This is a genomic window from Azospirillum sp. TSH58 (assembly GCF_003119115.1).
GTDB lineage: Bacteria > Pseudomonadota > Alphaproteobacteria > Azospirillales > Azospirillaceae > Azospirillum.
Window position 1 is genome coordinate 328,596 of record NZ_CP022364.1, and the last position, 56,055, is coordinate 384,650.

General features: G+C 68.7%; 49 protein-coding genes, 1 tRNA gene and 1 riboswitch (1 of these 51 cut by a window edge). Of the genes, 16 read left to right on the forward strand and 34 right to left on the reverse strand.

Translation table 11 applies throughout. The features are described from left to right. The 3 genes from xdhB to TSH58p_RS05115 form a co-directional block, all read right to left on the reverse strand. A protein-coding gene (xdhB, locus tag TSH58p_RS05105) for a xanthine dehydrogenase molybdopterin binding subunit (RefSeq protein WP_109068334.1) crosses the window boundary here: on the reverse strand, positions 1-949 show its 5' end (the start). 1,412 nt of this gene lie to the left of the window's left edge; only the first 949 of its 2,361 coding nucleotides appear in the window; its start codon is at positions 947-949; its stop codon lies off the left edge, out of view. After that, positions 942-2,408, reverse strand: a complete 1,467-nt coding sequence (xdhA, locus tag TSH58p_RS05110) for a xanthine dehydrogenase small subunit (RefSeq protein ID WP_109068335.1) — start codon at positions 2,406-2,408, stop codon at positions 942-944. Before xdhA ends, xdhB begins: the two co-directional genes overlap by 8 nt. Positions 2,409-2,526: 118 nt before the next feature. Continuing rightward, positions 2,527-3,228: a response regulator transcription factor gene (locus TSH58p_RS05115; protein WP_109068336.1), complete on the reverse strand. Its 702-nt coding sequence runs from the start codon at positions 3,226-3,228 to the stop codon at positions 2,527-2,529. Between the two features lie 352 nt (positions 3,229-3,580). Here TSH58p_RS05115 and TSH58p_RS05120 point away from each other — a divergent pair, with 352 nt between their 5' ends. After that, positions 3,581-4,243, forward strand: coding sequence for a response regulator transcription factor (locus tag TSH58p_RS05120; RefSeq protein ID WP_109068337.1), 663 nt, complete (start codon positions 3,581-3,583; stop codon positions 4,241-4,243). A gap of 46 nt (positions 4,244-4,289) precedes the next feature. Here TSH58p_RS05120 and TSH58p_RS05125 read toward each other — a convergent pair whose 3' ends face one another. Continuing rightward, a complete protein-coding gene (locus TSH58p_RS05125; protein WP_109068338.1) occupies positions 4,290-4,862 on the reverse strand; it encodes a type 1 glutamine amidotransferase domain-containing protein in 573 nt (190 codons plus the stop codon). Between the two features lie 129 nt (positions 4,863-4,991). On the opposite strand from TSH58p_RS05125, the gene TSH58p_RS05130 reads away from it, so the two are divergent. Further along, positions 4,992-5,741, forward strand: coding sequence for a PRC-barrel domain-containing protein (locus tag TSH58p_RS05130; RefSeq protein WP_109068339.1), 750 nt, complete (start codon positions 4,992-4,994; stop codon positions 5,739-5,741). Between the two features lie 23 nt (positions 5,742-5,764). On the opposite strand, the gene TSH58p_RS05135 is transcribed toward TSH58p_RS05130, so the two are convergent. Then, positions 5,765-7,075, reverse strand: a complete 1,311-nt coding sequence (locus TSH58p_RS05135; RefSeq protein WP_109068340.1) for a D-amino acid dehydrogenase — start codon at positions 7,073-7,075, stop codon at positions 5,765-5,767. A gap of 274 nt (positions 7,076-7,349) precedes the next feature. Between TSH58p_RS05135 and TSH58p_RS05140 the strand changes: the two genes are divergently transcribed. Next, positions 7,350-8,891 (forward strand): sigma 54-interacting transcriptional regulator, encoded by a 1,542-nt coding sequence (locus TSH58p_RS05140; RefSeq protein ID WP_109068341.1) that lies wholly within the window; start codon positions 7,350-7,352, stop codon positions 8,889-8,891. A 10-nt stretch (positions 8,892-8,901) separates the two neighbouring features. On the opposite strand, the gene TSH58p_RS05145 is transcribed toward TSH58p_RS05140, so the two are convergent. Further along, the gene (locus TSH58p_RS05145) at positions 8,902-9,132 is read right to left on the reverse strand and encodes a zinc ribbon domain-containing protein (RefSeq protein ID WP_035673472.1); all 231 of its coding nucleotides are present in this window, start codon (positions 9,130-9,132) and stop codon (positions 8,902-8,904) included. A 140-nt stretch (positions 9,133-9,272) separates the two neighbouring features. Here TSH58p_RS05145 and TSH58p_RS05150 point away from each other — a divergent pair, with 140 nt between their 5' ends. Continuing rightward, complete coding sequence (locus TSH58p_RS05150) at positions 9,273-9,821, forward strand: gamma carbonic anhydrase family protein (RefSeq protein ID WP_371732438.1); 549 nt, start codon at positions 9,273-9,275, stop codon at positions 9,819-9,821. Between the two features lie 22 nt (positions 9,822-9,843). On the opposite strand, the gene TSH58p_RS05155 is transcribed toward TSH58p_RS05150, so the two are convergent. Continuing rightward, positions 9,844-10,593, reverse strand: coding sequence for a sulfite exporter TauE/SafE family protein (locus TSH58p_RS05155; RefSeq protein ID WP_109068343.1), 750 nt, complete (start codon positions 10,591-10,593; stop codon positions 9,844-9,846). A 325-nt stretch (positions 10,594-10,918) separates the two neighbouring features. Here TSH58p_RS05155 and TSH58p_RS05160 point away from each other — a divergent pair, with 325 nt between their 5' ends. Next, entirely contained in the window at positions 10,919-11,368 is a 450-nt protein-coding gene (locus TSH58p_RS05160) for a CBS domain-containing protein (protein ID WP_109068344.1), read from the forward strand. A gap of 75 nt (positions 11,369-11,443) precedes the next feature. Here TSH58p_RS05160 and TSH58p_RS05165 read toward each other — a convergent pair whose 3' ends face one another. Beyond that, positions 11,444-13,177 (reverse strand): PEP/pyruvate-binding domain-containing protein, encoded by a 1,734-nt coding sequence (locus tag TSH58p_RS05165; RefSeq protein WP_109068345.1) that lies wholly within the window; start codon positions 13,175-13,177, stop codon positions 11,444-11,446. Between the two features lie 248 nt (positions 13,178-13,425). Next, positions 13,426-14,178 (reverse strand): NUDIX hydrolase, encoded by a 753-nt coding sequence (locus TSH58p_RS05170; protein WP_109068346.1) that lies wholly within the window; start codon positions 14,176-14,178, stop codon positions 13,426-13,428. A gap of 191 nt (positions 14,179-14,369) precedes the next feature. On the opposite strand from TSH58p_RS05170, the gene pyk reads away from it, so the two are divergent. Further along, a complete protein-coding gene (pyk, locus tag TSH58p_RS05175; RefSeq protein ID WP_109068347.1) occupies positions 14,370-15,833 on the forward strand; it encodes a pyruvate kinase in 1,464 nt (487 codons plus the stop codon). A 65-nt stretch (positions 15,834-15,898) separates the two neighbouring features. On the opposite strand, the gene TSH58p_RS05180 is transcribed toward pyk, so the two are convergent. Both TSH58p_RS05180 and TSH58p_RS05185 read right to left on the reverse strand, forming a co-directional pair. Then, positions 15,899-16,588 (reverse strand): GntR family transcriptional regulator, encoded by a 690-nt coding sequence (locus TSH58p_RS05180; protein ID WP_014240292.1) that lies wholly within the window; start codon positions 16,586-16,588, stop codon positions 15,899-15,901. Between the two features lie 170 nt (positions 16,589-16,758). Next, a complete protein-coding gene (locus TSH58p_RS05185; RefSeq protein ID WP_247873856.1) occupies positions 16,759-17,355 on the reverse strand; it encodes a thiamine phosphate synthase in 597 nt (198 codons plus the stop codon). A 222-nt stretch (positions 17,356-17,577) separates the two neighbouring features. Between TSH58p_RS05185 and gcl the strand changes: the two genes are divergently transcribed. The 5 genes from gcl to oxlT (TSH58p_RS05215) all read left to right on the forward strand — a co-directional run bounded on the left by gcl (position 17,578) and on the right by oxlT (TSH58p_RS05215) (position 24,428). Further along, positions 17,578-19,347: a glyoxylate carboligase gene (gene gcl / locus TSH58p_RS05190; RefSeq protein WP_109068349.1), complete on the forward strand. Its 1,770-nt coding sequence runs from the start codon at positions 17,578-17,580 to the stop codon at positions 19,345-19,347. Between the two features lie 187 nt (positions 19,348-19,534). Then, positions 19,535-20,332: a hydroxypyruvate isomerase gene (gene hyi / locus TSH58p_RS05195; protein ID WP_109068350.1), complete on the forward strand. Its 798-nt coding sequence runs from the start codon at positions 19,535-19,537 to the stop codon at positions 20,330-20,332. Positions 20,333-20,411: 79 nt separating this feature from the next. After that, complete coding sequence (gene glxR, locus TSH58p_RS05200; RefSeq protein ID WP_109068351.1) at positions 20,412-21,320, forward strand: 2-hydroxy-3-oxopropionate reductase; 909 nt, start codon at positions 20,412-20,414, stop codon at positions 21,318-21,320. Between the two features lie 278 nt (positions 21,321-21,598). Continuing rightward, entirely contained in the window at positions 21,599-22,861 is a 1,263-nt protein-coding gene (locus TSH58p_RS05210; RefSeq protein WP_109068352.1) for a glycerate kinase, read from the forward strand. Between the two features lie 268 nt (positions 22,862-23,129). Beyond that, the gene (gene oxlT, locus TSH58p_RS05215) at positions 23,130-24,428 is read left to right on the forward strand and encodes an oxalate/formate MFS antiporter (RefSeq protein WP_109068353.1); all 1,299 of its coding nucleotides are present in this window, start codon (positions 23,130-23,132) and stop codon (positions 24,426-24,428) included. A 109-nt stretch (positions 24,429-24,537) separates the two neighbouring features. Here oxlT (TSH58p_RS05215) and thiC read toward each other — a convergent pair whose 3' ends face one another. Continuing rightward, on the reverse strand, positions 24,538-26,379 hold the full coding sequence (gene thiC, locus TSH58p_RS05220; RefSeq protein WP_109068354.1) for a phosphomethylpyrimidine synthase ThiC: 1,842 nt from the start codon (positions 26,377-26,379) through the stop codon (positions 24,538-24,540). 115 nt (positions 26,380-26,494) lie between these two features. Beyond that, positions 26,495-26,607, reverse strand: a riboswitch (TPP riboswitch). A 189-nt stretch (positions 26,608-26,796) separates the two neighbouring features. On the opposite strand from thiC, the gene TSH58p_RS05225 reads away from it, so the two are divergent. Next, complete coding sequence (locus TSH58p_RS05225; RefSeq protein ID WP_109068355.1) at positions 26,797-26,985, forward strand: hypothetical protein; 189 nt, start codon at positions 26,797-26,799, stop codon at positions 26,983-26,985. A 104-nt stretch (positions 26,986-27,089) separates the two neighbouring features. Here TSH58p_RS05225 and oxlT (TSH58p_RS05230) read toward each other — a convergent pair whose 3' ends face one another. From oxlT (TSH58p_RS05230) to TSH58p_RS05255, 6 genes are all read right to left on the reverse strand, one after another. Then, positions 27,090-28,439 (reverse strand): oxalate/formate MFS antiporter, encoded by a 1,350-nt coding sequence (gene oxlT / locus TSH58p_RS05230; RefSeq protein WP_247895515.1) that lies wholly within the window; start codon positions 28,437-28,439, stop codon positions 27,090-27,092. 623 nt (positions 28,440-29,062) lie between these two features. Continuing rightward, complete coding sequence (gene sucD, locus TSH58p_RS05235) at positions 29,063-29,938, reverse strand: succinate--CoA ligase subunit alpha (RefSeq protein WP_109469151.1); 876 nt, start codon at positions 29,936-29,938, stop codon at positions 29,063-29,065. A gap of 1 nt (position 29,939) precedes the next feature. After that, the gene (sucC, locus tag TSH58p_RS05240) at positions 29,940-31,136 is read right to left on the reverse strand and encodes an ADP-forming succinate--CoA ligase subunit beta (protein ID WP_109469152.1); all 1,197 of its coding nucleotides are present in this window, start codon (positions 31,134-31,136) and stop codon (positions 29,940-29,942) included. Positions 31,137-31,371: 235 nt separating this feature from the next. After that, positions 31,372-32,649: a formyl-CoA transferase gene (frc, locus tag TSH58p_RS05245; protein WP_109469153.1), complete on the reverse strand. Its 1,278-nt coding sequence runs from the start codon at positions 32,647-32,649 to the stop codon at positions 31,372-31,374. A gap of 111 nt (positions 32,650-32,760) precedes the next feature. Beyond that, positions 32,761-34,518 (reverse strand): oxalyl-CoA decarboxylase, encoded by a 1,758-nt coding sequence (oxc, locus tag TSH58p_RS05250; RefSeq protein ID WP_109469154.1) that lies wholly within the window; start codon positions 34,516-34,518, stop codon positions 32,761-32,763. A gap of 41 nt (positions 34,519-34,559) precedes the next feature. Continuing rightward, positions 34,560-35,249: a GntR family transcriptional regulator gene (locus tag TSH58p_RS05255; protein ID WP_109469155.1), complete on the reverse strand. Its 690-nt coding sequence runs from the start codon at positions 35,247-35,249 to the stop codon at positions 34,560-34,562. Between the two features lie 176 nt (positions 35,250-35,425). On the opposite strand from TSH58p_RS05255, the gene TSH58p_RS33020 reads away from it, so the two are divergent. Both TSH58p_RS33020 and TSH58p_RS05260 read left to right on the forward strand, forming a co-directional pair. After that, entirely contained in the window at positions 35,426-35,605 is a 180-nt protein-coding gene (locus TSH58p_RS33020; RefSeq protein ID WP_146205900.1) for a hypothetical protein, read from the forward strand. Positions 35,606-35,792: 187 nt separating this feature from the next. After that, positions 35,793-36,494, forward strand: coding sequence for a CBS domain-containing protein (locus TSH58p_RS05260; RefSeq protein WP_109071097.1), 702 nt, complete (start codon positions 35,793-35,795; stop codon positions 36,492-36,494). Positions 36,495-36,570: 76 nt separating this feature from the next. Here TSH58p_RS05260 and TSH58p_RS05265 read toward each other — a convergent pair whose 3' ends face one another. The 7 genes from TSH58p_RS05265 to TSH58p_RS05295 all read right to left on the reverse strand — a co-directional run bounded on the left by TSH58p_RS05265 (position 36,571) and on the right by TSH58p_RS05295 (position 43,253). Beyond that, positions 36,571-37,965, reverse strand: coding sequence for an NAD(P)(+) transhydrogenase (Re/Si-specific) subunit beta (locus TSH58p_RS05265; protein WP_109469156.1), 1,395 nt, complete (start codon positions 37,963-37,965; stop codon positions 36,571-36,573). Between the two features lie 2 nt (positions 37,966-37,967). After that, positions 37,968-38,402, reverse strand: a complete 435-nt coding sequence (locus TSH58p_RS05270; RefSeq protein WP_014240278.1) for an NAD(P) transhydrogenase subunit alpha — start codon at positions 38,400-38,402, stop codon at positions 37,968-37,970. A gap of 13 nt (positions 38,403-38,415) precedes the next feature. Next, positions 38,416-39,588, reverse strand: a complete 1,173-nt coding sequence (locus tag TSH58p_RS05275) for a Re/Si-specific NAD(P)(+) transhydrogenase subunit alpha (protein ID WP_109469157.1) — start codon at positions 39,586-39,588, stop codon at positions 38,416-38,418. A gap of 259 nt (positions 39,589-39,847) precedes the next feature. Beyond that, a complete protein-coding gene (locus TSH58p_RS05280) occupies positions 39,848-40,303 on the reverse strand; it encodes a CBS domain-containing protein (protein WP_109070198.1) in 456 nt (151 codons plus the stop codon). 100 nt (positions 40,304-40,403) lie between these two features. Beyond that, complete coding sequence (locus TSH58p_RS05285; RefSeq protein ID WP_109070199.1) at positions 40,404-41,426, reverse strand: 2-dehydropantoate 2-reductase; 1,023 nt, start codon at positions 41,424-41,426, stop codon at positions 40,404-40,406. A gap of 260 nt (positions 41,427-41,686) precedes the next feature. After that, positions 41,687-42,169: a GNAT family N-acetyltransferase gene (locus TSH58p_RS05290; RefSeq protein WP_109070200.1), complete on the reverse strand. Its 483-nt coding sequence runs from the start codon at positions 42,167-42,169 to the stop codon at positions 41,687-41,689. Positions 42,170-42,323: 154 nt separating this feature from the next. After that, entirely contained in the window at positions 42,324-43,253 is a 930-nt protein-coding gene (locus TSH58p_RS05295; RefSeq protein ID WP_109070201.1) for a histone deacetylase family protein, read from the reverse strand. 549 nt (positions 43,254-43,802) lie between these two features. On the opposite strand from TSH58p_RS05295, the gene oxlT (TSH58p_RS05300) reads away from it, so the two are divergent. After that, positions 43,803-45,104, forward strand: coding sequence for an oxalate/formate MFS antiporter (oxlT, locus tag TSH58p_RS05300; protein ID WP_109070202.1), 1,302 nt, complete (start codon positions 43,803-43,805; stop codon positions 45,102-45,104). Positions 45,105-45,197: 93 nt separating this feature from the next. Here oxlT (TSH58p_RS05300) and TSH58p_RS05305 read toward each other — a convergent pair whose 3' ends face one another. The 4 genes from TSH58p_RS05305 to recJ all read right to left on the reverse strand — a co-directional run bounded on the left by TSH58p_RS05305 (position 45,198) and on the right by recJ (position 48,662). After that, the gene (locus TSH58p_RS05305) at positions 45,198-45,404 is read right to left on the reverse strand and encodes a hypothetical protein (RefSeq protein ID WP_109070203.1); all 207 of its coding nucleotides are present in this window, start codon (positions 45,402-45,404) and stop codon (positions 45,198-45,200) included. A 135-nt stretch (positions 45,405-45,539) separates the two neighbouring features. Beyond that, the gene (locus tag TSH58p_RS05310; protein WP_109070204.1) at positions 45,540-46,379 is read right to left on the reverse strand and encodes an aldo/keto reductase; all 840 of its coding nucleotides are present in this window, start codon (positions 46,377-46,379) and stop codon (positions 45,540-45,542) included. Positions 46,380-46,663: 284 nt separating this feature from the next. After that, positions 46,664-46,739, reverse strand: a tRNA-Glu gene (locus TSH58p_RS05315). A 123-nt stretch (positions 46,740-46,862) separates the two neighbouring features. Further along, positions 46,863-48,662, reverse strand: a complete 1,800-nt coding sequence (gene recJ, locus TSH58p_RS05320; protein WP_109070240.1) for a single-stranded-DNA-specific exonuclease RecJ — start codon at positions 48,660-48,662, stop codon at positions 46,863-46,865. 213 nt (positions 48,663-48,875) lie between these two features. On the opposite strand from recJ, the gene TSH58p_RS05325 reads away from it, so the two are divergent. Next, on the forward strand, positions 48,876-49,967 hold the full coding sequence (locus TSH58p_RS05325; RefSeq protein ID WP_109070205.1) for a glycerol dehydrogenase: 1,092 nt from the start codon (positions 48,876-48,878) through the stop codon (positions 49,965-49,967). Positions 49,968-50,126: 159 nt separating this feature from the next. Here TSH58p_RS05325 and glpX read toward each other — a convergent pair whose 3' ends face one another. From glpX to TSH58p_RS05350, 5 genes are all read right to left on the reverse strand, one after another. After that, positions 50,127-51,119, reverse strand: a complete 993-nt coding sequence (gene glpX, locus TSH58p_RS05330) for a class II fructose-bisphosphatase (protein ID WP_174437339.1) — start codon at positions 51,117-51,119, stop codon at positions 50,127-50,129. A 44-nt stretch (positions 51,120-51,163) separates the two neighbouring features. Next, positions 51,164-52,471: a homoserine dehydrogenase gene (locus TSH58p_RS05335; RefSeq protein WP_109070206.1), complete on the reverse strand. Its 1,308-nt coding sequence runs from the start codon at positions 52,469-52,471 to the stop codon at positions 51,164-51,166. Beyond that, positions 52,471-53,745, reverse strand: a complete 1,275-nt coding sequence (locus tag TSH58p_RS05340; protein WP_109070207.1) for an LL-diaminopimelate aminotransferase — start codon at positions 53,743-53,745, stop codon at positions 52,471-52,473. Before TSH58p_RS05340 ends, TSH58p_RS05335 begins: the two co-directional genes overlap by 1 nt. 154 nt (positions 53,746-53,899) lie before the next feature. Beyond that, on the reverse strand, positions 53,900-55,246 hold the full coding sequence (locus TSH58p_RS05345) for a multidrug effflux MFS transporter (RefSeq protein ID WP_109070208.1): 1,347 nt from the start codon (positions 55,244-55,246) through the stop codon (positions 53,900-53,902). Beyond that, positions 55,243-55,695: a MarR family winged helix-turn-helix transcriptional regulator gene (locus TSH58p_RS05350; protein ID WP_041811027.1), complete on the reverse strand. Its 453-nt coding sequence runs from the start codon at positions 55,693-55,695 to the stop codon at positions 55,243-55,245. Before TSH58p_RS05350 ends, TSH58p_RS05345 begins: the two co-directional genes overlap by 4 nt. Positions 55,696-56,055 lie beyond the last annotated feature (360 nt).

Here is a 56,055-nt window from a genome sequence, read left to right on the forward strand (position 1 = left end):
TGCCGCAGCGCCCGGCGAGGTCCATCTCCAAACCCTGGATGCGCCCCTCCCCGTCGAAGCCGACGTCGTAGCGCACGAAGAAATCGTGGCGCTTGCCGGTCATCAGCATGTCGTCGTCGCGGTCCAGGCGGAACTTCACCGGCCGCTTCGTCGCGTTCGCCAGCAGGCCGGCGATGGCGGCGATCTGGGCCGGCTGGCTTTCCTTGCCGCCGAAGCCGCCGCCCATGCGCCGGCACTCCACGGCGATGCCGTGCATCGGCCGCCCCAGCACCTGGGCGACGGCGTGCTGGACCTCCGCCGGGTGCTGGGTCGAGGAATGGACCAGCAGGTCGCCGTCCTCCTTGGGGATGGCATAGGCGATGTGGCCTTCAAGATAGAAGTGATCCTGGCCGCCGACCTCCAGCGTCCCGGTCAGCCGGTGCGGCGCCCCGGCGACCGCCGCCGCCGCGTCGCCGCGCCGGAAGGTCAGGGGCGGGGAGACGAAGCTGCCCTTATCCAATGCCTCCTCGGCGGTCAGCACCGCCGGCAGGTCGTCGTAATAGATTTCGACCAGCCGGGCGGCGGCGCGGGCCTGCAGCAGCGTCTCCGCCGCTACGGCGACCACCGCCTGTCCGGCATAGGTCACCAGCTCGTCGGCCAGGATGGGATCGCCGCGCTGGATGGTGCCGATGTCGCCGTCCCCCGGCACGTCGGCGTAGGTGAAGACCGCGTGCACCCCCGGCGCCTGCTTCGCCCGCGACAGGTCCATGCCCAGGATGTGCGCGTGCGCCCGCTCCGACAGCCGGACCGCGACGTGCAGCGTGCCGGGCAGTTCCGGGATGTCGTCGGTGTAGGCCGCGGCGCCCATCACATGCTTGCGGGCGCTTTCATGCTCGATGCCCCGGTGGACGCCGCCCCGGATCGGGTGGATGGCGCCCTCCTTCCGGGCGATGGTGCCGCCGTCAGCCATGCACGGCCTCCAAGGAGGCCAAATCGGCCCCGGTCGTGTGAAGAAGGAAGCGCATCAGCAGGTTCTTCGCCACCAGCGCGCGGTAGCGGTCGCTGGCCCGCATGTCGGTCATGGGGCGGAAGTCGTGGTCGAGCGCCGGCAGGGCCGCCGCCATGGCGTCGGCCGTCCAGGGCTGCGCGGCCAGCGCCGCCTCCAGCGCCGGGGCGCGGGCCGGGGTCGCCGCCATGCCGCCGTAGCCGGCGCGCAGCTCCGCCACCCGCCCTTCCCCGTCCAGCGTCAGCAGGAAGGCGGCGCAGACGGCGGAGATGTCCTGGTCCCGCCGCTTGGACACCTTCCAGGTGGCGAAGCGCTGGCCCTCGCGCGGCAGGGGGATGCGGATGCGCTCGACGAACTCGCCCGGCTTCAGATCGTTCTTGCGGTAGCCATGGTAGAAGCGGTCCAGCGGCAGCTCGCGCCGCACCCCGCCCCGGTTCAGCACCAGCGAGGCGCCCAGCGCCAGCAGTGCCGGCATGCTGTCCCCGATGGGGGAGCCGTTGGCGACGTTGCCGCCCAGCGTGCCGGAGTTGCGCACCTGTGCGGCCCCGATGCGGGTGACCAGGGTGGCCAGTTCGGGCAGGCGGCGCTCCAGAACCGGCAGCAGATCGCTGTAGGTGACCGCCGCGCCGATCTCCAGCGCGTCTTCGGCCTCGTCGATCCGGTGAAGCCCCCGCACCTGGGCGAGGTGGATCAGGGTGGGCAGGCTGCGTCCCTGCTTGGTCACCCACAGCCCCACGTCGGTCGCCCCGGCCACCAGCGTGGCGTTCGGATGCGCGGCGAACAGGGCGGCCAGTTCATCGACGCTCCGCGGTGCGTGGAAGCTGGCGGCGCCCTGGGTCATGGTCAGGGTCCCCTCGCGCCGGATGGAGCGCAGCAGGGTGGCGATGCCCTCCTCCGCCCGGTCGAAGCGGTCTTCGCCCCGCTCCGCCATCACGGTCCGGGCGGCGTCGAGGATCGGGCGGTAGCCGGTGCAGCGGCACAGGTTGCCGGCCAGGGCGTCGTGGATCGCCCCATCGTTCATGACGCCATCGGCAGCGCGCCCGTCATGGTGGAGCGCGAACAGCGCCATCACGAATCCGGGGGTGCAGAAGCCGCATTGCGAGGCGTGCTTGTCCACCATCGCGGCCTGGACGGGATGCAGGTCCCCGTCCTCGCCGGCCAGATCCTCGACCGTCAGCAGCAGCTTGCCGTCGATCATCGGCAAGAAGAGGATGCAGGCGTTGACGGCGCGGTAGCGCAGACGCCCATCGGGGGCGAGATCGCCCAGCACCACCGTGCAGGCGCCGCAATCCCCCTCGGCGCAGCCCTCCTTGGAACCGGGTCGCCCGTTGGCGCGCAGCCAGTTCAGCACCGTGGTGGTGGGATCGGCGTCCCGCACCTCCACCACCCGTCCGCCGAGCACGAAACGCACAGAGCCCGTCATTGTCCCTCCTGTCGGGCGTTTCCGTCATAGTGCCGGAAAGTCTCCGCAGGCCGCAATGGCGGCTCGGCCGTCTACCCATAAAGGCATGGTTCGGATGGATAAACGGCGCCGAATGGCGTCAGGCGTCCTCCGGGAAGCAGCCGCTGCGGGCCGCCACGACGGCGACCTGGGTGCGGTTGCGCACGCCCAGCTTCTGCATGATCGCCCGCACATGGACCTTCACGGTGCCTTCCAGCACGCCCAGCTCCCGCGCGATCTCCTTGTTCGAGTGACCGGCGAGCAGAAGCTGGAACACGTCGCGCTGCCGGTCGGTCAGCCGGTCGAGTATCTGGCCCGAGGGGCGCGCGACCTCCGCCGCGACGTTGCCGGACAGGACGGCGCGCGGCAGCGGCAGGAAGGTCTCCCCGGTCAGCGCCAGGGAGATCGCGTGCTCCAGAACCGCCGTGGAGCTGGTCTTCAGGATGTAGCCCCTGGCCCCCAGCCGCACGCTGTCCACGATGTCGGCCACCTCGTCCGACCCGGAGATGACCAGCAGCGGGCGGCTTCCCAGAACCTCGACCATGCGGCGCACCCCGTCGCGCCCGCTGCGGTCGCCCAGATTGAGGTCGAACAGGACCAGCGTCAGGTCCGGCGTGCGGTCGGCGATGGCCATCGCCTCGTCCAGCGAGCCAGCCTCCAGCACCTGCGCGTCCGGGTGGATCTCCCCCACCGAGAGGGCGAAGCCGTGCCGCACCAGGGGGTGGTCGTCAACCACCAGAAACGTCTGCGCCCTGCCGGCCACCGACCGCTCCTTGCCGCGCGTCTGCAGCTGAACTTCCATTGCTTTGCTACCCCATCAAGCCGCCGAAAGCCGTTCCGGAAAACAAAGATGCCCCAAACCGGCCCGGCTTTCTGTCCAGCGGAAAAGTATAAAGATACCTCTTTTGGACTTTGCAGAAGCAGCGCCATGCGAATTTCTATCGCTTCGAAGCCATTTATGATTCATTCGTATCGAGCTTCTTCCAAGCATCTTGCGCCGCTCCCTGACCATCCGTATAAATCATCGGGACAACCAGCGTAAAGCACGCTTTTTCGATACAATAAAGGCGGCTTTTTTCCCTTTTCCCAGGCGAAACGGACAACGATTGGCGTTGTGCGCTGCTCGTCACGGGTGGCGTCGCGGAGGAGTTTCGATGAAAACCTGGAACGTCATGCTCGTGGACCATGACCGGCTGTTTTCGGCGGCGCTGGGAACGCTCATCAGCGGCGGCCCCTTCCGCGTCTGCCATCACGCCGTGACGGTGGAGGATGCCGAGGCTGCCATCGCGCAGGGCGTGCAGCCCGACCTGATCGTGGTGGCCCTGGGGGAGGCGACGAACGACGAGGCGGGCGGGGTGAAGCGCCTGCGCGCCGCCACCAGCGCGCGCATCGCCGTGCTGGCCGACGCCATCGCCGACCGCACGCTGTCGCTGTCGCTGAAGGCCGGCGCCGACGCCTATCTGAACAAGTCGATGTCGAGCGAGTCCCTGCTGCGCGCCCTGCAACTGGTCATGCTGGGCGAGGTGGTCTACCCGACCCACGTCGCCAGCCTGCTGATCGCCAACGCCAACAGCGAGCGCCCGCAGCCGGAGCGCGCCCAGCCCGCCAACAACGAGCTGTCGAAGCGCGAGATCCAGATCCTGCGCTGCCTGCTCGCCGGGCAGTCGAACAAGGCCATCGCGCGCAACCTGCACATCACGGAATCGACCGTGAAGATGCATTTCAAGAACGTGATGCGGAAGATCAACGCCCAGAACCGCACGCAAGCCGCGGTGTGGGCGATCCAGAACGGCTTGTCGCCGCTGGCATCCGTCTAAAAGAGTTCGTCCCCTCTCCCGGCACAGGAGAGGGGACGGTGCGTCCTCACTCCGCCGCGTGGCGATGGGTGCCGTGGCGGCCTTCGGCGAACTCCTCCACCATCTTGCGGCAGAAGGCCGGCAGATCGTCCGGCTTGCGCGAGGTCACCAGCCCCTGGTCGGTGACGACCTCGCTGTCCTCCCACGTCGCCCCGGCGTTGCCGAGATCGGCCTTCAGCGACGGCCAGGAGGTCATGCGCTTGCCCTTCGCGCCGCCCGCGTCGATCAGCGTCCAGGGGCCGTGACAAATCGCGGCGATGGGCTTGCCCGACTGGACGAAGCTGCGCACGAAATCGATGGCCTTCGGCTCCAGCCGCAGCGCGTCCGGGTTGATGACGCCGCCCGGCAGCACCAGCGCGTCGAAGCTGCCGGCGTCCGCCTGATCGAGCGTGACGTCCACGTCCACCCGGTCGGCCTTGTCGTGGTGGTTCCAGCCCTGGATCTGCCCGCCCTGGGGCGCGACGATCCGCACTTCGGCGCCTTCGTTGCGCAGCGCCTTGACCGGTTCGGTCAGCTCGACCTGCTCGAAGCCGTCGGTCGCCAGAACGGCGACGGTCTTCTTCTCGAGTTTTCCTGCCATGGGATCACCTCCTCGGTTGGCCTGTCCGGTCAGCAACCGGCGTACCTCTGGGGAGTTCCCTCCGGAACCGCCACGCACCCCCCATGTTCCCTTTGACGGACCGCGCGTCACAATCGGGAGCACAGACCCATGCGTTACAGCGGCACTTCGGCGGGCATCCTCGCCGCGTTCGCCATCGCCACGTCCCTGACTTTGGGCGTTCCTCAACCCGTCCGGGCTCAACCCTCCCACTCCGCCGAAACGGTGCGGACCGCGGAGGCGTCCTACCCCCGGCTCTACCAGGGCTGGCGGGCCGGCGTGATCGTCGGAACGGAGGTCGAGGGGCTGCTCGGCGAGGAGCTTGGACAGGTGGTGGATCTCGTCGTCGGCCCGGACGGGCGGCTGGAAAGCGCGGTGATCGAGGCCAGCGGCATGCTCGACGTCGGCGAGGCGCGCTTCACCGTGCCCTGGCACCAGCTCATGCCCGGTTCGGTGGACGGCATCCTGGCCTATCCGGTCACCGGCCCGGACACGCTGGACCTGATCCGGCGCCAGCAGCAGGCGGCCAGCCGGCCCGGCGACTGGCGCGTCTCCGCCCTGATCGGCCAGCCGGCCAACACGGCGGGCGACGCGACCGAGGCCGGGTTCTTCGGCACGGTGGAGGATCTGGTGTTCGACCGCAACGGCGCGCTCAAGGCCGTCGTGGTGACGCCCGAGCCGGAGGGCGAAGGCCCCTACGCCGTCGCCTGGAAAGCGGCGGCGCTGGAGCCGGGCCTGACCTCCGTCACCTTGCAGGCGACGCCGGAGCAGGTGAAGGCGCTCGGTTCTTTCGACGCGGCGCGCATGAAGGAGTTCAACACCGCGCGCCTGAACCAGGGCGCCCAGGCGCGCCAGGAGTAAGGCGCGCCAGGAACGATGCCCGGTCAGGCCGCCGGGCGGGCCACGCCGCCGACCGCCGGGCGGCTGGCCGCGGCGGCGGAGCGGCCGTAGCGGGCGACGGTCAGCCCGTCCATGTCGATTTCCGTCTGGTGCCCACCGACCACGTCGGCGACCACCCGGCCCGAGCCGGCGGCCATCGTCCAGCCCAGCGTGCCGTGGCCGGTGTTGAGGAACAGGTTGCGCACCGGGGTCGGGCCGACGATGGGGGTGCCGTCCGGCGTGTTCGGGCGCAGGCCGGTCCAGAACTCCGCCTTCGACAGGTCGCCACCCGTCGGGAACAGGTCGCCGACCACATGGTCGAGCGGACCGCGGCGGCCCGGACGCAGCGTCAGGTCGAAGCCGGTCAGCTCCGCCGTGCCGCCGACGCGGATGCGGTCGCCGAGGCGGGTCACCGCGATCTTGTGCGTCTCGTCCATCACCGTGGATTCCGGCGCGCCCGCCGGATCGACGATGGGCAGGGTCAGCGAATAGCCCTTCACCGGATAGACCGGGAGATCCAGCCCGAACGGCTTCACCAGCATCGGGGAATAGCTGCCCATGGCGACGACGTAGGCGTCGGCGGTCAGCGTGCCGGCGTCGGTCACCACGCCGGTGACGCGGCGCCCGTCGCTCTCCAGCTTGCGAATGCCGGTGTTGTAGCGGAACTCCACACCCAGCTCCGTCGCCATGGCGGCCAGCGCGTTGGTGAAGCGGAAGCAGTCGCCCGTCTCGTCGCCCGGCAGCAGCAGGCCGCCGACGATCTTCTCCTTGACCAGCCGCAGCGCCGGCTCGACCGCCGCGCAGCCCTCCACGTCCAGCAGGCTGTAGGGCACCTTGAAACGGTCCAGCACGGCCATGTCGGTGGCGGCGGCGTCCACCTGCTTCTGCGTGCGGAAGACCTGGAGCGTGCCCTTGGCGCGCTCGTCGTAGCGGATGCCGGTCTCGTCGCGCAGGGCGCGCAGGCAGTCGCGGCTGTACTCGGCCAGCCGGACCATGCGGCCCTTGTTGATCTCGTAGGAGCGCTCGTTGGCGTTGGCCAGCAGCTTCAGGCACCAGGACCACATCGCCGGGTCGAGCTTCGGCCGGATCACCAGCGGGGAATGCTTCATCAGCATCCACTTCACCGCCTTCGCCATCAGGCCCGGCGCCGCCCAGGGAGCGGAGTAGCCCGGCGACACCTCGCCCGCGTTGGCGTAGCTGGTCTCCAGCGCCGGGCCGGGCTGCCGGTCCACCACCGTGACCTCGTGCCCGGCCTTCGCCAGGAAATAGGCGGTGGAAACGCCGATGACGCCGCTGCCGAGGACGATGACGCGCATGTGAAGGCTCCCGAGATCACGGATTTGTCCCCATCCCATTCGCAAACCGGATGCCAAGTGCCGGACACCGCGGAATTGCTGGGGCGCCCGGTTGCGCGCCGGACGGATGCCGTACACAATTCGTTACACAGCGCCGGAGCAACGCCGCAGGACCGCTAGAAAATCACGTTCAAAACAGCCTCTTGGTTTCGTCGTACAGAAATCGTTACAGCGTACATGGATGTTTACAGATACGCCCGTCGTGGTACTCTCGATCCCTCCACCGGGGAGAGCCATGCGCATCGACGTCCTGTTCGCCGACCGGGTCGGCATCGCCCACGAAATCCTGGCCGTCCTTGCCAAGCGGCGCCTGAACGTCGTGGCGGTCGAGGTGGACCCGCCGCACATCCACATCGACGCGCCGGAACTGGACGTGCCGGGCTTCGGCGCGCTGGACGCCGCCCTGCGCGCCGTGCTGGGCGTGGAGTCCGTCACCCCCATCGACATCCTGCCCGGCACGCGGCGGCGTCTGCATCTGGACGCGCTGCTGGCCGCCCTGCCCGACCCGGTTCTGGCGGTGGACCGCGCGGGCCGCATCGTGGTCGCCAACGCCGCCGCCGCGACGGTCGCCGGGCGCAGCGAGGCCGCTCTGAGCGGCGCCGATTTCGGCCGGCTGTTCGGCGACGCGGAGCTGTCCGACCTGCTGGTGGACAACGGCTTCCGCCTCGCCGCCGGGCAGGAGGTCACGCTGAACGGCCAGCCCTTCCTGCTGGACGCCACCCCCATCGTCGAGGACGGGCGTCCCGCCGGCGGCGTGGTCACCCTCTTCGCGCCGAGCCGGCTGGGCGAGCGGCTGAACGCCCTTCAGAACTTCGACGAGGGCGGCTTCGACCGCATCCTGGGCGAGTCCGCCCCGATCCGCGCGCTGAAGGCGCGGGCGGCGCGGGTCGCGGCGGTCGACGCGCCGCTGCTGATCCTGGGCGAGACGGGCACCGGCAAGGAACTGATCGCCCACGCCTGCCACCGCGCCAGCCCGCGCCGCGACAAGCCATTCCTGGCGCTGAACTGCGCCGCCGTGCCGGAGAGTCTGGCGGAGAGCGAGCTGTTCGGCTACGCCCCCGGCTCCTTCACCGGGGCGCAGCGCGGCGGCAAGCCCGGCCTGCTGGAACTGGCCCATGGAGGCACCGTCTTCCTCGACGAGATCGGTGAGATGTCGCCCTATCTCCAGGCCAAGCTGCTGCGCTTCCTCAACGACGGGCGGTTCCGCCGCGTCGGCGGCGACCGCGAGCAGACGGTGGATGTGCGCGTGGTCAGCGCCACCCACCGCGACCTCGACGCCATGGTCGCCGGGCACAGCTTCCGCGAGGATCTGTTCTACCGGCTGAACGTGCTGTCGCTCCAGGTCCCGGCTCTGCGCGAGCGCGGCGACGACATCCTCCTGCTCGCCCGGCACTTCATCGCCCGCGCCTGCGCCCAGGCCCGCCGGCCACCCTGCCGGCTGACCGTCGCGGCCAGCGCCGCCCTGCTCGCCAACCCCTGGCCGGGCAACGTCCGCCAGCTGGAGAACGTCATCTTCCGCGCGGTGACGATGAGCGACGGCGCCTATCTCGACGCCGCCGACCTGGAACTGGCCGGTGCGCGCATGGACGCCGAGACCGGCGGCGAGCCCGCCGAGCCGTCGAGCTGGGACGAGGCGGCGGCGGCCTTCGAGCGCGGCCTGCTCCGCCGCCTCTACCCGCGCTACCCGTCCAGCCGCAAGCTGGCCGCCCGGCTCCACACCTCGCACACGATGATCGCGAACAAGCTGCGCAAGTACGGGATACCGGACGGAAGCTGATCGCCGCGCGTCAGATGCGCGAGCGCTCCGCCTTGCTGTAGTTGCTGAAATGGCCCTCCGCGGCGGCGGCGCGGCGGGCCGTGTTCAGGAACTTGTCGGCCTTGGTGTCCGGCGCGATGCGCGCCACCTTCCGCTCCAGCGCCGCCGACCCGCAGGAGGCGCAGACGGGCGTGTCCGACGAGCGCACCAGCGCTTCAAAGTCGTGGTCGCAGGCGGTGCAGTGGTAGGAATAGAGCGGCATGGGAATCCTCACACGGGTCGGGAACCAGGCGCACCCATCATATCACGCAATTTTCTTATGGGTATAGCGCAGTGCAGCATTCGCACGCCGCCGGTCCATTCTGCGTTAGGATGCTTGCACGAAGAATGAAGGAGGAACGGGTGATCTACGCCTTCAACGACAAGGTCCCGCAACTGTCGCCCCAGTGCTGGGTGGCCCCCAGCGCCACCGTGGTCGGCGACATCCTGCTGGAGGAGGACGTGTCCGTCTGGTGGGGCGCGGTCATGCGCGCCGAGGAGGAGCGCATCCACATCGGCGCCGGCAGCAACGTCCAGGACAACGCCGTCCTCCACGTCGATCCCGGCTTTCCTCTGCTCATCGGGAAGAACGTGACCATCGGCCATCTGGCGATGGTGCACGGCTGCACCGTGGGCGACGGCAGCCTGATCGGCATCGGCGCCACCGTCCTCAACGGCGCCCGCATCGGCCGCGACTGCCTGATCGGCGCCCACGCCTTCATCGCCGAGGGCAAGGAGATCCCCGACCGGTCCCTGGTGCTCGGCGCGCCGGGCAAGGTGGTGCGCACGCTGTCGGACGAGGATGTGGAACGCATGCGCGCCCCCGCCGCCGTCTACCAGGAGCGGTGGAAGAGCTACGCCAAGGGGCTGCGCCCCATCACCGTTCCCGGCACCGTTCCCAGTCAGCCCTGACCGGAGCCGGCGTGGGGCGCCCTCAGGCTCCGGCGCCTTTGATGAAGAAGTACAGGGTCAGCCCCACGCCGATCGACACCACCACCCACTTCATCACGTCGCGGCTGACCCGTTTCGCGGCGTGGGCACCGGCGTAGCCGCCGACGATGGCCGACACCGCCATGACGGCGGTTTCCGGCCAGGACACCGCGTCGGACAGGCAGAAGGCCGCCACCGCCGCGCCGTTCATCAGCGCGGCCAGCAGGATGCGCAGCCCGTTCATGGCGTGGATGTCGCGCAGGCCGAACAGGGTCAGCGCCGCCAGCATCAGGAAGCCGATCCCACCGCCGAAATAGCCGCCGTAGATGGCGATGACGAACTGGACGACCAGAACGGAGCGCCCCCCCAGCCGCAGCCGGGCGGCCAGCGCCGGCATGAAGCTGCCGACCGCGAAGACCGCCGTCGCGAACAGCAGCAGCCAGGGCACCAGCCCGGCAAAGGCGCGGTCCGGCGTGGTCAGCAGAAGAATGGCCCCGACCACCCCGCCGACGAGGCTGACCACGGAAAAGGCGGTGACGCTGACCTCCGTCACCCCCCGGATCTCGTTGCGGTAGGCCCAGGCGCTGGCCATCTGGCCGGGGAACAGAGCGACGGTGCTCGACACGTTGGCGCTGACCGGCGGCACCCCGGCGAACAGCAGCGCCGGAAAGGTGATGAAGGCCCCACCTCCGGCGACGGCGTTGAGAACACCGGATGCGAACGCCGCGACCATCAGCAGCACCATGGCAACCATCGGACACCCACCCTCCAGTCACTCTTCGTATTTGGCATGCCAGCGATCGTTGTGGGCACCCTGACAATCGCCATAGGCTTGGCGGAGAAGGCATCGCCGCCCCCTCACAAAAACGCGACTCTGCTGATTGTTTGCCATATTAGCTATTGACGGACTCTGGCATCTGGTATACCAAATATCCATCGCCTGCCACTGCCCGATGCCCAGGTGCCGCCGACGGCCTTCGACCGGCCCGACGCGGTCCCGCCGGTCAAGCTCCGGTCCCCCGCGGGGGTCTCCGTGCAGGGCGCGCTTACGCAACCCGCTGTCTGGTGGAGGGCTCGCCATGAAAGTCGCCGACATTCTTCGGACCAAGGAATCCCGCGTCGTCACCGTCCGTTCCGGCGAAACCATCGAGGAGGCGATCCGGCTGATGCGGTCGGAAAACATCAGCGCCCTGGTGGTCAAGGACGTCTGCCGGACGGAGGGCAACGCCGTGGCCGGCATGCTGTCGGAACGCGACGTCGTCTACGCGCTGCTGGAGCGCGGCGCTTCCGTCCTGAAGACGCCGGTCTTCATGCTGATGTCGCGCGCGCCCCAGACCTGCTCGCCCGACGACAGCCTCGTCCACGCGCTGGAACTGATGGACCGCCACCACATCCGCCACCTGCCGGTGCTCGACGGCTCCACGCTGGTCGGCGTCGTCAGCGCCCGCGACTTCACCAAGCTCCAGCTCACCGAGATGGTCGCCCACACCCAGCCGCCGGCGCAGGAAACCCCGGTCTACGCCCACTGACCGGGTCGCCCACACCGCAGAGAAAAGGCCCGCCGTCCCATCGGACAGCGGGCCTTTTTCATGACCGACCAACCATCACTCGCCGGCGTCCTCCGCCCAGCGCAGCAGCAGCGCCACGGCTTCCGGCGGTTCGGGGCGGATCATCGGCACGCTGCCCAGGATCACATGGCCGGCCCCGCCGTCCACGGTGATGATCTCACCGGCCCGGACGGTCACCTCGCCGACGGTCATCACGCCGGCCGCCGGATCGACGCGCAGCATCCGGGCTCCGGTGACGCAGGGCAGCCCCATGGCGCGGGCGACGGTGGCGGCGTGGCTGGTCGCTCCGCCGCGGGCCGTCACCACGGCGCAGGCCACCTGCATGCCATGCACGTCGTGGGGGGAGGTTTCGGGCCGGCACAGAACCACCGCCACGCCCTCCGCCGCCAGCCGGACCGCCTCGTCCGACGTGAAGACGGCGGCGCCCGTCGCCGCGCCGGAGGACGCCGGCAGGCCGCGGGCGATCACCTCGCGGGGGGCGTCCGGATGGGGAATGGGACGCAGGCTGTCCGCCAGCGCCGGCAGGTCGGCGCGCCGCACCGCCTCGGCCCGCGTGATGATGCCGGCCTGCGCCATCTCCGTGGCGATCCGCACGCCCGCCTCCGGGGTCCGCTTGCCGGCGCGCGACTGCAGGATGAACAGGCGCCCCTGCTGGACGGTGAATTCGATCTCCTGCATGTCGCCGAAATGGCGCTCCAGCCGGTCGGCGATGCCGCCCAGCTCGGCGAAGGCCTCGGGGGCGACCGATTCCAGGGAGGCGTCGGCGCCAGCCAGCGGCCCCGGCGTGCGCAGCCCCGACACGATGTCCTCGCCCTGCGCGTCGGCCAGGAACTCGCCGCACAGCACGGCCTCGCCGGTGGACGGGTCGCGGCTGTGGGCGACGCCGGTGCCGGAGGCGCTGCCGCGGTTGCCGAACACCATCGCCTGCACGGTCGCCGCGGTGCCCCAGTCGTCGGGGATGCCGTGCACCGCCCGGAAGGCCACCGCGCGGGCGTTGCTCCAGGAGCGGAAGATCGCCCCGATGGCGGCGAAGAGCTGGGTCCGCGCGTCCTGCGGGAAGGGCTCGCCCGCCTCGCGCTCGATCACCTCACGGTAGGCGGCGGCCACGGCGCGCCAGTCGGCGGCGTTCAGGTCGGCGTCGCGGGCCAGCCCGCGCGTCTCCTTGTAGGCGTCGAGCGCCGCGTCGAAGACGTGGGCGCCGACCCCCTGCACCACCGAGCCGTAGGTCTGGATCAGGCGGCGGTAGCAGTCGTAGGCGAAACGGGCGTCGCCGCTGCGCGCCGCCAGCCCCTTCACCGTCGCGTCGGTCAGGCCGAGATTCAGGATGGTGTCCATCATGCCGGGCATCGAGGCCCGTGCGCCGGACCGCACGGACACCAGCAGCGGGTTCACCGACCCGCCGAAGCGCGCGCCCGCGACGCTTTCCAGCCGGGTCAGCGCCTCCTCCACCTGGGCCGTCAGCCCGCTGGGGAAACCGCCCTGTCCGGCGCGGTGCCGGCGGCTGGCCTCCGCCACGATGGTGAAGCCCGGAGGCACCGGCACGCCCAGCCGGGCCATCTCGGCCAGCCCGGCGCCCTTGCCGCCCAACTCCGCCAGCATGCCGCCATGCCCCTCCGCACCGCCGCCGCCGAAGGCGTAGACCCACCGTTGTCCAGTGGCCCGCTGTCCAGTGGCCGCCGGCAGAGCCGCGTGCCCGGCAACCACGGCGGCACCGACGGCGATGGCGCCGCTGGCGTCGGTGGAGCCTTGGATGATGGACTGGTGGAGCATGGACCTATCCTCGCGTCGGCGTGGTGTTCAGGCACCCTGTGGACATGAACGGAAAATTTCTCCGGTCAAACCGATATCTTATTTCCTTATAATGCCACTTTACGAACTGAGTGCAATGCACAAATAGTCGCATTTGCGACGATAACGCTTCGGCGGTGAAAAAAGGCACGGGAAATTCCGCATAGCGGAATTTTAGGCGAATTGTTGCCCGGAAATTCGGGTTGGGAATGCGCGACGGCCCCAGGCGATCAGCCCAGCCGCGCCTGCTCCAGCGGGACCTGGGTCAGGGGGTAGCCAAGCCCGTCCGGGATGCACAGCGCCGGCCCCTCGGGGGTGTCGGCGGGACGGGGCAGGATGGGCGTCAGGGGGTGGAAGCGCGCGGCCTCCTCCATCGCGTGGCGCACCGTGCGGCAGCCGGCGAGACGCAGCAGGTTCATGCGGGTGGCGAAGACCAGCGACAGCCGTTCCGCCTCCGCTTCGGCCAGGATGGCCTCCGGCGTGCCCCAGAATCCGGCGACCGCTTCCACCCCATCGACCACCGCGGTCTGTCGCGGCGGGGCTTTGGCGAGGAAGAACAGGGTGTCGTAGCGCCGCCACACGCTCTCCGGCGTGAGCCAGCGGGCGAAGGGCACCAGCGCCGCGACGTCCGGCTCCAGCCCCGCCGCCAGCAGCCGGCCCAGGAAGGTCCCGCCCGACGCGCTGCGCAGCCCGTCGAGAAGGGCGGCGTCCACCGTGCCGCCGGCCAGCAGGAGGCCGCACTCCTCGAACGCCTCGCGGATCGCAGCCATCCGCTGCGGCATGTCGTCGGTCAGCGGCAGGGACAGGTCCCGCCAGGGCAGCTCGCTGTCCTCCGCGTCCAGCCGGCCGCCGGGAAACACCGTGGCGCCGGGCGCGAAGCGAAGGTCGCGGTGGCGCTGGATCATGAAGACCTCCAGCCCGTCCACGCTGTCGCGCAGAAGGATCAGGCTGGCGGCGGAAAGCGGCTCGACAGGCGTGTTCATGGCATCGTCCTGGCTGATCGCGGGCGTCCAGTGTCCGCCCGCGGCTCACCCCCGGTCAAACCAACCGTGTGACTTCCCGCTATGTGGAAAAGCCATAGCGCCGGTTTGACCCCCGCCCCGCCCCGGTCGCAGCATCGCCCCAGCACCACCCAGTCATTGTCTAGTCATCGCCCTCTCAGGAGGCCCGCGCCATGCAGCGCAACCGCAGCACCAAGATCGTCGCCACTCTGGGGCCGGCCAGCTCGACCTACAGCCAGATTTTCGCCCTCGCCGAGGCCGGCGTGGATGTCTTCCGCCTGAACGCCAGCCACGGCACGCAGCGCGACCACGCCGAACGCTACCGCCAGATCCGCGCGGTCGAGGAGACGGTCGGGCGCCCCATCGGCGTGCTTCTCGATCTTCAGGGTCCGAAGCTGCGCGTCGGCACCTTCAAGGAGGTGGCGGTGATCCTGGCCGGCGGCGACCGCTTCCGCCTCGACCTCGATCCCACGCCGGGCGACCGCACCCGCGTCTGCGTCCCGCATCCGGAGATCTTCGCCAGCCTGGAGCCGGGCCACGAGCTTCTGCTGAACGACGGGCGCATGCGCCTGCGCGTGCTGAGCTGCGGCCCCGACCACGCCGAGACCGAGGTCATGGTCGGCGGCACGCTGTCCGACCGCAAGGGCATGAACGTCCCCGGCACCACGCTGGCCCTCAGCGCCCTGTCGGAAAAGGACCGCAGCGACCTGCAGTTCGGCCTGACGCTGGGCGTGGACTGGATCGGCCTCAGCTTCGTGCAGCGGCCCGAGGACATCCTGGAGGCGCGCGCCCTGATCGGCGACCGCGCCCACATCATGACCAAGGTGGAGAAGCCCGCCGCCCTGCCCCGGCTGGAGGAGATCATCGCCCTGTCGGACGCGGTGATGGTGGCCCGCGGCGACCTCGGCGTGGAACTGCCGCCGGAGGACGTGCCCGGCTTGCAGAAGCGGATGATCCGTCTGAGCCGCGCCGCCGGAAAGCCGGTGATCGTCGCCACCCAGATGCTGGAATCCATGATCACCGAGCCGACGCCGACGCGCGCCGAGGCGTCGGACGTGGCGACCGCCGTCTATGACGGGTCTGACGCCGTGATGCTGTCGGCGGAATCCGCGTCGGGCAAGCACCCGGTGGAGGCCGTGGCGATGATGGACCGCATCATCCGCCGGGTGGAGCGCGATCCGCTCTACCGCCGCATCATGGACTCCGAGCATCCGAGCCCGGAGGCGACCACCCCGGACGCCCTGTCCGCCGCGGCGCGCCAGATCGCCGAGACCATCTCGGCCGCCGGCATCGCCACCTTCACCAGCACCGGCTCCACCGCGCGGCGCGCCTCGCGCGAGCGGCCGACCGTGCCGATCCTCGGCCTCAGCGCCGAACGCGGGACCGCCCGGCTGCTGTCGCTGGCCTGGGGGGTCCATCCGGTCTGGACCGCCGACGTGGCGAATTTCGCGGAAATGGTCGAGCGGGCCAGCCTCGTCGCCGCCCAGGAGGGCATCGGCGCCCCCGGCCAGTCCCTGATCGTGACAGCGGGCGTCCCCTTCGGAACGCCCGGCACCACCAACAGCCTGCGCGTGGTCACGATCACCGCGAACGGGCTGAACAGCGTGACGACCGCGCAGCTCCACGAGCCGGCCTGACCCCCGTGTCCGTGCCCTTCCCCCCTCACCGGGGGCGGGGCACCCTCACTCCAGGAAGTCGCCCCTCACTCCAGGAAGTCGCAATGCTTCTCGACGTGCGCCGCCAGACCGAGCGTGTGGTCGCGGATCAGGTGTTCGGCCTGATCGACGTCGCGGCGTTCCAGGGCCTTGATGATTTCCTTGTGGTCGTTGATCGACCGCTCCGCCCGGTTGTCCTGGCCGATGGTCAGCTTGCGGATGGCGCGGATGTGGATGAACAGGTTGTCGGTCATCTCCTGGATCAGCTTGGAGCCGCTGAGCCGGATGATGCTCTTGTGGAAGGCGATGTTAGCGTCGGAGTATTCGTTGACATGCTCCTTGGGGTTCCGCATCTCGAAGTTGCGGAAGAGATCCCACAGGGTGCGGATGTCCTCGTCGGTGGCCTGCGTGGCGACCATCCGCCCGGCCATGCTTTCCAGCGCCGCCCAGACCTGGATCATCTCGACGATCTCGGCCTTGGTCTTGCGGATGACGAAGATGCCCCGGCGCGGCTGGAGGCGGATGAACCCCTCCTGCTCCAGCAGGGTCAGCGCCTCGCGGATCGGCGTCCGGCTGACGCCCAGCAACTCGCTGAGCTGCCGCTCCTCAAGCCGGATCTCGTCGTTATGGTCGTAGATGTCCATTTGCGAGATGGCTTGCTTCAACGCGTGGTACGCCTGGCTGCGGAAGGTCGTTCCGGTGTCGAGCGGCTGGACGTTGATCGGCGGAGGGTTCATGGTCGGCACCGTTCCTCAATGCTGGCCGTCCGGAAGCACCCCAGTGTGCGCCGGCCCGGTCGTGCGAAAGGCATCGCATCGTTTTCGTATATGAGATACCAGATGCACATTTCGGGCTGAAAAGTCCAGGACCACGATAAGGATAGGGTGGTTCCGCCCGCCCCTCGTCCTTACGGTTGTCGGCCTTTCAAGGCCTTGAGCAGATCGGGCAGGCTGTCCGGAGTCCGCATCACCGTGCCCATGACCGCCACTCCGGCGGCTCCCGCGGCCAGACAGTCACCGATGTTACCCGACTCCACGCCGCCGAGCGCGATGATGGGCAAGGGAGCGTCCGCGGCCAAGCGTCTCAGCCCCTCCGCCCCGAGCGGCGGACCGTAGCCCGGCTTGCTCGGCGACGGAAAAACGGGCGACAGCGTGACGTAATCGGCCCCGCCCGCCGCGGCGCGGCGAATCCCCTCCGCGTCATGCGCCGAAAGACCGACCAGCGCGCCGGGGCCGAGCCGCTGCCGAGCCGCCGCCACGTCGGCCCCCTCCGGCAGATGAACCCCGTCCGTCCCGGCGGCCAGCGCGAGATCGGGGTCGCCGTGCAGCGTGACCAGCGCGCCCCAGGGCCGCGCCCGTTCGACCAGCGTGTGGGCCAGGGCGATCTGCCGGGTTCCGTCCAGATCCTTTTCGCGCAGCGACAGCCAGCGCAGGCCGCCGGCGAACAGGCGCGCCGCCAGATCCGGCAGGGGCTGCGCCGCCTGCCGCCGGTCCGTGATCGCCAACAGGCGGGGACTCGGGATCGCCATCATCCGCTCACGATGACAGCGCCATCGGGACTGTGCAAGTGCAGCATAATCTCTGGCCTTGCCGTGAAGGACTGCCCCGTTCGGCGCGATTTCCATCACGCGGAAAGGATTCGCCAACACTTTGCCAATAGCCGCCCCGCTGATGAAAGCTCAATCCAACGCAACCGCGACCCGTTACGCGAGGGAGGAGACCAAGCCATGGCTAGGATGATGGCGATTGAAGCGGCGGTGCATGTCCTGGAAAAAGAAGGCGTGTCCGTTTGCTTTGGCGTCCCCGGAGCGGCCATCAATCCGTTCTACGCGGCGCTGCAACGCAACGGCCGCATCGGCCACGTTCTTGCGCGCCATGTCGAGGGCGCGTCGCATATGGCCGAGGGCTACACGCGCGCCAAGGCCGGCAACATCGGCGTCTGCATCGGCACCTCCGGCCCCGCCGGCACCGACATGATCACGGGCCTCTATTCGGCCTCCGCCGACTCCATTCCGATCCTGTGCATCACCGGCCAGGCGCCGCGCGCCCGCCTGCACAAGGAGGATTTCCAGGCCGTGGACATCCCGTCCATCGCCAAGCCGGTCGCCAAGTGGGCGGTCACCGTGCTGGAGCCGGGGCAGGTTCCCTACGCCTTCCAGCAGGCCTTCCACCTGATGCGCTCCGGCCGGCCCGGCCCGGTGCTGCTCGACCTGCCGATCGACGTGCAGATGGCGGAGATCGAGTTCGATCCCGACTCCTACCAGCCCCTGCCCACCTACAAGCCGGCGGCGAGCCGCGCCCAGGTGGAGAAGGCGCTGGCCATGCTGAACGCGGCGGAGCGTCCGCTGCTGGTGGCCGGCGGCGGCATCATCAACGCCGACGCCAGCGACCGTCTGGTCGAGTTCGCCGAGATCGCCGGCCTGCCGGTCATCCCGACCCTGATGGCCTGGGGCGCCATTCCGGACGACCATCCGCTGATGGCCGGCATGGTCGGTCTGCAGACCGCCCACCGCTACGGCAACGCCGCCATGCTGGCGTCCGACTTCGTGCTGGGCATCGGCAACCGCTGGGCCAACCGCCACACCGGCTCGGTCGACGTCTACACCAAGGGCCGCAAGTTCGTGCATGTGGACATCGAGCCGACCCAGATCGGCCGCGTCTTCGCGCCGGACCTGGGCATCGTGTCCGACGCCGGGGCGGCGCTCGACCTCTTCATCGAGGTGGCGAAGGAGTGGAAGGCCGCCGGCAAGCTGCGCGACTGGTCGGAGTGGGTGAAGACCTGCCAGGTCCGCAAGCGCTCCATGCTGCGCAAGTCCGATTTCGCCAACGTGCCGATCAAGCCGCAGCGCGTCTATCAGGAGATGAACAGCGCCTTCGGCGAGGACGTCTGCTACGTCTCGACCATCGGCCTGTCGCAGATCGCCGGCGCGCAGTTCCTGCACGTCTACAAGCCGCGCCATTGGATCAACTGCGGTCAGGCCGGCCCGCTCGGCTGGACCCTGCCGGCGGCGCTCGGCGTGCGGGTGGCCGATCCGAAGCGCAAGATCGTCGCTCTGTCCGGCGACTACGACTTCCAGTTCCTGATCGAGGAGCTGGCGGTGGGCGCGCAGTTCAAGCTGCCCTACATCCACGTGCTGGTGAACAACAGCTATCTCGGGCTGATCCGGCAGGCGCAGCGCGCCTTCCAGATGGACTTCCAGGTCCAGCTCTCCTTCGAGAACATCAACGCCCCGGAGATCGGCGTCTACGGCGTCGACCACGTCGCGGTGGCCGAGGGTCTCGGCTGCAAGGCCATCCGCGTCACCGACCCGGACAACCTGCAATCCGCCTTCGCCCAGGCGCAACAGTGGATGGACGAATTCCAGGTCCCGGTGGTCGTCGAGGTCATCCTGGAGCGCGTCACCAACATCGCCATGGGCACGGAGATCAACAACATCACCGAGTTCGAGGAGGTGCTGGACGTGCCTGCGGACGAGCCGGAGCTGGTGCGGGTCTGATCGGCAGCCGGTTGCCCCAATCCCCTTCCCCGCCCAGCGGGGGAGGGTCAGGGTGGGGGCGAGCGGCTCCGCCAGATCCACAGTTCCGCAGGGTGAAAAAGCGCCACCCCCGCGTTGACGCCTTTCCCCGCCGTCCCCGATCCTGAGCCAAACGGCCAAGCCCGAAACGAACATCCGGGAGAGAGACATGCCCAAGTTCGCCGCCAACCTGACGATGCTCTACAACGAGCTGCCCTTCCTCGACCGCTTCGCCGCGGCGGCGAAGGACGGCTTCACCGGGGTCGAGTACCTGTTCCCCTATGCCTTCGAGAAGGAGGCGCTGGTCGAGCGGCTGGCCGCCAACCGGCTGACCCAGGTCCTGCACAATCTGCCGGCGGGCGACTGGGACGCGGGCGAGCGCGGCATCGCCGTCCTGCCGGACCGCGTGGGCGAATTCCAGGACGGGGTCGGCCGCGCCATCGAATACGCCACGGCGCTGGGCTGCAAGCAAATCAACTGCCTCGCCGGCAAGGCCCCGGCGGGCGTGGCGGCGGACGCGCTGGAGCGCACCTTCGTCGACAACCTGTCCTTCGCCGCCAAGGCGCTGAAGCAGGCCGGCATCCGCTTCCTGATCGAGCCGATCAACACCCGCGACATTCCGGGCTTCCACCTGACCAACACCGCGCAGGCGGAACGGATCCTGGAGGCTGTCGGCTCCGACAATCTCTTCATCCAGTACGACGTCTACCACATGCAGATCATGGAGGGCGACCTCGTCCCGACCATCCAGCGCCTGCTGCCGAAGATCGCGCATGTCCAGATCGCCGACAACCCGGGCCGCAACGAGCCGGGCACCGGCGAGATCAACTACCCCTTCGTCTTCGCGGCGCTCGACCGGATCGGCTACGACGGCTGGGTCGGCTGCGAGTACAAGCCGGCCAAGGGGACCAGCGAAGGGCTGGGCTGGATGCGCGCCGCCACCCCCGGCGAGACCGTCGCCGCCTGATGGCCGCCGCCTGATGGCCACCGCCTGATCGCCCACCCCTTTTCGACCGCCCGAACACAGAAGATTTGAGGACACAGCCATGAACGTTGGATTCATCGGTCTCGGCATCATGGGCCGCCCCATGGCCGGTCATCTGGCCGACGCCGGCCACACCCTGTTCGTCTACGACATCAACCCGGCCCCGGAAGACCTGCTGGCCAAGGGCGCCACGGCCTGCGGCTCCAGCCGCGAGGTGGCGCAGAAGGCCGACATCGTCTTCACGATGGTCCCCGACACCCCCCATGTGCAGGCCGCCCTGTTCGGCCCGGACGGCGTCGCCGAGGGCCTGTCCGCCGGCAAGATCGTGGTGGACATGTCGTCCATCTCCCCGATCGAGACGAAGGTCTTCGCCCAGCGCATCAACGAGCTGGGCTGCGACTATCTCGACGCCCCGGTGTCCGGCGGCGAAGTCGGCGCCAAGGCCGCCTCGCTGACCATCATGGTCGGCGGTCCGGACAAGGCCTTCGAGACGGTGAAGCCGCTGTTCGAGAAGATGGGTAAGAACATCACTCTGGTCGGCGGCAACGGCGACGGCCAGACGACGAAGGTCGCCAACCAGATCGTCGTCGCCCTGACCATCGAGGCGGTGGGCGAAGCGCTGCTGTTCGCGTCCAAGGCCGGCGCCGACCCGGCGAAGGTCCGTCAGGCCCTGATGGGCGGCTTCGCCTCCTCGCGCATTCTGGAGGTGCATGGCGAGCGCATGGTCAAGCGCACCTTCGATCCGGGCTTCCGCATCGAGCTGCACCAGAAGGACCTGAACCTCGCCCTGTCCGGCGCCCGCGCGCTCGGCGTGTCGCTGCCCAACACGGCGACCTGCCAGGAGCTGTTCAACGCCTGCGCCGCCCAGGGCGGCAAGGCCTGGGACCACTCCGGCATGGTCCGCGCGCTGGAACTGCTCGCCAACCACGAGATCGGCCAGAACCACCGCGTGACCGAACCCGCGGAGTGAAGCCGGCATGCCTGCCCCCTCTCCCCTCCGCTCACGCGCAGACGAAGTCTGCGCTGACGCGAAAGGCGGACCTCTGGTCCGCCGAAAGCGGGGAGAGGGTTGGGGTGAGGGGGGTGCGCTTTTGCCGGACGCATCACCTCGCACATCCCCTCGCCCTCCCCTCTCCCCGGAGGGGAGAGGGTAACCATTGCCCCCCGCGCCAAATCCGTTAGCATTCCCAGCACATGAGGACCGGCGCCGGTGAACGGCGCGGCTCAGGGAAGGGACAGAACCAGACCATGACGACCACCGATCCCCGCGCGCTCCTGACCGACATGTTCCGCGCCGCCGTCGCCTCGGCGCAGCCGGCGCTGTGCGTGCCGCCGCATCTTCCGGAACCGCCGAAGGGCCGAACGGTCGTCGTCGGTGCCGGCAAGGCCGCGGCCTCCATGGCGAAGGCGGTGGAGGATCACTGGAAAGGGCCGCTGTCCGGTCTGGTCGTCACCCGCTACGGCCACAACGTGCCCTGCGAGCGGATCGAGGTGGTCGAGGCGTCGCACCCCGTGCCCGACGAGGCCGGGCAGCAGGCCGCCCGCCGCATCCTCGACATCGCCGCGTCGCTCGGCCCCGACGACCTGATGCTCTGCCTGATCTCCGGCGGCGGCTCCGCCCTGCTCGCCCTGCCGGCGCCGGGCATCAGCATGGCCGACAAGCAGGCGGTGTCCAAGGCGCTGCTCCGCTCCGGCGCGAACATCACCGAGATGAACTGCGTGCGCAAGCACCTGTCCGCCATCAAGGGCGGGCGGCTGGCCGCGGCGACCAAGGCGCGGGTGGTCTCGCTGGTCATATCCGACGTGCCGGGCGACGACCTGTCGGTGATCGCCTCCGGTCCCACCGTGCCGGACCCGACCAGCTACGCCGACGCTCTGGCCGTGCTGGAGAAGTACGGCATCACCCCGCCGCAGCCGGTCATGGACCATCTGCTGGCCGGGCGCGACGAGAGCCCGAAGCCCGGCGACCCGCGGCTGGAGCGCGTCAGCACGATCCTCGTCGCCACCCCGCAGATGGCGCTGGAGCGCGCGGCGGAGGTCGCCCGCAAGGCCGGCGTCACCCCGGTCATCCTCGGCAACGCGCTGGAGGGCGAGTCGCGGGAGGTCGCGCTCGTCCATGCCGGCATCGCCCGCCAGATCGTCGAGCATGACCAGCCGGCGGCCAAGCCCTGCGTCCTGCTGTCCGGCGGCGAGACCACGGTGACCGTGCGCGGCAAGGGTCGCGGCGGCCGCAACGCCGAATTCCTGCTGGCCCTGACCGTGGCGCTGGACGGGATGAAGGGCGTCCACGCGCTGGCCGCCGACACCGACGGCATCGACGGGACGGAGGACAACGCCGGCGCCCTGCTCGCCCCCGACACGCTGGCCCGCGCCGCCGAGGCCGGCGTCAACGCCAAGGAGCGGCTGGCCGACAACGACGGCTACAGCTTCTTCAGCGCGCTCGGCGACCTGCTGGTGACCGGGCCGACCCTGACCAACGTCAACGACTTCCGGGCGGTTCTGGTCCTGTGAGCGACATCTGAGGCCGGGGCGGGCGCCGCCGGCCAACTTAATATATCACTTATGGCCAGGGCGGCGCCCGCTCACGAAAATTTGTTGATGACTCCACGGATTATCCGCCACACTCACCGTCAAGGCATCACGAATATGGCGTCTGGCATGCCACAGGCATGCAACCGGATTGCCCCGTTCGAAGGATAAAGCGAAGCGGTCGGGCACCGAACGCACCCCGCGCGCGCCAGGACAAGAACGAGAAAGCGGACCATCCGGGAGGAACCATATGCGCCAAACCGGTGCGCGGAGCGCCCTGCCAGTCGGCGGGCGTTGGATGCAGTTGCTTGCCGGCGTCATCTGCATGTCGATGATCGCCAATCTCCAGTACGGGTGGACCCTCTTCGTCGAACCCATCGACGACAAGCACGGCTGGGGCCGTGCGGCCATCCAGGTGGCCTTCACCATCTTCATCGTCACCGAAACATGGCTGGTGCCCGTCGAGGGCTGGTTCGTCGACCGCTTCGGCCCGCGGATCGTCGTGCTGTTCGGCTCGGTGCTCTGCGCCGCCTCCTGGGCGCTGAACGCGGTGGCGGACTCGCTGCTCGTGCTCTACGTCGCGGCGGCCATCGGCGGCATCGGGGCGGGCGCCGTCTACGGCACCTGCGTGGGCAACGCGCTGAAATGGTTTCCCGACCGGCGCGGTCTGGCCGCCGGAATCACCGCGGCGGGCTTCGGCGCCGGCTCCGCCCTGACGGTGGTGCCGATCGCCACGATGATCGAGACCTCGGGCTACGAGGCGACCTTCATGGCCTTCGGGCTGGGCCAGGGGCTGGTCGTCTTCGCGCTCGCCTGGCTGCTGGTGGCGCCGCCCTCCGCTCCCATCGCCCGCGGCGGCTTCGCCGCCCCGCCCGCGCAGCGGCAGTACACGCCGAGCCAGATGGTCCGCACCCCGGTCTTCTGGGTCATGTACGCCATGTTCGTGATGGTGGCCGGCGGCGGGCTGATGGCGACGGCGCAGCTCGGCCCGATCGCCCAGGATTTCGGGCTGGCCCACGCCCCGGTCAGCATCCTCGGACTGACCCTGCCCGCCCTGACCTTCGCCCTGTCGATCGACCGGGTGCTGAACGGGCTGACCCGCCCCTTCTTCGGCTGGGTGTCCGACCACATCGGGCGCGAGAACACCATGTTCATCGCCTTCGCCATCGAGGCGGTCGGCATCGTCGCGCTCAGCCTCTACGGCCGCGACCCGGTGGCCTTCGTGCTGCTGACCGGTCTGGTCTTCTTCGCCTGGGGCGAGATCTACAGCCTGTTCCCGGCCTGCTGCGCCGACACCTTCGGCTCGAAGTTCGCGGCGAGCAACGCCGGGCTGCTCTACACCGCCAAGGGCACGGCGGCGCTGCTGATCCCCTTCGCCAACATCATCGCCGACGCGACGGGAAGCTGGCACGCCGTCTTCCTGCTGGCGGCCGCGGTCAACGCGCTGGCCGCCGTGCTGGCCCTGTTCGTCCTGCGCCCGATGCGCAACCGCATGGCCGCCGAATCGCACGGCGCGCCGGGCGGCCGGCGCGTGACGGCCAAAGCGTAACGGCCAAAGCGTGACGGCCATGTCCTGACGCTCACTTCCCCACCCCCCGCCGGGGAAGGAGCCGAAGCGAGGGGGCGCCCGCAAGGGCGTCCCCTTTTCGATTCAGTTGTTACTCCGCCGCCTGCCCCTCCTCCAGATAGATCTCCCCGCCCTTGGCGCGGAAGCTCTCCGACATCTCGGCCATGCCGGAGTTGGCGTATTCCCGCACCTCCTGCGTGATCTTCATCGAGCAGAACTTCGGCCCGCACATCGAACAGAAATGCGCGACCTTCGCCCCCTCCGCCGGCAGGGTCTGGTCGTGGAAGCGCTCCGCCGTCTCCGGGTCGAGCGACAGGTGGAACTGGTCGCGCCAGCGGAACTCGAAGCGGGCGCGCGACAGGGCGTCGTCCCGCTCCTGGGCGCCGGGATGGCCCTTGGCGAGGTCGGCGGCGTGGGCGGCGATCTTGTAGGTGACCACGCCCACCTTCACGTCGTCGCGGTCCGGCAGCCCGAGATGCTCCTTCGGCGTGACGTAGCAGAGCATCGCCGTGCCGAACCAGCCGATCATGGCGGCGCCGATGGCGCTGGTGATGTGGTCGTAGCCCGGGGCGATGTCGGTGGTCAGCGGCCCGAGCGTGTAGAAGGGCGCCTCGCCGCACAGCGCCAGCTGCTTGTCGACGTTGGCCTTGATCTTGTGCATGGGCACATGGCCCGGCCCCTCGATCATCACCTGCACGTCGTGCTTCCAGGCGATCTTGGTCAGTTCGCCCAACGTCTCCAGCTCGGCGAACTGGGCGGCGTCGTTGGCGTCGGCGATGGAGCCGGGGCGCAGCCCGTCACCCAGCGAGAAGGCGACGTCGTATGCCTTCATGATCTCGCAGATCTCCTCGAACCGCTCGTAGAGGAAGCTCTCGCGGTGGTGGGACAGGCACCATTTCGCCATGATCGAGCCGCCGCGCGACACGATGCCGGTGGTGCGCTTGGCGGTCAGCGGGATGTGCGCCAGACGGATGCCGGCGTGGATGGTGAAATAATCCACCCCCTGCTCCGCCTGCTCGATCAGCGTGTCGCGGAAGATCTCCCAGGTCAGGTCCTCGGCCTTGCCGCCGACCTTCTCCAGGGCCTGGTAGATCGGCACGGTGCCGATGGGGACCGGGCTGTTGCGCAGGATCCATTCGCGGGTGGTGTGGATGTTGCGGCCGGTGGACAGGTCCATCACGGTGTCCGCGCCCCAGCGGATCGACCAGACCATCTTGTCCACCTCCTCCCCCACCGAGGAGGCGACGGCGGAGTTGCCGATGTTCGCGTTGATCTTGGTGAGAAAGTTGCGGCCGATGATCATCGGCTCCGATTCGGGGTGGTTGATGTTGGACGGGATGATCGCCCGCCCGCGCGCCACCTCGTCGCGGACGAACTCCGGGGTCACATGGTCGGGGATGGAGGCGCCGAAGTCGTCGCCGTCCCGCGCCGCCGCCTCGGCCAGCCGCTGGCGGCCCAGATTCTCGCGGACGGCGATGTACTCCATCTCCGGCGTGACGATGCCGGCGCGGGCGTAGGCCATCTGCGTGACCGCCCGGCCCGGCTTGCCGCGCAGCGGACGGCGCCCGGCGCGGTCGAAGACGGGCACGGCGCGCGTCTCGCCGGCGCGCAGCCCGTCGTCCTCCGGACGGACCTCGCGGCCCTCATAGGCCTCCACGTCGCCGCGCGCCTCGATCCAGGAGCGGCGCAGCTCCGCCAGGCCGCGGCGGATGTCGGTCTGCACGGCGGGGTCGCTGTAGGGGCCGGAGGTGTCGTAGACGCGCACCGGCGGCTCGCCGCCGCCGACATGGATGTCGCGCATGGCCACGCGCAGGTCGGGGAAGCGCTCCCCCGCCACATGGACCTTGCTGGACGACGGCAGCGGGCCGGTCGTCACCGAGAAATGGTCGGAGGGCGCGGGCTTTTGGGAAGCGGGGGGAAGTGAGTCGGGCATCTGCTGTGGATCTCCATCGCACATAGGATCGTTGGAGACCCGGGTGTGACGGAGCGGCAGAACGGACGACCGGAGCGGTCCCCATGGAGGGGTGCGCGATGGGATGCGCGTGACCGTGGCCCGTTTGTTCCTGTCCCTACGCCGGTACGACCCGGATCAGGTTCAAAGGGTTCGGCGCCTTACGGCATCATCTCAGCCCCGTGTTATGGGGCTCCCCTTGGAACGTCGCCATGCTGAACGATCCGCCCCACCCACGTCAACGCTATTCACGGCGAATTCCACCCCACGGATGCAATTGGCGCGACTCTGGTATCCATTATCTGGTATACAAAATCCTATTGCGCAGCCTGAGCCGGGCCGCTATGCTGCATCACAACAAGAAACAAAGCCCCCTCCCGAGTGCCCGGAGCCCGTCCCATGCTCGAATCCCAGATGATCGCCTTCGTCGCCCTGGCCGGCCTGATGGGCCACGGCCTCACCCTGCTGATGCGGGAGGACGACGAGTGGAACGCCGATCCGCAGGACGGGCAGCCGGACGGCCTCTGGTCGTCGGACCGCTTCAACCAGTCCGGCGAAGGCCACAACCGTCCCTTCTTCCTGGAATGAAAGAAGGCCGCCGCGCGGGGTGCGCGCGGCGGCCATAGTCCGAGATGAAGTCTTCCGAGATAAAGCGCCCGAGATACGAAACCTGAGACGACTTTGCGGGCCGATCAGTGGCCGGGCTGCACCGCCAGCCCCCCCGCACCCTGCTGGGCGGCGAGTTCTGCGTTGCGGGCATGGTGCTTGCGCAGCATGGGCCGCAGGACCGCGATGGCGCAGAAGGCTGCGATGAGGTCCATGGTGGCGCAGATGTAGAGCACGGTCGCCCAGGTGCCGGTGGCTTCCATCAGCAGGTTGCCCAGCGGGACCAGCAGGGCCGCGACGCCCTTGGCGCAGTAGAGCACGCCGTAGATCTTCGCCGCATGCTTGGTGCCGAAGGTGTCCGCCGAGGTCGCGCTGAACAGGCTGTACACTTCGCCCCAGGCCAGGAACACCAGACCCGACAGGATCAGGAACATGATCGGGTCGTGGCCGAAGCGGCTGAGCATCAGGATGCCGAGGCCTTCGAAGGTGAAGGCGATGAACATCGTCGCTTCACGGCCGATGTGGTCGGAGACGAAGCCGAACAGCGGACGGGAGATGCCGTTCATCACGCGGTCGAGCATCAGCGCGAAGGGCAGAGCCGCCATGGTGATGCCGAACAGGCTGATCGGGGCTTCCTTCACGCCCAGATCGTGGGCGATCACGCCGAGCTGGGCCACCGCCATCAGACCGCCGGACACGGTGCAGATGAACATGACCATCATGACCCAGAAGACCGGCGTCTGCAGCGCTTCCTTCAGCGTGTAGTCGCGGCGGGACTGCAGGACCTTGGTCGAGGCCTTCACCTGATCCTTCTGCGGGGCGCGCAGGAAGAAGGCGGCGATGATGATGATCGTGCCCTGCAGCAGGCCGAACCAGAAGAAGGTCGCCTGATAGCCCGAGGAGTGAATCATGTTGGCGATCGGCAGGATCGTCACGGCCGAGCCGGCGCCGTAGCCGCCCGCGGTCAGGCCGACGGCGAGGCCGCGCTTGTCCGGGAACCACTTCAGGGCACTGTTGACGCAGGTGGCGTAGACGCAGCCGACGCCGATGCCGCCGATGGCCGAACCGACATAGAGCATGCCGAGCGAGCCGGCGTAGCTGTCGATGATCCAGGAGAGGCCGGTCATCACGCCGCCGAAGGCGACGATGGCGCGGGGGCCGTAACGGTCGATGAAGTAGCCTTCGATGGGGGTCAGCCAGGTCTGGACGACGACGAAGACGGTGAAGGCGGTCTGGATCGAGGCGCGGGTCCAGCCATGGGTGGCCTGGATTTCCGGCACGAACAGCGTCCATGCATACTGGATGTTGGCCGCGGCCACCATGCAGACGATGCCGACGACGATCTGCATCCAGCGCGCGCCGTCGGAGATGGGCGCCTGCGAGCCGCCGGAACTGTTAAAAGCTGGCCTCTGGGATTCTGTCGATCCAACCATCATTCCCTCCCGTGGGATTGCGACGCTTTGATACCGGGCATGAGGGTCCCCTTGGGCGGCCGAGACGGCGCTTGAACGAGCGTCCGCATCGCCGCGTCATGGGCGGCCTTGTTCCGTGCCGATGTGAGTCATGGTTCAATGATGAGCTGGAGAGCCGGTCACGCCGTCCCTGCGTTCTTGGCGCTCCAGATACGGCATATGGTATGCCAGAGATATTATTGTTGGCAACACGAACTTTTGACGTGTCGCGCTTTTCATCCAAAAAATTTTCGGGCCTTCGAAAACCCGACGACCGGCAGGGTCCGATGCCCTTCCCTTCCGCCCAAACGCCGTTCTGTCCGGTGCCTTACGTGAGATAAGGAAAAAAATGGCCGTGCTGTTTCCAGCACGGCCAGTGATTTCGAGAGGCTCGCATAAATGCAGAGCAACAACCCGCCCGATACAAAGGGTGAAGCACCCTGTGCAAGACCAAGATGACTGGTCTGACCACTCGACGCAATGCCTCTTCGGCGGCTTTCCACATTGCGGAAACGGCCACTCGCCCCGCCAAATACACAAAAAAGAAAGCCGCGCCGTTGCCGGCGCGGCCAGTCACTTCGGGGGAACACCACAGCGACGAAAACGGATCAGCCCTTGAAGACCTTGAGCATGGTGGAACCCAGGCTCGCGGGGCTGTCGGCGACGGCGATGCCGACGGACTTCATGAACTCGATCTTGAAGTCCGCGGTGTCGTTGCCGCCGGAGATCACCGCGCCGGCATGGCCCATGCGGCGGCCCGGAGGCGCGGTGCGCCCGGCGATGAAGCCGACGACCGGCTTCCTGGTCCCGGAGTCGCGGATGAACTCCGCGCCCTTGACCTCGGCGTCGCCGCCGATCTCACCGATCATGATGATGCCCTCGGTCTCCGGGTCCTTCAGGAACAGCTCCAGGCTGTCCACGAAGTTGGTCCCGTTGACCGGGTCGCCGCCGATGCCGATGCAGGTCGTCTGGCCGAGCCCCGTCGCGGTGGTCTGCGCCACCGCCTCGTAGGTCAGCGTGCCCGAGCGCGAGACGATGCCGATCTTGCCGCGCTTGTGGATGTGGCCGGGCATGATGCCGATCTTGCACTCGTCGGGCGTGATGATGCCCGGGCAGTTCGGCCCGATCAGCCGGGTCTTGGAGTTGCCCAGCGCCCGCTTGACGCGCACCATGTCGAGCACCGGGATGCCCTCGGTGATGCACACCACCAGCGGGATCTCGGCGTCGATCGCCTCCAGGATGGCGTCCGCCGCGAAGGGCGGCGGCACGTAGATCACCGACGCGTTGGCGCCGGTCTTCTCGACCGCGTCGGCCACCGTGTCGAAGACCGGCAGGTCGAGGTGCCTGGTGCCGCCCTTGCCCGGGGTGACGCCGCCGACCATCTTGGTGCCGTAGGCGATCGCCTGCTCGGAATGGAAGGTGCCCTGGGCTCCGGTGAAGCCCTGGCAGATCACCTTCGTGTTCTTATCGACGAGAACAGCCATCTTACGCGGCCTCCTTCACGGCCTTGACCACCTTTTCGGCGGCGTCGGCGAGGTTGTCGGCCGACAGGATCGGCAAACCGGACTCGGCAAGGATCTTCTTGCCCAGCTCGACGTTCGTGCCTTCCAGACGGACGACCAGCGGAACGTGCAGATGCACCTCGCGGGCGGCCGCGACCACGCCTTCGGCGATGACGTCGCAGCGCATGATGCCGCCGAAGATGTTGACCAGGATTCCGCGGACATTGGGATCGGAGAGGATCAGCTTGAAGGCCGCGGTGACGCGCTCCTTCGTGGCGCCGCCGCCGACATCGAGGAAGTTGGCCGGCTCGCCGCCGTACAGCTTGATGATGTCCATGGTGCCCATCGCCAGACCGGCGCCGTTGACCATGCAGCCGATGTTGCCGTCCAGCTTGACGTAGTTCAGGTCGTGCTTGGCGGCCTCGACTTCCGCCGGGTCCTCTTCGGCGACGTCGCGCAGTTCGGCCACGGTCTTGTGGCGGAACAGGGCGTTGTCGTCGAAGGCCATCTTGGCGTCGAGCGCCAGGATCTCTCCGGCGCCGGTGACGATCAGCGGGTTGATCTCGACGATCGCGCAGTCCAACTCGGTGAAGGCGCGGTACATGGCGGTCAGGAACTTCGCCGCCGCCCCGACCTGCTTGCCTTCGAGGCCGAGCGCGAAGGCGACCTTGCGGGTGTGGTAGCCCTGGATGCCGGTGGCCGGGTCGACGGCGACCTTGACGATCTTCTCCGGCGTGTTGTGGGCGACCTCCTCGATCTCCATGCCGCCTTCGGTGGACGCCATGATGGTGACGCGGCCGGTGGCGCGGTCGACGAGCATGCCGAGATACAGCTCGCGCTTGATGTCGGCGCCTTCCTCGACGTAGAGGCGCTTGACCTCGCGGCCGTCCGGACCGGTCTGCTTGGTGACCAGCACATGGCCCAGCATCTCGCCGGCGTTCTTGCCGACCTCCTCGACGGACTTGACGACGCGGACGCCGCCCTTGCCCTCGGGGTTGTCCTTGAAGCGGCCGGCGCCGCGGCCGCCCGCGTGGATCTGCGACTTCACGACCCACACCGGGCCGCCCAACTCGCGGGCGACGGTCTCGGCCTCCTCGGGAGAGAACGCGACGCCGCCGCGGGGCACCGCGACGCCGTACGTCTTCAGCAGGCCCTTGGCCTGATACTCATGGATGTTCATGGCTGTCTTCGGGTGTTTAAAATGGAAGGGTGCGGGGCGCAGGCCGGCATCGGCGCTGGCGCGTCCCGCGCCGGCACCCTGCGTCCTGTGCTGAATCTTTGGAAAAATACGCGGATGAGCCGGTGGCTCGGCGGAGGCCCGCCATCACGCCCCCGCTCTTCGGGACGGCGTGCGCCGGCGGCCCGGCCTCTCATGGAACGGGCGTCCCGACGGGACGCCCCTGCCACGGCTGTCTTTACTCGGCGGCCATGCGGGGAACGACCAGCCCCAGCGCGCCGCTGTCGCGGACCTCGGAGATGCGCCGCTCGTCGAAGCCGAGCACCTCCCGCAGGATCTCGTCGGTGTGCTCGCCCAGCAGCGGGGAGCGGGTGACCTCGGTCGGGCTGTCCGACAGCTTGATCGGGTTGCCGACCGTCAGGTACTTGCCGCGCGTCGGGTGATCGACTTCGACGATGGTGCCGGTCTCGCGCAGCGACTGGTCCTCCGCCAGCTCCTTCATCGACAGGATGGGGCCGCAGGGGATGTCGTACTTGTTGAGGATCTCCATGACCTCGAACTTCGTCTTGGTCATGGTCCAATCTTCGACGGTCGCGAAGATGTCCTTCAGGCGCGGCAGGCGCGCGGCGGGCGTCGCGTAGTCCGGATCGGTGACCCACTCCGGCTTGCCGATGACGTCGCAGATCTTCGCCCAGACCGGCGCCTGGGTGATGAAGTAGATGTAGGCGTTGGGGTCGGTCTCCCAGCCCTTGCACTTCAGGATCCAGCCCGGCTGGCCGCCGCCCGAGGCGTTGCCGGCGCGCGGCACGGTGTCGCCGAACTCGCCGTTCGGGTACTGCGGGTATTCCTTCAGCGGGCCGCGCTCCAGCCGCTGCTGGTCGCGCAGCTTGACGCGGCAGAGGTTCAGCACGGCGTCCTGCATGGCCGCCAGCACCTTCTGGCCGCGCCCGGTCTGGGTGCGCTGGTAGAGCGCCGTCACGATGCCCAGCGCCAGGTGCAGGCCGGTGCCGCTGTCGCCGATCTGGGCGCCGGTGACCATCGGCGGGCCGTCGTCGAAGCCGGTCGTGGAGGCCGAGCCGCCCGCGCACTGCGCGACGTTCTCATAGACCTTGCAGTCCTCGTAGGGACCGGGGCCGAAGCCCTTGACCGAGGCGACGATGATGCGGGGGTTCAGCTCCTGGATGCGCTCCCAGGTCAGGCCCATGCGGTCGAGCACGCCGGGGGCGAAATTCTCGACCATCACGTCGCAGATGCGCACCAGATCCTCCAGGACGCGCTTGCCGTCCGGGTTCTTGGTGTCCAGCGTGATGGACCGCTTGTTGTGGTTCAGCATGGTGAAATAGAGGCTGTCGGCCTCGGGCACGTCGCGGAGCTGGCCGCGCGTGATGTCGCCCTCGCCCGGACGCTCGACCTTGATGACGTCGGCGCCGAACCACGCCAGAAGCTGGGTGCAGGTCGGACCCGACTGAACATGGGTAAAGTCCAGAACCCGCACACCTTCAAGAGCTTTTCCCATCGTCGTTCCTCCCGGTGGTGCTCTGTGTCTGAAAAGGGCGGCCCCACCCCTCGCTGGCAGGGCCGCCCGGCCTGGAACCGGAGAACCGGCGTCCTTGGTAACGTCCGACCGTCAGGCCTTGGGCCCCTTGCGGACGGCGCTGGTGGGGTTGAGGCTGCCGATGTTGCCGCTCTCCGACCCGGCGTTGGGGTCGATCACCGCGTTGATCAGCGTCGGCTTTCCGCTGTCCATCGCGGCGCTGACCGCGCGGTACAGCTCGTCCGGCGTCGTCACGTTGACGCCCTCGCCGCCGAAGGCCTCCATCATCTTGTCGTAGCGCGAGTCCGGGACGAAGACCATCGGCGACGGGTCCGACCCGCCCGTCGGGTTCACGTCCGTCCCCTTGTAGATGCCGTTGTTGTTGAACACCACGATGCACACCGGCAGCTTGTACCGGCAGATCGTCTCCACCTCCATGCCCGAGAAGCCGAAGGCGCTGTCGCCCTCCACCGCCAGGACCGGCTTGCCCGACTCCACCGCCGCGGCCACCGCGAAGCCCATGCCGATGCCCATCACGCCCCAGGTCCCGACGTCCAGGCGCTTGCGCGGCTGGTGCATGTCGATGATCCCGCGCGCCAGGTCCAGCGTGTTCGCCCCCTCGTTCACCAGCAGCGCCTCGGGGCGCTCCTGCACCACCCGGCGCAGCGCGCCCAGCGCCCCGTGGAAGTTCATCGGCGAGGCGTTGCTCATCAGCTTGGGCGCCATCTTGGCGATGTTCGCCTCCTTGCGCGCCGACACCGCTCCCGTCCACTCCGCCGGCGGAGGCGTCCAGCCCTTCGCCATGCCGGCGGTCAGGGCCGACACGCAGGACCCGATGTCGCCGACCAGCGGCGCCACGATCGCCACGTTGCTGTCCATCTCGCGCGGCTCGATGTCGATCTGGATGAAGGTCTTCGACCCCGGCTCGCCCCAGGTCTTGCCCTTGCCGTGCGACAGCAGCCAGTTCAGACGCGCCCCGACCAGCACCACCACGTCGGCGTCCTTCAGAACCATCGAGCGCGCCGCCCCCGCCGACTGCGGGTGGGTGTCCGGCAGCAGGCCCTTGGCCATGCTCATCGGCAGGAACGGGATGCCGCTCTTCTCGACCAGCTCGCGCACCGCCTCGTCGGCCTGGGCGTAGGCCGCCCCCTTGCCGAGGATGATCAGCGGCCGCTTGGCGCCCTTCAGCACCTCCAGGGCGCGCGCCACCGAGTCCGGCGAGGGCAGCTGCGCCGGGGCGGCGTCGACCACCTTGACCAGCGAGCGCGCGCCCTCGGCGGCGTCCATCACCTGCGAGAACAGCTTGGCCGGCAGGTCGAGGTAGACGCCGCCCGGACGGCCCGACACCGCGGCGCGGATCGCACGGGCCACGGCGATGCCGATGTCCTGGGCGTGCAGCACGCGGAAGGCCGCCTTGCACAAGGGCTTGGCGATGGCCAGCTGGTCCATCTCCTCGTAGTCGCCCTGCTGGAGGTCGACGATCTCGCGCTCCGAGGAGCCGGAGATCAGGATCATCGGGAAGCAGTTGGTGGTGGCGTTGGCCAGCGCGGTCAGGCCGTTGAGGAAGCCCGGCGCCGAGACGGTCATGCACACGCCCGGCTTCTTGGTCAGGAAGCCGGCGATCGCGGCGGCGTTGCCGGCGTTCTGCTCGTGGCGGAAGGAGATGACCCGCAGCCCCTCGCCCTGGGCCATGCGCAGCAGGTCGGAAATCGGGATGCCCGGCACGACGTAGAGGTTCTCGATGCCGTTGAGCTTGAGGGCATCGATGACGAGCTGGAAACCATCCGTCAGCGCCGGTTCCGCATCGGTGGCGGCCGTGGCTTGGTTGTTGAGGACTGTGACGGCTGACATAAGGGTTACTCCTCCCCGACTCTTATTCGGTTCACGATCGGTCAATCGAGAAAATCGCAGTGCTGTTCGACATGGCGGGCCAGCCCCAGCGTGTGCTCGCGCACCCGCCGCTCGGCGAGGTCGGCGTCGCGCCGGGTCAGGGCGTCGATGATGTCGCGGTGCTCGACGATGGACGTCTCGGCCCGGCCGCCGCGGCGCATGGTGACGCGGCGGATGGCCCGCATGTGGATGAAGAAGCGGTCGGTCAGGTCGGCGATGAGCGTGCAGCCCGAGGCCTGGATGATCGACTGGTGGAAGGCGACGTTGGCGTCGGAATATTCCAGCACGTGGTCGGCCAGCTCGCCTTCGGCGAAGCGGTCGAAGGTCGCGTGCAGGTCGGCCATGCCGCGCTCGTCGGCGCGCTCGACGAAGAGGCGGGCGGCCATGCCTTCGAGCGCGGCGCAGACGGTGATCATCTCGATGATCTCCGCCTTGGTCTTGCGGACCACGAAGATGCCGCGCCGGGGCATGGAGCGGATGAAGCCCTCCTGCTCGAGCAGCGCCATCGCCTCGCGCACCGGGGTGCGGCTGACGCCCAGCGCCTCGCAGAGCTGACGCTCGTCGAGGCGGATCTCGCTCGGCCCGCCGTAGATGTCCATCTGGGTGATGGCCTGGCGCAGCGCCTGGTAGGCCTTGGCCTTGAAGCTCATCCCCTGATCCAGGGGTGCGACCGAGAAACTCATCATCTGCATTGGCGTTCCCGTCCCTCTCTCTCCGCCCCCGGAATGATCCGGGAATTCCCCGGTTGACGGGGTTTGGGCCGCGCTTTCATTGCCCCGGAGAGGGAAGCGGCTTGGATTGGTGATACGGTATACCAGATGCCAGTTCATGACAAGCGGATATGTTCGGATCGCGGACTGTTTCTTCGATGAACGACGACGCGCCGGTTCCCCTGGAACGGCGCGGCAATTCTGCGCCCTCAGCGGCCATCTGGCATATCGTATACGGTATCCAGATGATGCATGACTGGTATACCGAATCCATTGTGGTCGAAGCGAACCGCTGGGGGTACAAACGTCCTTGGAACTACACGCATTCCTCCCTGTAGATTCCCCCACCTGACGGCTCCGCGGCTTCCTGCCAGCGGAGCCTTCTTTTTTCTCCGCCTGTAAAATTTGCCCTGCTGTGGAATTTGCCCTGCGGCAAATTGGTATACCGTACACCAGACAGTTTCACCGCACTTCGCGTGTGTGTATGTTGGCTGGGTCAACGAATCAGGCAAACGGAGGAAAGCCATGAAAGCTGCGGACATCATGACCCGTCAGGTGGTCACCATCGGTCCCGACGCCACGGTGACCGAAGCCGCAAAGCGCATGCTGGAGAACCGGATCAGCGGCCTGCCCGTCTGCGATTCGAATGGGCGCCTGCTCGGCGTCATCAGCGAGGGCGACCTGCTGCGCCGGGCGGAGACCGGCACGGTGCGCCGGGCCTCCTGGTGGCTCGCCATGTTCGCGGGCGCGCCGAATCAGGCCGCCGACTACACCAAGTCCCACGGCCGTCATGTGCGCGACGCGATGACGGAATCGCTGATCTCCGTCACGGAGGAAACCCCGCTCGACGAGGTGGTCCGCCTGATGGAGGGCAACCGCATCAAGCGCGTTCCGGTGCTGAACAACGGCAAGCTGGTCGGCATCGTCAGCCGCGCCAACCTGCTCCACGTCCTGGCCAGCATCGCGCCGGACGTCTCGCCCGCCGCCGCGGACGACCGCGTCCTGCGCGACCGGCTTCTGGAGACCCTGCGGGCGCAGCCCTGGGCACCGGAGATCAGCGAAAACATCGTGGTGCGCAACGGCGTCGTGCATCTCTGGGGCAGCGTGCGCACCGAGGCCCAGCGTGACGCCCTGCGCGTCGCCGCGGAGAATACACCCGGCGTCACCCGCGTGGAAAATCACCTGATCATCGTGGATCATGTCGCCGAAGGCGCCGTCGGCTTCTGATCCGGTTGCCGACACGGCAACAAAAAAAGCCCCTTCCCGGTTCGTCCGGGAAGGGGCTTTTCCTTTCAGCCGAGCTTTACTCGGTGGCCTTCACGACCTCTTCGGTGACCTTCTTGGCGTCGCCGAACAGCATCATGGTGTTGGGGCGGAAGAACAGCTCGTTCTCGACGCCGGCGTAGCCGGCGGCCATGCCGCGCTTGATGAAGAACACCGTCTTGGCCTTCTCGACGTCGAGGATCGGCATGCCGTAGATCGGCGACTGCGGATCGGTCTTGGCCGCCGGGTTGGTCACGTCGTTGGCGCCGATCACGAAGGCCACGTCCGCGGTGCTGAAGTCGCGGTTGATGTCCTCCAGTTCGAACACCTCGTCGTAGGGCACGTTGGCCTCGGCCAGCAGCACGTTCATGTGCCCCGGCATGCGCCCCGCCACCGGGTGGATGGCGTACTTGACCTCGACGCCCTCCTTCTTCAGCAGGTCGGCCATCTCGCGCAGCGCGTGCTGGGCCTGGGCCACCGCCATGCCGTAGCCCGGGACGATGATCACCGACTGGGCGTTCTTCATGATGTAGGCCGCGTCCTCCGGCGAGCCGGCCTTGACCGTGCCGCGCTCGCCGCCGCCGGCCGCCGCCGAGGCCGCCCCGCTGTCGCCGCCGAAGCCGCCCAGGATCACGTTGAAGATCGAGCGGTTCATGCCCTTGCACATGATGTAGGACAGGATGGCGCCCGACGAGCCGACCAGCGCGCCCGTGACGATCAGCAGGTTGTTCTGCAGCGTGAAGCCGATGCCCGCCGCCGCCCAGCCGGAGTAGCTGTTCAGCATCGAGATCACCACCGGCATGTCGGCGCCGCCGATCGGCAGGATCAACAGGAAGCCGAGCGCCAGCGCGACCAGAACGATGATCCACATCGCCACGCTGGAGTTGCTCTGCACCAGCCAGACGATGAGCAGGATGGTCAGCACGCCGAGGGCGGCGTTGAGGTGGTGCTGGAAGGGGAAGACCAGCGGCTTGCCGGTGACCAGACCCTGGAGCTTGGCGAAGGCGACGATCGAGCCGGTGAAGGTGATGGCGCCGATGGCGGTGCCCAGCGCCATCTCGACCAGCGAGCCCTTGGCGATGGCGCCGGGCACGCCGATGCCGTAGGCCTCGGGCGAGTAGAAGGCCGACAGCGCCACGAACACCGCGGCCAGACCGACCAGCGAGTGGAAGGCGGCGACGAGCTGCGGCAGCGCGGTCATCTCGATCTTCTTGGCGATGACGTAGCCGATGCCGCCGCCAATCGCGATGCCCAGCACGATCATCCAGTAGGACTGGACGATGGGCAGGGCCAGCGTGGTCAGCACGGCGATGGTCATGCCGGCCATGCCGAAGAAGTTGCCCTGGCGGGAGGTCTCCGGGCTGGACAGGCCGCGCAGCGCCATGATGAAGCAGACCGAGGCGACCAGATAGAGAAGGGCGGACAGGGTTTCCATGGTTACTTGCCCTTCTTCTTGAACATCGACAGCATGCGCTGGGTGACCAGGAAGCCGCCGAAGATGTTGACGCTGGCCAGGATGACGGCGAGGAAGCCCATGATCTTGGAGAAGCCGAACCCAGCGGGGCCGGCGGCGATCAGGGCGCCGACGATGATCACCGAGGACACCGCGTTGGTCACCGCCATCAGCGGCGAGTGCAGCGCCGGCGTCACCCGCCACACCACGTAGTAGCCGACGAAGCAGGCCAGCACGAACACCGTCAGGCCGGTGATGAAGAAGTTGCCGTGGCTCGCCGCGTCCAGGACGGGCGCCGGGATCGGCATCGCGTGGGTCATCTGGGCGACCTGGACCTGAAGCTCCGCCGTCTGGTTGGTCAGGGTGAGGAGCGAGTGGCGGAAGGCCTCAATCTGGCTCGCGGGATCGGGATGTTCCATGGAAGCCGCCTCCTCAGACGGTCTGGACTTCGCGGACCGCGTCCGCGAAGGCGGGATGGACGATCTGCCCGTCGCGGGTGAGCGCGATGGCCTTCACGATCTCGTCGTCCCAGTTCAGCGCGACGCCCTTCTCCTTGTCATGAAGCGACTGGAGGAGCGCCAGCAGGTTCTTGGCGTAGAGCAGCGAGGCGCTCTCGGCGATGCGGCTGGGGTAGTTGGCGTGGCCGACGATCTTCACCCCGTTGTCGGTGACGACCACCTTGCCCAGCTCCGAGCCCTCGACGTTGCCGCCCTGCTCCACCGCCAGATCGATGATCACCGAGCCCGGCTTCATCGAGGCGACATGCTCGCGCGTCACTAGGATCGGCGCCTTGCGTCCGGGGATCAGCGCCGTGGTGATGACGATGTCCTGCTTCTTGATGTGCTCGGCCACCAGCGCCGCCTGCTGGCGCTTGTAGTCGTCCGACATCTCCTTGGCGTAGCCGCCGGAGGTCTCGGCCTGTTTGAACTCCTCGTTCTCCACCGCGACGAAGCTGCCGCCCAGCGACTGCACCTGCTCCTTCACCGCCGGGCGCACGTCGGTCGCCGAGACGATGGCACCCAGCCGCTTGGCCGTGGCGATGGCCTGCAGACCGGCGACGCCGACGCCCATGATGAAGGCGCGGGCCGGCGGCACCGTGCCCGCCGCGGTCATCATCATCGGGTAGGCCCGGCCATACTCGCTGGCCGCGTCGACCACCGCCTTGTAGCCGGCGAGGTTGGCCTGCGAGGACAGCACGTCCATGACCTGGGCGCGGGTGATGCGCGGCATGAACTCCATGGCGAAGGCGTTCACCCCGGCCGCGGCGTAGGCCGCCACGTGGTCGCGGCTGTTGTAGGGGTTGAGGATGGCGAACAGCAGCGCGCCGCGCTTGATCAGCGCCAGCTCGTCGAGGTCCCCCTCCCCGGCCAGCAGCGGGCGCTGCACCTTCAGCACGATGTCGGCGTCGGCCAGCGCCGACGCGGCGTCCGGCGCGATCGTCGCGCCGGCGTCCTGATACACCCGGTCCGGCAGGTTCGAGCCCAGACCGGCGCCGGTCTCGACCACGACGTCGAGACCGAGACCCTTGATCTTCTTGACGGTTTCCGGAGACGCCGCGACGCGATTCTCGCCCGCGCGCCGCTCCCTGGGTATGGCGATTTTCATGGTTGTTGATTGCCTCCCAAAGCAATCGGCAGGACGAGGCGTCAGCGCTCCGGCCTCGACGGCGGGCGGCCTCGGCGGGCGGCCCGCCGGTCAAATTCTCGAATGATGTCGGTGCCGGCCAGCAACGAGGCGTGGTCCGGCGTCAGGCCCGCAGGGCGGCGGAGCGGTCACCCGGGATGGATGCGGGTGACCGCCTCCGGGCCGCCGCCGCCGTCATGGGAAGGCTACCTCGGGGACCGCCCGAGGGCGCCGTCGTCCGTCACTGGGCCGCGGCGACGGGATAGCTGACGACCTCGGCCGGCTCGGCGTCCGGCGGGGCGGAGTCGAGCTGCGCCTTGATGAGATCGCGCACGCTGACCACGCCGACCAGAGAGGCGCCGTCCAGGACGGGGACGTGGCGGACGGTGTGCTCGTCCATCAGCTGGAGCACGTGGCGGACGGAATCGCCGGGCGTGCAGCAGACGGGATGGTTGCTCATCACCGCCGTGACCGGCAAGGACAGGATGCCCGGCCCGCGGTCGGTCAGGCTGCGCACGATGTCGCGCTCGGAAATCACCCCGACGACCGTGTTGCCCTCGGTCCGGCAGACGTCCTTGACCACCAGCGCGCCGGTGTTTTCCGCCTTCAGAAGGCGCAACGCCGTTTCCACGGTTTCGTTGATGCGCACCGTGCCGATGCGCGTCCCCTTCCGGCGGAGAATGTCTTCAACCCTCATGACGCTCCTCCTGTGAAGCGATTGTCCGGCCCCTCGGCGTTGCTTCGCTGCGTCGTTGGGGGCGTTGGTTTTCTGTGTGCGGGGCCGGACGGTGTCCGCCCTACTGGGCGGCGACCGCGGGTGCGGCCTCGGACGCCCGCTGCGGGCGGGTGTAGCAGTCGGCGATCTCGCCGCGCTGGCGGACGAGGGCCAGAACCACGTCGATGGTCGGGGTCGCCACGCCGACCATGCGGCCCATCTCCTGGACCACCGACAGCAGGGCGTCGATCTCCATCGGACGGCCGCGCTCCAGGTCCTGGAGCATCGAGGTCTTGTGGGCGCCGACCGCGCCGGCGCCGTTGATGCGGCGCTCGACATCCACCCGGAAATGGACGCCCAGGCGGTCGCCGATCTCCTTGGCCTCCAGCATCATCGCCTTGGCGACGGCGCGGGTCTCCGGATCGGAGCAGATGACGTCCAGCGTGGCGTGGGTCAGCGCGCTGATCGGGTTGAAGCAGAGGTTGCCCCACAGCTTCAGCCAGATCTCGTCGCGGATGCGGTCGAGCACCGGGGCGCGCAGGCCGCCGGCCTCCATCGCCGCGCTCAGCTTCTTCACGCGGTCGGACTGGCTGCCATCCGGCTCGCCCAGCGAGAACTTGTCGCCGTAGATGTGCTGAATGACGCCGGGCTCGACGACTTCGGTCGCGGGGTAGACGACGCAGCCGATGGCGCGCTCCGGGCTCAGCCCGTTCCACTGGATCCCGCCCGGATCGACCGTGTCGAGCACGCGGCCTTCGAATTCGCCGCCGTTCTTGTAGAAGTACCAGTAGGGGATGCCGTTGACCGCGGTGACCACGGCGGTGTCCTTGCCAAGCAGCGGCTGGATGGCATCGACGACGCTGGGAACGGAGTGGGCCTTGAGACCGATGATGACGTAGTCCTGCGGGCCGAGTTCCGCCGCGTTGTCGGTGCAGCGGGGGTGGACGACCGTTTCTTCCTCTCCGACGATCAGCTTCACGCCGTTCTCACGCATGGCCGTGAGATGGGCGCCGCGCGCCACGAGGCTGACATCCGCGCCGGCCTGGTGGAGACGCACACCCAGATACCCGCCGATGGCCCCGGACCCAAAGATGCAGATCTTCATAACCCGTTTCCTCTCCCCCAATTATCGGCCACGCGCCGCGCAGCCTTTGCAGTAACCCCAATCAATCAGCACACCGAACAAATACGGAGTTTGGTATACCAGATACCAGATGTCAACTGGCAAAATAGACCCTGTCGAGGGAGGGGCATGATCCGGAATCGGGCGAGAATCCTGGGTTTTCCAACGAAAGTTCGAGCATGGAAAACCGGACGCCCGGCCCGTCCGGACGCCCGGTTCGCGGGTCCATCCGGTGTGTGGGATCAGGTGAGCGGAAGGACGAGCTGGAACGCCTTAACCGTCATGCGCTTGCGGTGATAGAAGCGGTGCGCGTCGCCGCGCTGGACGCCGGAGATGATCTCCATCTGGGCGCAGCCCTTCTCGCGCGCCTGGGCGGCGAGCCAATCGAACAGCTTGTCGCCCAGACCGAAGGAACGGTGCTTCGGCGAGGTGACGAGATCCTCAACATACATATAGCGGCCGCGCGACAGCGTCTCGTGAACGCGGAAGCCGCCGCAGCCGGCCACCTCGCCGTCGATGCGCAGGAGGGCCATGGTGTAGCCGTCCTCCATCTGGCGCCGGATCTGGGCGGCGTAGGCGTCGGCGTCCGTCATGTGGGTGCGCAGTTCCTTCACCACCGCGTAGCTGTCGGCGATGTCGGCGTCGGTCTTCGCCAGGGTGATCTCGATGGTGGGCTGGCCCGAAGTGTTTTGAGCGGCGTTCTGTTCGGCGATCCGCTGGTCCATCGTGCGTAACTCCCGTTTTTTTGGTGTTCGAGGGACTCTGTTCGTCTCTCTGGTATTTGGTATACCAGATAATCCGTGCTGGAAGCAACCGACCTTATGGCGCGGCTGCGCAAAGTCCCTCGAAATCACCCGGGCTTCGCCGTTCGCGCCTCGGTCAGGCGCGCATCAGGGCCTGGAGATGGGCGGCACACCCCTCGGCGAGCCCCACCATGTCGTAGCCGCCTTCCAGCACCGTCACGACGCGGCCGTCGCACAGCCGGTCCGCCGCCTCGACCAGCTTGCGGGTGGCCCATTCGAAATCCGGGCCGGTGAAGTTCAGCGACGCCAGCGGGTCGCGGGCGTGGGCGTCGAAACCGGCAGAGATCAGGATCAGCTCCGGCTGGAACTCCTCCAGCGCGGGGAGGATGCGGCGCTCCATCGCCTGACGGAACTCCACCGTTCCGGAATGGGGCGGCAGCGGCGCGTTGACGATGTTGTCGGCGACGCCGGTTTCCCGCATCGAACCGGTGCCGGGATAGAGCGGCGACTGGTGGGTGGAGGCGAAGAACAGGTCGGCGTCGTCCCAGAACATCGCCTGGGTGCCATTGCCGTGGTGCACGTCGTAATCGACCACGGCGACGCGGGTCAGCCCGCGCCGCTTGCGGGCGTGCTCGGCGCCGACCGCCACATTGTTGAAGACGCAGAAGCCCATGGCGCGGGCCGGCTCCGCGTGGTGGCCGCAGGGGCGGACGGCGCAGAAGGCGTTCTTCACCGTCCCGTCGAGCACCGCGTCCACCGCCGCGCAGACCGCGCCGGCAGCCCGCAGGATCGCCGAGCGCGAGGTGGGCGACAGCACGGTGTCGGCGTCCAGCCGGACATGGCCGCTCTCCGGGACCGCGTTCAGCACGGCGTCCACATAGGCCGCATCATGCACCCAGCGGAGCTGCTCGACCTCCGCCTCCGGGGCCTCGAAGCGGGGCAGATCGCGGAACTCGTCGCGGTCCAGAAGCTCCCACACCACGGCGATTCGCTCCGGACGTTCCGGGTGCCCCGGGCCGGTGTCGTGCGCCAGAAAGTCCGGGTGGGTGAAAATGGCGGTGGTCATCGAGTCGTCTCCTCCCCTTTGCCTGTGATTTGAAGCGGATCGATCGCGCGACGGCGCGGAAACGCAGGACCGGGCTCATCGCCCATGACGGGCGAGGATGGTCCTCAACGCCGTTCGTCAGGATCGGCACGCACCCCGAGTCGAAGCGCATCCTTGCCTTATATGTATACCAAATACCACAATGGACCAAATCGCTTTGCCGGCCAATCGTCAGCCCCTCCGCCGTCCAAGCGCCAGAGTCCCCAATCGAGCAAGGGCCATCAACGCCTTCGATGGTGGTAGGCCGGCTCTCCCACGCCAAGTCTGTTTGTTACGCTGACAAACAGCTTGCGCAAGAAACTGTATCTGGCATACCATATCTCTAATGCCAAAAACGCTCATCCCGGGAGCTTAAGCCGCCCACACCAAGCGGCCGGTTCCACGGTCAAGCCAAGGCGATGGAGACGACCCGGCACACCACGGGGAAACCTCCGGTCAGAAAACAAAAACAACCCGACTCAAAAAAGCAAAAGACCGCTTCGCAAAGAGATCGCTTCTAGGAGGAGAGAAATGCACCAAGCCCTCACGGAGGCCCCGAAAGGGCCCCTCGGTGGCCGCTGGTTCCAGCTCGTCATCGGCGTCATCTGCATGTCGATGATCGCGAACCTGCAGTATGGCTGGACCCTGTTCGTCGAGCCCATCGACCAGAAGCATGGCTGGGGCCGTGCGGCCATCCAGGTGGCCTTCACCATCTTCGTCGTCATGGAAACCTGGCTGGTTCCCGTCGAAGGCTGGTTCGTGGACAAGTTCGGCCCGCGCATCGTCGTCCTGATCGGCGGCGTGTTCTGCGCCGCGGCCTGGGCGGTCAACTCGGTGGCCGACTCGCTCGCCATGCTCTATCTGGGCGCGGCTCTGGGCGGCATCGGTGCCGGCGGCGTCTACGGCACCTGCGTGGGCAACGCGCTGAAGTGGTTCCCCGACCGCCGCGGCCTCGCCGCCGGCCTGACCGCCGCCGGTTTCGGCGCCGGCTCGGCCCTCACGGTCGTGCCGATCGCCAACATGATCCACTCCTCGGGCTATGAAGCCACCTTCATGACCTTCGGCATCGGCCAGGGCGCGGTGATCCTCGCGCTGGCGTGGTTCCTGGCGTCGCCGAAGAAGGGCCAGGTTCCGGAGGTCTCCCGCTCGTCGGTGTCGCAGACCCGCGAGAGCTACACCCCGGTCCAGATGCTGAAGACTCCGGTCTTCTGGGTCATGTACGCCATGTTCGTGATGGTGGCGGCGGGCGGCCTGATGGCGACCGCGCAGCTCGGCCCCATCGCCAAGGATTTCCACCTGGACGGCGTGCCCGTCAGCATCATGGGCCTGACCCTGCCGGCGCTGACCTTCGCCCTGTCCATCGACCGCGTGCTGAACGGCGTCACCCGCCCCTTCTTCGGCTGGGTGTCCGACCACATCGGCCGCGAGAACACGATGTTCATCGCCTTCGCCCTGGAATGCGTCGGCATCCTGGCGCTGAACCAGTGGGGCCACAACCCCGTCGCCTTCGTGATCCTGACGGGTCTGGTGTTCTTCGCCTGGGGTGAGATCTACAGCCTGTTCCCGGCGCTGTGCGGCGACTCCTTCGGGTCGAAGTTCGCCACCACCAACGCCGGCCTGCTGTACACCGCCAAGGGCACCGCGTCGCTGGTCGTTCCCTTCGCCAACGTGGCGGTCGCCTCGACCGGCAGCTGGCAGGCGGTGTTCTTCTTCGCCGCCGCGGTCAACGGCATCGCCGCCCTGCTGGCCATCTTCGTCCTGAAGCCGATGCGCGCCCGCCAGATCACCGAGAGCCTGCCGGCCTCGAAGCTGGCGGCGGAGCCGGCCCAGTAAGGCACCGGACGCGCCATCAGCACCCGAACGCGATCGGGCCGGGAGATTTCCCGGCCCGATTTGCTTGTGGGAAAACGAATGTTGCGGAAAAGGTCAGAGCCCGCGCGGGAACGACGCCCAGGACGGGCCGCCCCCGATCTCCTCCTGCGCCTTGTGCGCCTTCTTGACCCGGCGGAGATGGCGGGGCGACCAGGGATCGCGGACCGGCATGCCGGCGGTGGCGACCTCGGCGGTCAGAATCCGCGCCACGATGATGGCGAAGCCCGACAGCAGCATGGACAGAAGAACGATGGCGAGCATGCTTCGATTCCCGGATGAGCCGAAAGCGGACTCAGGCATGCCTGATTCCGCAATGCAGCATACATAGGCCGTTCGGCCAGGGAAATCGAGTCCGCCACCGCAAGCGCGGCGCTTCGCCGCGCTGCGGCATCTCCGTTACAGCATCTCCAGCGGGCGCGGTCCGCGGGGCGGCGGGAAGGCCCGGTCGAGGTCCGCGAGATCCTGCTCGTCGAGCCGCAAATCGGCGGCGGCCCGGTTGTCGCGGACATGGGCGGGGTCCGACGCCTTGGGGATGGCGATCACCCCGTCCTGCCGGAGCAGCCAGGCCAGCCCGACCTGGGCCGGGGTCGCGCCGTGCCGGTCGGCGACGCGGCGAAGCTCCGGATGGCGCAGCATCCGCCCCTGCTCGATCGGCGAATAGGCCATGATCGGGATGCCCCGGCCACGGCACCAGGGCTGCAGGTCATGCTCGATGCCGCGGCGCGTCAGGTTGTAGAGGAGCTGGTTGGTCTGCACGCCCTCCCCGCCCGGCGTGCCGACCAGTTCCTCCATGTCCTGGAGATCCAGGTTGCTGACGCCCCATTGGCCGATCTTGCCGTCGCGCACCAGCGTGTCGAAGGCCGCGATCGTCTCGGAGAAGTCGTGGCTGCCGCGCCAGTGCAGCAGATAGAGGTCGATGCGGTCGGTGCGCAGGCGCTTCAGGCTGCGCTCGCAGGCCGCGACGGTGCCGCGGCGGCTGGCGTTCATCGGCAGCACCTTGCTGACCAGGAACACCTCGTCGCGACGCCCGGCGATGGCCTCGCCGACCACCTCCTCCGCCCCGCCGTCGGCGTACATCTCCGCCGTGTCGACCAGCGTCATGCCGAGGTCGAGGCCGAGCCGGAGCGCCGCGACCTCCCGCACGTGGTCGCGGCTGTCCTCGCCCATGTACCAGGTGCCCTGGCCGAGCACCGGCACGGCGGTTCCCGAAGGAAGGCGTGTCGTCGGAATGGTCATCGATGTCTCCCGTTCCCTTGGCCCCGTCGAAGGGCGTGAGGAACGTTAGTCCACCGAGCCAACCCTGGAAACCGCCCCTTGGCGCTATTTCGGCGGGTGGGAGAGGTCGGCGGCCACGCCCCACCGAACGGGTCGCCCGCCGGACCGGAAGGCTCGTCCTCCGTTCCTCGCAAAAGCGGACAAGCATACCCGCAGCCGGGAGGCGGTCTGGAAACACTCGCCCAAAACGACAAAAGCTCAGCCAAGGGCTGAGCTTTCGAAACCGGTGCCAACCTGTGAGAAGGTGGCGTCCCCAAGGGGATTCGAACCCCTGTCGCCGCCGTGAAAGGGCGGTGTCCTAGGCCTCTAGACGATGGGGACGTCGTTGGCGTGGCGGGATTACTAATGGGATGACGGGCCGAGCGCAAGCGTTTTTTCCAACTCCTTTCTACCCCGTTGGCGTATGCCCCCCATGCACTCTCTCCGCGCCGAATTTGTTTGCATTCACATGGTTTGCGCGGGTGCGGCGTCGTCGATCAGGAGCTGGACTCCCTCCGCCCCGTTCCAGCGGTCGATGCGCAGGACGCCGGCGATGTGGAAGGGCGATCCGCGGCCCATCAGCAGGGCTTTTCCCATCTCGCTGTCCAGCGCGCGGAAGGCGATGGCCTTCAGCCGGGCGCCGTCGCCGCCCTGAAGGATGCAGCGGACGTGATTCGCCCCGACCACGTCGGCCCGCACCACGCGGGCGTCGGTGACGGCGAAGCGCGGCTCCGCGTTGCCGGTGCCGAAGGGGCCGAGCTGGTTCAGGCGGTCCACCAGGGAGGTGTTCGCCGCCCCCACGGACAGCGCGCCGTCCAGCTCCAGCGTCGGCACCAGCGGGGCCGCGGCCACCTGTTCGGCGACGCGGCCGGTCAGGAAGGCCTGCAGGTCGGCCAGCTTGTCCCCCGCCACGGTGAAGCCGGCCGCCATGCGGTGCCCGCCGCCGGCCATCAGCAGCCCCTCCTGCCGCGCCGCGATCACCGCCGCCCCAAGATCGACCCCGCGCACCGAGCGGCCCGAAGCCTTGCCGATCACCGTGCCGTCCGCCCCCTCCTCCAGGGCGATGACGCAGGCGGGGCGGCTGTAGCGCTCCTTCAGGCGGCTGGCGACGATGCCGATCACGCCGGGGTGCCAGCCCTCCCCCGCCACGAAGACCAGCTCGGCCAGTTCGTCGGCGTGCTCCTCCAGCCGGGCCATGGCGTCGGCGAGCACGCCCTGCTCCACCGCGCGGCGCTCGGCGTTGTGGGCCTCCAGCTTCTGGGCCAGCTCCATCGCCTCCATGGGGTCGTCGGTGGAGAGCAGCCGCGCCCCGAGGTCCGACGCGCCGACGCGCCCGCCCGCGTTGACCCGAGGGCCGAGCACGAAGCCGGCGTGGTAGGCGTCGGGCTTCTCCTTCACCCCGGCCACGTCGGACAGGGCGGACAGGCCGGGGTTGGCGCGCCGCGCCATCACCTTCAGCCCCTGCGCCACCAGCGCCCGGTTCAGCCCGGTCAGAGGCACCACGTCGCACACCGTGCCCAGCGCCACGAGGTCGAGCCACTCCATCAGGTTCGGCTCGTTGCGGCCCGCGTAGAAGCCGGCGTTGCGCAGCGCCCGGTTCACCGCCACCACGGTCAGGAAGGTCACCCCCGCCGCGCACAGCGTGCGGTAGGCGCCGTCCTCGTCCAGCCGGTTCGGGTTGACCAGGGCGACGGCGGGCGGCAGGCGCGGTTCGGCCGCGTGATGGTCGAGGACCACCACCTCCAGCCCGGCCTCCGCCGCCGCCTCCAGCGCCGCGAAGGCGGAGATGCCGCAATCCACCGTCACCACCAGCCGCACGCCTTCGGCCTTCAGCCGCAGCAGCGCCGGGCCGTTGGGGCCGTAACCCTCCTTCATGCGGTCGGGAACGTAGATCCGCAGGTCCGCGCCCACCGCCCGGAAGAAGCGCCGCATCAGAGCGGAGGAGGTGGCGCCGTCCACGTCGTAGTCGCCGAAGACGGCCACCGGCTCGCCGTCCATGACGGCGCGGGCGATGCGCTCCGCCGCCGTGTCCATGTCCTTGAAGCGGGAGGGGTCGGGAAGCAGCGCCTTCAGCGTCGGGTTCAGGAAGCCGTCGCACGCCTCCTCCGTCACCCCGCGGGCGGCGAGCACCCGCCCGACGATCTCCGGCAGCCCCCGCCCCTGCGCCAGCCCCCAGGCCAGCCGCTCGTCGTAGGGCCGCGCCTGCCAGCGCTTGCCGGACAGGGAATGGGCGACGTTCAGGAAGGGGGGAACGGTGTCGGTCATGCTGCCCAGAATGCCACGGATCGGAAAGGCCGAAGCCATAGCAGATGGGGAACAAGCGGGCCAGCGGATGGGGCTCTCCCGTTGGCTCAGCCGGCGCCGCGTCCGTACGCAAAGGTGGCAGGCGCCCTTGCCGCACCGCAACTTGAGGCAGGTCATTGCGGGTGGAGGGAGGTCCTGCTCCACTGCGCTCATCACCACGCGGAGGAGGGAACCATGATCACCACGGCGATCTTTCCGGCCCGCTACGTCCAGGGCAACGGCGCCCTCGACAGCTTGGGCGAGGATCTGGCCCGGCTGGGCAAGAAGGTCCTGGCCGTCACCGACAGCTTCGTCCTGAAGACGCTGAAAGGCCGGCTGGTCGACGCCGCCGCCGGGCGCGTCGAACTGAACATCCAGGAATTCCGGGGCGAATGCTCCGACGAGGAGATCGAGCGGCTGACCGCGCTCGCCCGCGCCATGGGCGCCGACGTCGTGGCCGGCATCGGCGGCGGCAAGGCGCTCGACACCGCCAAGGCGGTCGCCCACGCGCTGGACGCGCGCACCGCCATCGTCCCGACGCTCGCCTCCACCGACGCGCCGTGCAGCGCCCTGTCGGTGATCTACACGCCGGAAGGCGCCTTCAAGCGCTACCTCGTGCTGCCGCGCAACCCGGACCTCGTGCTGGTCGACACCGGCGTGGTGGCGGGCGCTCCGGTGCGCTTCCTCGTCTCCGGCATGGGCGACGCCCTGTCCACCTGGTTCGAGGCGGAGGATTGCCGCATCAAGCGCGGCGGCAACATGACCGGGCGGGTCGGCCCGATGACCGCCTTCGCTCTGGCCCGGCTGTGCTACGACACGCTGCTGGAGTATGGCGTGCTCGCCAAGTCGGCCTGCGAGCAGGGCGTGGTCACCCCGGCGCTGGAGCGCATCGTCGAGGCCAACACGCTGCTGAGCGGTCTGGGCTTCGAAAGCGGCGGGCTGGCGGCGGCGCACGCCGTCCACAACGGCCTGACCGCGCTGGAGGAAACGCACCATTACTGGCACGGCGAAAAGGTCGCCTTCGGCACGCTGACGCTGCTGATCCTGACCGACCGGCCGCCGGCGGTTCTGGACGAGGTCTACGGCTTCTGCAAGGCGGTGGGGCTGCCGACGACGCTGGCCGAGATCGGCCTTGCCGGCGTGTCGGACGAGCGGCTTCTGCTGGCGGCGGAACGGGCCTGCGCAGAGGGCGAGACCATCCACAATGAGCCGCACGAGATCACCCCACAGCGCGTCCTGGCCGCCATGAAGGCCGCGGATGCCGAGGGACGGCGGCGGAAGGGTTAAAAGCCCTCGCCCCCCTTGGGAAGAGTGTTGGGAGAGGGTTGGGTGAGGGGGCGTCCGGAGGGCGTCCACGCACTACGATGAGCCTGCGTTTCCGGCCTTTGGCCGCCCCCTCATCCTGACCTTCTCCCCGGAGGGGAGAAGGAACAGGGGATAGCAGGCTCAGGCCATGGCCGGCTTGCGCTGCAGGTTGTGGTGCGCCTCGACGTAGCGCACGGTGCCCGACTTGGAGCGCATGATCACCGAGTGGGTGGTGGCACCGCCGGGGAAGCGGCGGACGCCGCGCAGCATGGCGCCGTCGGTCACGCCGGTCGCGGCGAACATGACGTTGCCGCTGGCCAGCTCGGTCAGGCTGTACTTCTTGTTCAGGTCCTTGACGCCCCAGCGGGCGGCGCGGGCCTTCTCGTCGTCGTTGCGGAACAGCAGACGGCCCTGGAACTGGCCGCCGATGCAGCGCAGCGCCGCCGCGGCCAGAACGCCTTCCGGCGCGCCGCCGGAGCCGACATACATGTCGACGCCGGTGCCGGCCTGGCTGGTGGCGATCACGCCCGACACGTCGCCGTCGTTGATCAGCATGATGCGCGCGCCGGCCTCGCGGACGCGGGCGATCAGCTCGGCGTGGCGCGGACGGTTCAGGATGCAGACCAGCAGCTCCTGCACCTCGGTGCCCTTGGCCTTGGCCAGGGCCTTGAGGTTGTTGGCCGGCGTCTCGTCGAGATCGACGACGCCTTCCGGCAGGCCGGAACCGACGGCGATCTTGTCCATGTAGACGTCGGGCGCGTTCAGGAAGCCGCCCTCGTCCGCCATGGCGATGACGGCCAGCGAGTTCGGGCCGCCGGTGGCGCAGATGGTGGTGCCTTCCAGCGGGTCGAGCGCAATGTCGACCTTCGGCCCGCGGCCGATGCCGGCGCCGACCTTCTCGCCGATGTAGAGCATGGGCGCCTCGTCGCGCTCGCCCTCGCCGATCACGACGGTGCCGTCGATGTAGAGGGTGTTGAGCGCCTGGCGCATGGCGTCGACCGCGGCCTGGTCGGCAAGCTTCTCGTCACCGCGGCCCATCAGCAGCGACGCGGACAGCGCGGCGGCCTCGGTGACGCGGACGGCTTCCAGAGCCAGGTTCCGGTCCATACCGGACAGGTCGACATGAACGGACATGGTTGTTCTCCCCCGAATCGATGCTCGGTTCTTCTATGGTTCGGTCAAAACTGTTCGATGCGGATCATGCGCGGCGGCTCGACCACCGACTCCTTGGCGGCGATGGTGGCAAGCGCGCGCTGCATGGCCGCCTCGTCGGTGTCGTGGGTGGTCAGGACCACCGGCACCGCTTCGCCGGGGGCGCGCCCGCGCTGCAGGAACTGCTCCATGGAGACGTTCTGGTCGCGCATGGCCGCCGCAACATCCGCTATCACGCCGGGACGGTCCACGACCATCAGGCGTACGTAGTACGACCCCCGGCGGGCCTCCATCGGGGACGGCTGGGCCTCGGAAAGCTGGGCCGCCGGCACGCCGAAGGTGGGGGTGGAGCGCCCGCGGGCGATGTCGATCAGGTCGGCGACCACGGCCGACGCCGTCGGCCCCTCGCCGGCGCCGCGGCCGACGAACAGCACGCGGTCCACGAAGTCGCCCTGGGCGATCACGGCGTTGAACACGCCGTCCACCGCCGCGATGGGCGCCGCCTTCGGCACCATGCAGGGGTGCACGCGCTGCTCGATCCCGTGATCGGTGCGCCGGGCGATGCCCAGCAGCTTGATCCGGTAGCCGAGCGCGTCGGCGTAGTCGAAGTCCACCGCGGAGACGTGGCGGATGCCCTCGACATGGACGCTCTTGAAGTCCAACGGCGTGCCGAAGGCCACCGAGGTCAGGATCGCCAGCTTGTGCGCCGCGTCCACGCCGTCGATGTCGAAGCTCGGGTCGGCTTCCGCGTAGCCCAGCTTCTGCGCGTCGGCCAGCACGTCCGCGAAGTCGCGGCCGGTCGTGCGCATCTCCGTCAGGATGTAGTTGCAGGTGCCGTTGAGGATGCCGTGCACCTCCGACACGCGGTTGCCCGCCAGCCCCTCGCGCAGCCCCTTGATGATCGGGATGCCGCCGGCCACCGCCGCCTCGAAGCCGATGGCGAGGCCCGCGGCTTCCGCCTTGGTCGCGAGCGCGGTGCCGTGATGGGCGAGCAGCGCCTTGTTGGCGGTGACGACGTGGCGCCCCCGCTCCAGCGCCAGCTCGACGGTCTCCTTCGCCGGCCCCTCGGATCCGCCGATCAGCTCGACCACCACATCCACGCCGGGATGGGCGGCGAGCGCCACCGGGTCGTCGTACCATTCGACCTTGGACAGGTCGACGCCGCGGTCCTTGCCGCGCGAGCGGGCGCTGACCGCCACCACCTCGATGCGGCGGCCGCAGCGCTGCTCGATCAGGCCGGCCTGCCGCTCCAGAAGCTTCAGAACGCCCGCGCCGACCGTGCCCAGGCCCGCGACGGCGATTTTCAGGGGGCCTGCTTTGTGGGAGTCGGACATCAGACTTTCGCTTTCTCCGGGTCGAGGAGGGCGGCGCGCGCCGCCGGGTCCTTGCTCGCCGCCGCACCGGCGGCGTTGGAGCGGAAGAACTCCTTGATGTTGCGGGTCGCCTGACGGATGCGGTGGACGTTCTCCACCAGCGCCAGACGGACATGGCCGTCGCCGTACTCGCCGAAGCCGATGCCCGGCGCCACGGCGACCTTGGCTTCCTGCAGCAGCAGCTTGGAGAACTCCAGCGAGCCGAGATGGGCGAAGGGCTCCGGGATCGGCGCCCAGGCGAACATCGAGGCCGACGGGCTCGGCACCGTCCAGCCGGCCGAGGCCAGACCCTCGATCATCACGTCGCGGCGCTGGCGGTACATGGTGCGCACCTGCTCCACGCAGTCCTGCGGCCCGTTCAGCGCGGCGGTCGCGGCGACCTGGATCGGCGTGAAGGCGCCGTAGTCGAGGTACGACTTGATGCGGGCCAGCGCGGTGATGAGCTTCTTGTTGCCGGTGGCGAAGCCGATGCGCCAGCCGGCCATCGAATAGGTCTTCGACATCGAGGTGAACTCGACGGCCACCTCGCGCGCCTCCGGGATCTCCAGGATCGAGGGGGGCGGGTCACCGTCGAAGAAGACCTCGGCGTAGGCCAGATCCGACAGGATGTAGATGCCGTGCTTGCGGCAGAACTCGACGATCGGCCGGTAGAAGTCGAGCCCCACCACCTCCGCCGTCGGGTTGGACGGGTAGTTCAGCACCAGCGCCAGCGGCTTCGGCACGCTGTGGCGCACGGCGCGCTCCAGCATGACCATGAAGCTGTCGATGTCGGTGGAGGTGCCGTTGGCCTGCCCCACCGGCAGATGACGCACCGAGGCGCCGGCCAGGATGAAGCCGAAGGGATGGATCGGGTAGCTGGGGTTCGGCACCAGGATGATGTCGCCGGGGCTGGTGATCGCCTGGGCGAGGTTGGCCAGGCCTTCCTTCGACCCGATGGTGACGATGCACTCCGACTCCGGATCGACGTCCACGTTGAAGCGGCGCTTGTAATAGGCCGCGTGCGCCTTGCGCAGGCCGGGGATGCCGCGGGAGTTCGAGTAGCGGTGCGTCTTGGGATCGCGCACGGCCTCGATCAGCTTATCAACGATGTGCTGGGGCGTCGGCTGGTCCGGGTTGCCCATGCCGAGGTCGATGATGTCCTCGCCGGCAGCTCGGGCTCGCGCCTTCATGGCGTTCACTTCGGCGAAGACGTAGGGCGGAAGCCGCTTGATCCGGTGGAATTCTGAATCGCTCATGGACGCTCCGAAGCCTTGTCCGGCCACGCCACGAACCCATATTTGCGGACCGGGACCACTTATCTACCGCCCCGCATCTTCAGAAGCGAGGTAAAATTCGCGTCCGGCCGCATTCCTGCGCTGCCCGAGGCATCCCGGACGCCGAAGCCCGTCTTCAGCCTCCCTTGCGGCCGGACGTCCGGCGCTGGTGCAGCGCCTCCTCGATCTCCTCCCCGCCGGCGCCGACCAGGGCGACGGGGTCCACGGCGACCTCCAGATCCTCCGGCCGGGGCGGCTTGGCCGGGTGGCCGCGCCGGGACGCCGGCACGCGCAGCAGCGCGTAGGACAGCAGCGACAACGAGGCGAGGCCCGGCATGATCGCCGTCGTCGCGGTGTAGGGATCGGCGAACAGGGCGGCCACCGCCGTTCCGGCCAGCCCGCCGCCGATCTGCATGAAGCCGATCAGCGCCGACGCCGCCCCGGCCATGCGGGGGAAGCCGGCCAGGGCGTCGCTGGTGGCCCCGGGCATGACCAGGGCGATGCCGAAGGCCCAGACGGCGGTCGGCCCCATCACGCTCGCCACGGTCGGTTCGCCGGTCAGGGGCGCCAGGGCGAAGCCAAGCCCGCCCACGGCCACGCAGGCCAGCCCGTAGGGGATCAGCCGCATCGCGTCCACCCGGCGCAGCAACCGCCCGGCCAGGGTCGCCCCCAGCGTGTAGGAGCCGGTCTGCAGCAGCATGGCGAAGCCGAAGACGGTCGGGCTCAGCCCCACCCGCTCGATCATCACGAAGGGCAGCAGCGCCGCCATGGTGTAGAGGCCGCCCAGCGTCGTGCCGAGGACCAGCCCCGCCCGCATGAAGCGCCGGTCGGTCAGCAGGGTCCGGTAGTTGCGGATCACCGGGCCGGGCCGGGCCGCCGAGCGGTCGAGCGTCTGGTTTGTCTCCGCCGTGCCCAGCGCGAAGACGGTCAGCACGGCGAGGCCGTAGAGCGTCATCACCACGAAGATGGCGTGCCAGCCCACCGTGCCCAGGATCACCCCGCCCAGCGTCGGCGCCACCGCCGGCACCACGGCGAGCATCAGCCCGATCAGGTTCAGGATGCGCGCCGACCGCTGGCCGGTGAACTGGTCGCGCACGATGGCGCGGGAGATGGCGATCCCCGCCGCCGCCCCGATGCCCTGCAGGGCCCGCCCGACCAGCAGCCATTCGATGCTGCCCGACAGGGCCGCCACCACGCTGCCCAGGACGTAGGTGACGAAGAAGGCCAGGGCGACCGGCCGCCGCCCATAGGCGTCGGACAGCGGCCCGCAGGCGAGCTGGGAAAAGGCGAAGCCGAAGAAATAGACGGAGAGCGTCAGCTTCAACGCCGCCGGGGTGGTCTGGAACGCCTCCACCAGCATCGGCAGGGCCGGCGTGTAGAGCGCGAGGCTGAGCGGCCCCAGCGTGACGATCAGCGTTCCGATGACGGCGGTCCGCGTCTCCGTCATCGCGGGCGCGTCGGTCTGCACGGGGGGGTGGCTCATTGGCCGGCCCCGCCGCGGTCGTCGGCGATCATGCGGTTGCGCAGGCGGCCCAGCATGTCCTTGAGCAGGACGATCTCCTCCGCCGACAGGTCGGCCATCGCCGACTCGCGCTCGGTGCGGAAGGCCTCGAGGACCTGGAGCGCCAGCGGCTCGGCCTGCGGGGTCGGCTGGACGATCTTGGCGCGGCGGTCCGCCGGGTCCGGCTCGCGGACCACCAGCCCGCGCGCCTCCAGCCGGTCGAGGAAGCCGACCAGGGTCATCGGCTCCACCCACATGTGGGTCGCCAGCACCGACTGGCGCGAGCCGGGGTGGCGGCAGACATACACCAGCGCCCGCGCCTCCCCCGCCGTGAGGCCGAGCCGGGCGTCGTCCAGGGCACGGTCGAACCGCGCGCGCAGAAGCCTCGCGCAGTCGATCAGGATCATTCCGAAGGGGGATTCATCAAGCATCCCTTATTGTAAGGGCGCCTTATGATTTCCAGCAACCGCGGGCGGCGCAGGGCGGTTATGCCACGGCACCATGGCCACGCGACGCGCCCTTCACTCGGCGTGAAGCGACGCCGACGCGCCAAATAGTCGCAGTTTGAAAATCTGTTGCGGACCCGCCACCGCAGGACGTAGGTTTTGCCGAATTGGCAGCAGCAATGGGTGCTCCGTGGTCCGCGCCACCGCCTTCGTAACTGCGCATCGACGGGACGAGGACCGGTGCATCCCTTTCCGTCAAAGGGACGCCATCAGAGGCCGAAGGACGCTCCGCATAGGTATACTTACGGATTACTGGCGGCGCCCGCCCTTTGCTACACCCCTGCC

Excerpts from the sequence above, each read along its gene's own strand:
- oxc (WP_109469154.1), bottom strand. The coding sequence starts at position 34,518 with ATGTCAGCCGTCACAGTCCTCAACAACCAAGCCACGGCCGCCACCGAT.
- oxlT (WP_109070202.1), top strand. The coding sequence starts at position 43,803 with ATGCACCAAGCCCTCACGGAGGCCCCGAAAGGGCCCCTCGGTGGCCGC.
- TSH58p_RS05305 (WP_109070203.1), bottom strand. The coding sequence starts at position 45,404 with ATGCTCGCCATCGTTCTTCTGTCCATGCTGCTGTCGGGCTTCGCCATC.
- TSH58p_RS05130 (WP_109068339.1), top strand. The coding sequence starts at position 4,992 with ATGCGTTACAGCGGCACTTCGGCGGGCATCCTCGCCGCGTTCGCCATC.
- TSH58p_RS05345 (WP_109070208.1), bottom strand. The coding sequence starts at position 55,246 with ATGAGCCACCCCCCCGTGCAGACCGACGCGCCCGCGATGACGGAGACG.
- TSH58p_RS05160 (WP_109068344.1), top strand. The coding sequence starts at position 10,919 with ATGAAAGTCGCCGACATTCTTCGGACCAAGGAATCCCGCGTCGTCACC.
- TSH58p_RS05340 (WP_109070207.1), bottom strand. The coding sequence starts at position 53,745 with ATGAGCGATTCAGAATTCCACCGGATCAAGCGGCTTCCGCCCTACGTC.
- TSH58p_RS05180 (WP_014240292.1), bottom strand. The coding sequence starts at position 16,588 with ATGAACCCTCCGCCGATCAACGTCCAGCCGCTCGACACCGGAACGACC.
- TSH58p_RS05270 (WP_014240278.1), bottom strand. The coding sequence starts at position 38,402 with ATGGAACATCCCGATCCCGCGAGCCAGATTGAGGCCTTCCGCCACTCG.
- TSH58p_RS05135 (WP_109068340.1), bottom strand. The coding sequence starts at position 7,075 with ATGCGCGTCATCGTCCTCGGCAGCGGCGTCATCGGCGTTTCCACCGCC.
- recJ (WP_109070240.1), bottom strand. The coding sequence starts at position 48,662 with ATGACCGACACCGTTCCCCCCTTCCTGAACGTCGCCCATTCCCTGTCC.
- TSH58p_RS05225 (WP_109068355.1), top strand. The coding sequence starts at position 26,797 with ATGCTCGAATCCCAGATGATCGCCTTCGTCGCCCTGGCCGGCCTGATG.
- TSH58p_RS05290 (WP_109070200.1), bottom strand. The coding sequence starts at position 42,169 with ATGGACCAGCGGATCGCCGAACAGAACGCCGCTCAAAACACTTCGGGC.
- TSH58p_RS05275 (WP_109469157.1), bottom strand. The coding sequence starts at position 39,588 with ATGAAAATCGCCATACCCAGGGAGCGGCGCGCGGGCGAGAATCGCGTC.
- TSH58p_RS05310 (WP_109070204.1), bottom strand. The coding sequence starts at position 46,379 with ATGACCATTCCGACGACACGCCTTCCTTCGGGAACCGCCGTGCCGGTG.
- glpX (WP_174437339.1), bottom strand. The coding sequence starts at position 51,119 with ATGTCCGTTCATGTCGACCTGTCCGGTATGGACCGGAACCTGGCTCTG.
- TSH58p_RS05335 (WP_109070206.1), bottom strand. The coding sequence starts at position 52,471 with ATGTCCGACTCCCACAAAGCAGGCCCCCTGAAAATCGCCGTCGCGGGC.
- hyi (WP_109068350.1), top strand. The coding sequence starts at position 19,535 with ATGCCCAAGTTCGCCGCCAACCTGACGATGCTCTACAACGAGCTGCCC.
- oxlT (WP_109068353.1), top strand. The coding sequence starts at position 23,130 with ATGCGCCAAACCGGTGCGCGGAGCGCCCTGCCAGTCGGCGGGCGTTGG.
- TSH58p_RS05165 (WP_109068345.1), bottom strand. The coding sequence starts at position 13,177 with ATGCTCCACCAGTCCATCATCCAAGGCTCCACCGACGCCAGCGGCGCC.
- TSH58p_RS05170 (WP_109068346.1), bottom strand. The coding sequence starts at position 14,178 with ATGAACACGCCTGTCGAGCCGCTTTCCGCCGCCAGCCTGATCCTTCTG.
- TSH58p_RS33020 (WP_146205900.1), top strand. The coding sequence starts at position 35,426 with ATGAACGACGACGCGCCGGTTCCCCTGGAACGGCGCGGCAATTCTGCG.
- TSH58p_RS05210 (WP_109068352.1), top strand. The coding sequence starts at position 21,599 with ATGACGACCACCGATCCCCGCGCGCTCCTGACCGACATGTTCCGCGCC.
- xdhA (WP_109068335.1), bottom strand. The coding sequence starts at position 2,408 with ATGACGGGCTCTGTGCGTTTCGTGCTCGGCGGACGGGTGGTGGAGGTG.
- TSH58p_RS05265 (WP_109469156.1), bottom strand. The coding sequence starts at position 37,965 with ATGGAAACCCTGTCCGCCCTTCTCTATCTGGTCGCCTCGGTCTGCTTC.
- TSH58p_RS05325 (WP_109070205.1), top strand. The coding sequence starts at position 48,876 with ATGATCACCACGGCGATCTTTCCGGCCCGCTACGTCCAGGGCAACGGC.
- oxlT (WP_247895515.1), bottom strand. The coding sequence starts at position 28,439 with ATGATGGTTGGATCGACAGAATCCCAGAGGCCAGCTTTTAACAGTTCC.
- TSH58p_RS05295 (WP_109070201.1), bottom strand. The coding sequence starts at position 43,253 with ATGACCACCGCCATTTTCACCCACCCGGACTTTCTGGCGCACGACACC.
- TSH58p_RS05280 (WP_109070198.1), bottom strand. The coding sequence starts at position 40,303 with ATGAGGGTTGAAGACATTCTCCGCCGGAAGGGGACGCGCATCGGCACG.
- pyk (WP_109068347.1), top strand. The coding sequence starts at position 14,370 with ATGCAGCGCAACCGCAGCACCAAGATCGTCGCCACTCTGGGGCCGGCC.
- TSH58p_RS05260 (WP_109071097.1), top strand. The coding sequence starts at position 35,793 with ATGAAAGCTGCGGACATCATGACCCGTCAGGTGGTCACCATCGGTCCC.
- gcl (WP_109068349.1), top strand. The coding sequence starts at position 17,578 with ATGGCTAGGATGATGGCGATTGAAGCGGCGGTGCATGTCCTGGAAAAA.
- TSH58p_RS05285 (WP_109070199.1), bottom strand. The coding sequence starts at position 41,426 with ATGAAGATCTGCATCTTTGGGTCCGGGGCCATCGGCGGGTATCTGGGT.
- TSH58p_RS05125 (WP_109068338.1), bottom strand. The coding sequence starts at position 4,862 with ATGGCAGGAAAACTCGAGAAGAAGACCGTCGCCGTTCTGGCGACCGAC.
- glxR (WP_109068351.1), top strand. The coding sequence starts at position 20,412 with ATGAACGTTGGATTCATCGGTCTCGGCATCATGGGCCGCCCCATGGCC.
- TSH58p_RS05155 (WP_109068343.1), bottom strand. The coding sequence starts at position 10,593 with ATGGTTGCCATGGTGCTGCTGATGGTCGCGGCGTTCGCATCCGGTGTT.
- thiC (WP_109068354.1), bottom strand. The coding sequence starts at position 26,379 with ATGCCCGACTCACTTCCCCCCGCTTCCCAAAAGCCCGCGCCCTCCGAC.
- TSH58p_RS05350 (WP_041811027.1), bottom strand. The coding sequence starts at position 55,695 with ATGCTTGATGAATCCCCCTTCGGAATGATCCTGATCGACTGCGCGAGG.
- TSH58p_RS05145 (WP_035673472.1), bottom strand. The coding sequence starts at position 9,132 with ATGCCGCTCTATTCCTACCACTGCACCGCCTGCGACCACGACTTTGAA.
- sucC (WP_109469152.1), bottom strand. The coding sequence starts at position 31,136 with ATGAACATCCATGAGTATCAGGCCAAGGGCCTGCTGAAGACGTACGGC.
- TSH58p_RS05140 (WP_109068341.1), top strand. The coding sequence starts at position 7,350 with ATGCGCATCGACGTCCTGTTCGCCGACCGGGTCGGCATCGCCCACGAA.
- TSH58p_RS05115 (WP_109068336.1), bottom strand. The coding sequence starts at position 3,228 with ATGGAAGTTCAGCTGCAGACGCGCGGCAAGGAGCGGTCGGTGGCCGGC.
- sucD (WP_109469151.1), bottom strand. The coding sequence starts at position 29,938 with ATGGCTGTTCTCGTCGATAAGAACACGAAGGTGATCTGCCAGGGCTTC.
- frc (WP_109469153.1), bottom strand. The coding sequence starts at position 32,649 with ATGGGAAAAGCTCTTGAAGGTGTGCGGGTTCTGGACTTTACCCATGTT.
- TSH58p_RS05255 (WP_109469155.1), bottom strand. The coding sequence starts at position 35,249 with ATGCAGATGATGAGTTTCTCGGTCGCACCCCTGGATCAGGGGATGAGC.
- TSH58p_RS05120 (WP_109068337.1), top strand. The coding sequence starts at position 3,581 with ATGAAAACCTGGAACGTCATGCTCGTGGACCATGACCGGCTGTTTTCG.